The 57,671-nt window shown below is 53.5% G+C and carries 48 protein-coding genes (1 of these 48 running past the window's edge); 33 read left to right on the top strand and 15 right to left on the bottom strand.

The window, feature by feature from the left end; genetic code table 11:
- The first annotated feature begins 682 nt into the window (after positions 1 to 682).
- The 6 genes from AB1S50_RS10375 to AB1S50_RS10400 all read left to right on the top strand — a co-directional run bounded on the left by AB1S50_RS10375 (position 683) and on the right by AB1S50_RS10400 (position 8,302).
- The gene (locus AB1S50_RS10375; RefSeq protein WP_367150568.1) at positions 683 to 964 is read left to right on the top strand and encodes an HP0495 family protein; all 282 of its coding nucleotides are present in this window, start codon (positions 683 to 685) and stop codon (positions 962 to 964) included.
- The gene (gene lipB / locus AB1S50_RS10380; RefSeq protein WP_367150569.1) at positions 964 to 1,665 is read left to right on the top strand and encodes a lipoyl(octanoyl) transferase LipB; all 702 of its coding nucleotides are present in this window, start codon (positions 964 to 966) and stop codon (positions 1,663 to 1,665) included. Before AB1S50_RS10375 ends, lipB begins: the two co-directional genes overlap by 1 nt.
- A gap of 3 nt (positions 1,666 to 1,668) precedes the next feature.
- Positions 1,669 to 2,667, top strand: coding sequence for a lipoyl synthase (lipA, locus tag AB1S50_RS10385; protein ID WP_367150570.1), 999 nt, complete (start codon positions 1,669 to 1,671; stop codon positions 2,665 to 2,667).
- A gap of 1,133 nt (positions 2,668 to 3,800) precedes the next feature.
- Positions 3,801 to 5,204: a M12 family metallo-peptidase gene (locus AB1S50_RS10390; RefSeq protein ID WP_367150571.1), complete on the top strand. Its 1,404-nt coding sequence runs from the start codon at positions 3,801 to 3,803 to the stop codon at positions 5,202 to 5,204.
- 119 nt (positions 5,205 to 5,323) lie between these two features.
- Positions 5,324 to 6,307 (top strand): vWA domain-containing protein, encoded by a 984-nt coding sequence (locus tag AB1S50_RS10395; RefSeq protein ID WP_367150572.1) that lies wholly within the window; start codon positions 5,324 to 5,326, stop codon positions 6,305 to 6,307.
- A 306-nt stretch (positions 6,308 to 6,613) separates the two neighbouring features.
- Positions 6,614 to 8,302 carry a family 16 glycosylhydrolase gene (locus AB1S50_RS10400; protein ID WP_367150573.1) on the top strand — a complete coding sequence of 563 codons (1,689 nt, stop codon included), beginning with the start codon at positions 6,614 to 6,616 and terminating at the stop codon, positions 8,300 to 8,302.
- A gap of 280 nt (positions 8,303 to 8,582) precedes the next feature.
- Here AB1S50_RS10400 and AB1S50_RS10405 read toward each other — a convergent pair whose 3' ends face one another.
- Positions 8,583 to 9,488 carry a LysR family transcriptional regulator gene (locus AB1S50_RS10405; RefSeq protein WP_367150574.1) on the bottom strand — a complete coding sequence of 302 codons (906 nt, stop codon included), beginning with the start codon at positions 9,486 to 9,488 and terminating at the stop codon, positions 8,583 to 8,585.
- A gap of 128 nt (positions 9,489 to 9,616) precedes the next feature.
- On the opposite strand from AB1S50_RS10405, the gene AB1S50_RS10410 reads away from it, so the two are divergent.
- The 4 genes from AB1S50_RS10410 (at position 9,617) to AB1S50_RS10425 (ending at position 13,966) form a co-directional block, all read left to right on the top strand.
- Positions 9,617 to 10,414, top strand: a complete 798-nt coding sequence (locus AB1S50_RS10410; protein ID WP_367150575.1) for a (Fe-S)-binding protein — start codon at positions 9,617 to 9,619, stop codon at positions 10,412 to 10,414.
- Complete coding sequence (locus AB1S50_RS10415) at positions 10,411 to 11,892, top strand: LutB/LldF family L-lactate oxidation iron-sulfur protein (protein ID WP_367150576.1); 1,482 nt, start codon at positions 10,411 to 10,413, stop codon at positions 11,890 to 11,892. Before AB1S50_RS10410 ends, AB1S50_RS10415 begins: the two co-directional genes overlap by 4 nt.
- The gene (locus AB1S50_RS10420) at positions 11,879 to 12,523 is read left to right on the top strand and encodes a LutC/YkgG family protein (RefSeq protein WP_367150577.1); all 645 of its coding nucleotides are present in this window, start codon (positions 11,879 to 11,881) and stop codon (positions 12,521 to 12,523) included. Before AB1S50_RS10415 ends, AB1S50_RS10420 begins: the two co-directional genes overlap by 14 nt.
- Before the next feature lie 528 nt (positions 12,524 to 13,051).
- Positions 13,052 to 13,966, top strand: coding sequence for a GntR family transcriptional regulator (locus AB1S50_RS10425; protein WP_367150578.1), 915 nt, complete (start codon positions 13,052 to 13,054; stop codon positions 13,964 to 13,966).
- 292 nt (positions 13,967 to 14,258) lie between these two features.
- On the opposite strand, the gene AB1S50_RS10430 is transcribed toward AB1S50_RS10425, so the two are convergent.
- Positions 14,259 to 14,510, bottom strand: a complete 252-nt coding sequence (locus AB1S50_RS10430; protein WP_367150579.1) for a hypothetical protein — start codon at positions 14,508 to 14,510, stop codon at positions 14,259 to 14,261.
- 172 nt (positions 14,511 to 14,682) lie between these two features.
- Between AB1S50_RS10430 and AB1S50_RS10435 the strand changes: the two genes are divergently transcribed.
- The 11 genes from AB1S50_RS10435 (at position 14,683) to AB1S50_RS10485 (ending at position 30,618) form a co-directional block, all read left to right on the top strand.
- Positions 14,683 to 17,001, top strand: a complete 2,319-nt coding sequence (locus AB1S50_RS10435; RefSeq protein WP_367150581.1) for a hypothetical protein — start codon at positions 14,683 to 14,685, stop codon at positions 16,999 to 17,001.
- 1,200 nt (positions 17,002 to 18,201) lie between these two features.
- A complete protein-coding gene (locus AB1S50_RS10440; protein ID WP_367150582.1) occupies positions 18,202 to 20,985 on the top strand; it encodes a TonB-dependent receptor in 2,784 nt (927 codons plus the stop codon).
- Between the two features lie 96 nt (positions 20,986 to 21,081).
- The gene (locus tag AB1S50_RS10445; protein ID WP_367150583.1) at positions 21,082 to 23,481 is read left to right on the top strand and encodes a right-handed parallel beta-helix repeat-containing protein; all 2,400 of its coding nucleotides are present in this window, start codon (positions 21,082 to 21,084) and stop codon (positions 23,479 to 23,481) included.
- A gap of 134 nt (positions 23,482 to 23,615) precedes the next feature.
- The gene (locus AB1S50_RS10450) at positions 23,616 to 23,945 is read left to right on the top strand and encodes a UxaA family hydrolase (protein ID WP_367150584.1); all 330 of its coding nucleotides are present in this window, start codon (positions 23,616 to 23,618) and stop codon (positions 23,943 to 23,945) included.
- Positions 23,942 to 25,162: a UxaA family hydrolase gene (locus tag AB1S50_RS10455; RefSeq protein WP_367150585.1), complete on the top strand. Its 1,221-nt coding sequence runs from the start codon at positions 23,942 to 23,944 to the stop codon at positions 25,160 to 25,162. The genes AB1S50_RS10450 and AB1S50_RS10455 overlap by 4 nt, the downstream gene beginning before the upstream one ends.
- Positions 25,163 to 25,194: 32 nt before the next feature.
- Complete coding sequence (locus tag AB1S50_RS10460; RefSeq protein ID WP_367150586.1) at positions 25,195 to 26,226, top strand: aldo/keto reductase; 1,032 nt, start codon at positions 25,195 to 25,197, stop codon at positions 26,224 to 26,226.
- On the top strand, positions 26,226 to 27,095 hold the full coding sequence (locus AB1S50_RS10465) for an amidohydrolase family protein (RefSeq protein WP_367150587.1): 870 nt from the start codon (positions 26,226 to 26,228) through the stop codon (positions 27,093 to 27,095). The genes AB1S50_RS10460 and AB1S50_RS10465 overlap by 1 nt, the downstream gene beginning before the upstream one ends.
- Positions 27,096 to 27,105: 10 nt before the next feature.
- The gene (locus AB1S50_RS10470) at positions 27,106 to 27,882 is read left to right on the top strand and encodes an SDR family NAD(P)-dependent oxidoreductase (RefSeq protein ID WP_367150588.1); all 777 of its coding nucleotides are present in this window, start codon (positions 27,106 to 27,108) and stop codon (positions 27,880 to 27,882) included.
- A 120-nt stretch (positions 27,883 to 28,002) separates the two neighbouring features.
- Positions 28,003 to 29,349, top strand: a complete 1,347-nt coding sequence (fucP, locus tag AB1S50_RS10475; RefSeq protein ID WP_367150589.1) for an L-fucose:H+ symporter permease — start codon at positions 28,003 to 28,005, stop codon at positions 29,347 to 29,349.
- Positions 29,342 to 29,701 carry an L-rhamnose mutarotase gene (locus tag AB1S50_RS10480; RefSeq protein WP_367150636.1) on the top strand — a complete coding sequence of 120 codons (360 nt, stop codon included), beginning with the start codon at positions 29,342 to 29,344 and terminating at the stop codon, positions 29,699 to 29,701. The genes fucP and AB1S50_RS10480 overlap by 8 nt, the downstream gene beginning before the upstream one ends.
- Positions 29,702 to 29,769: 68 nt before the next feature.
- Complete coding sequence (locus AB1S50_RS10485; RefSeq protein WP_367150590.1) at positions 29,770 to 30,618, top strand: fumarylacetoacetate hydrolase family protein; 849 nt, start codon at positions 29,770 to 29,772, stop codon at positions 30,616 to 30,618.
- A gap of 370 nt (positions 30,619 to 30,988) precedes the next feature.
- On the opposite strand, the gene AB1S50_RS10490 is transcribed toward AB1S50_RS10485, so the two are convergent.
- A complete protein-coding gene (locus tag AB1S50_RS10490) occupies positions 30,989 to 32,419 on the bottom strand; it encodes a sodium/proline symporter (protein WP_367150591.1) in 1,431 nt (476 codons plus the stop codon).
- Positions 32,420 to 32,524: 105 nt separating this feature from the next.
- Here AB1S50_RS10490 and AB1S50_RS10495 point away from each other — a divergent pair, with 105 nt between their 5' ends.
- The gene (locus AB1S50_RS10495) at positions 32,525 to 32,728 is read left to right on the top strand and encodes a hypothetical protein (protein WP_367150592.1); all 204 of its coding nucleotides are present in this window, start codon (positions 32,525 to 32,527) and stop codon (positions 32,726 to 32,728) included.
- 62 nt (positions 32,729 to 32,790) lie between these two features.
- Here the strand turns inward: AB1S50_RS10495 and AB1S50_RS10500 are convergent, their stop codons facing one another.
- The 4 genes from AB1S50_RS10500 to ectA all read right to left on the bottom strand — a co-directional run bounded on the left by AB1S50_RS10500 (position 32,791) and on the right by ectA (position 36,727).
- A complete protein-coding gene (locus AB1S50_RS10500; protein WP_367150594.1) occupies positions 32,791 to 34,221 on the bottom strand; it encodes an aspartate kinase in 1,431 nt (476 codons plus the stop codon).
- Between the two features lie 185 nt (positions 34,222 to 34,406).
- Positions 34,407 to 34,811 (bottom strand): ectoine synthase, encoded by a 405-nt coding sequence (locus AB1S50_RS10505; RefSeq protein WP_367150595.1) that lies wholly within the window; start codon positions 34,809 to 34,811, stop codon positions 34,407 to 34,409.
- Positions 34,812 to 34,917: 106 nt separating this feature from the next.
- Positions 34,918 to 36,204, bottom strand: coding sequence for a diaminobutyrate--2-oxoglutarate transaminase (ectB, locus tag AB1S50_RS10510; protein ID WP_367150597.1), 1,287 nt, complete (start codon positions 36,202 to 36,204; stop codon positions 34,918 to 34,920).
- Positions 36,191 to 36,727 carry a diaminobutyrate acetyltransferase gene (gene ectA / locus AB1S50_RS10515; RefSeq protein ID WP_367150598.1) on the bottom strand — a complete coding sequence of 179 codons (537 nt, stop codon included), beginning with the start codon at positions 36,725 to 36,727 and terminating at the stop codon, positions 36,191 to 36,193. The genes ectB and ectA overlap by 14 nt, the downstream gene beginning before the upstream one ends.
- A 408-nt stretch (positions 36,728 to 37,135) precedes the next feature.
- Between ectA and AB1S50_RS10520 the strand changes: the two genes are divergently transcribed.
- The 3 genes from AB1S50_RS10520 to AB1S50_RS10530 all read left to right on the top strand — a co-directional run bounded on the left by AB1S50_RS10520 (position 37,136) and on the right by AB1S50_RS10530 (position 39,574).
- Entirely contained in the window at positions 37,136 to 37,711 is a 576-nt protein-coding gene (locus AB1S50_RS10520; protein WP_367150599.1) for a MarR family winged helix-turn-helix transcriptional regulator, read from the top strand.
- Positions 37,712 to 38,050: 339 nt separating this feature from the next.
- Positions 38,051 to 38,467 (top strand): alternative ribosome rescue aminoacyl-tRNA hydrolase ArfB, encoded by a 417-nt coding sequence (arfB, locus tag AB1S50_RS10525; RefSeq protein WP_367150601.1) that lies wholly within the window; start codon positions 38,051 to 38,053, stop codon positions 38,465 to 38,467.
- 51 nt (positions 38,468 to 38,518) lie between these two features.
- Positions 38,519 to 39,574, top strand: a complete 1,056-nt coding sequence (locus tag AB1S50_RS10530; RefSeq protein ID WP_367150602.1) for an Ldh family oxidoreductase — start codon at positions 38,519 to 38,521, stop codon at positions 39,572 to 39,574.
- Positions 39,575 to 39,633: 59 nt separating this feature from the next.
- Here the strand turns inward: AB1S50_RS10530 and AB1S50_RS10535 are convergent, their stop codons facing one another.
- The 3 genes from AB1S50_RS10535 to AB1S50_RS10545 all read right to left on the bottom strand — a co-directional run bounded on the left by AB1S50_RS10535 (position 39,634) and on the right by AB1S50_RS10545 (position 42,790).
- The gene (locus AB1S50_RS10535; RefSeq protein WP_367150603.1) at positions 39,634 to 40,260 is read right to left on the bottom strand and encodes a DUF2799 domain-containing protein; all 627 of its coding nucleotides are present in this window, start codon (positions 40,258 to 40,260) and stop codon (positions 39,634 to 39,636) included.
- A gap of 337 nt (positions 40,261 to 40,597) precedes the next feature.
- Entirely contained in the window at positions 40,598 to 41,998 is a 1,401-nt protein-coding gene (locus tag AB1S50_RS10540) for a S8 family peptidase (protein ID WP_367150604.1), read from the bottom strand.
- A gap of 246 nt (positions 41,999 to 42,244) precedes the next feature.
- The gene (locus AB1S50_RS10545; RefSeq protein WP_367150605.1) at positions 42,245 to 42,790 is read right to left on the bottom strand and encodes a hypothetical protein; all 546 of its coding nucleotides are present in this window, start codon (positions 42,788 to 42,790) and stop codon (positions 42,245 to 42,247) included.
- 71 nt (positions 42,791 to 42,861) lie between these two features.
- Here AB1S50_RS10545 and AB1S50_RS10550 point away from each other — a divergent pair, with 71 nt between their 5' ends.
- Positions 42,862 to 45,459 carry a TonB-dependent receptor plug domain-containing protein gene (locus AB1S50_RS10550; RefSeq protein WP_367150606.1) on the top strand — a complete coding sequence of 866 codons (2,598 nt, stop codon included), beginning with the start codon at positions 42,862 to 42,864 and terminating at the stop codon, positions 45,457 to 45,459.
- A 79-nt stretch (positions 45,460 to 45,538) separates the two neighbouring features.
- On the opposite strand, the gene AB1S50_RS10555 is transcribed toward AB1S50_RS10550, so the two are convergent.
- From AB1S50_RS10555 to can, 4 genes are all read right to left on the bottom strand, one after another.
- Positions 45,539 to 46,321: a glycerophosphodiester phosphodiesterase gene (locus tag AB1S50_RS10555; protein ID WP_367150607.1), complete on the bottom strand. Its 783-nt coding sequence runs from the start codon at positions 46,319 to 46,321 to the stop codon at positions 45,539 to 45,541.
- 125 nt (positions 46,322 to 46,446) lie between these two features.
- Entirely contained in the window at positions 46,447 to 46,980 is a 534-nt protein-coding gene (locus AB1S50_RS10560) for a flavin reductase family protein (protein ID WP_367150608.1), read from the bottom strand.
- A gap of 59 nt (positions 46,981 to 47,039) precedes the next feature.
- On the bottom strand, positions 47,040 to 48,683 hold the full coding sequence (locus AB1S50_RS10565) for an FAD-dependent oxidoreductase (RefSeq protein ID WP_367150609.1): 1,644 nt from the start codon (positions 48,681 to 48,683) through the stop codon (positions 47,040 to 47,042).
- A 97-nt stretch (positions 48,684 to 48,780) separates the two neighbouring features.
- Positions 48,781 to 49,440 (bottom strand): carbonate dehydratase, encoded by a 660-nt coding sequence (gene can, locus AB1S50_RS10570; RefSeq protein WP_367150610.1) that lies wholly within the window; start codon positions 49,438 to 49,440, stop codon positions 48,781 to 48,783.
- A 152-nt stretch (positions 49,441 to 49,592) separates the two neighbouring features.
- Between can and AB1S50_RS10575 the strand changes: the two genes are divergently transcribed.
- The 7 genes from AB1S50_RS10575 to AB1S50_RS10605 all read left to right on the top strand — a co-directional run bounded on the left by AB1S50_RS10575 (position 49,593) and on the right by AB1S50_RS10605 (position 56,414).
- Positions 49,593 to 49,790, top strand: a complete 198-nt coding sequence (locus tag AB1S50_RS10575; protein WP_367150611.1) for a hypothetical protein — start codon at positions 49,593 to 49,595, stop codon at positions 49,788 to 49,790.
- Positions 49,791 to 49,792: 2 nt separating this feature from the next.
- Entirely contained in the window at positions 49,793 to 50,284 is a 492-nt protein-coding gene (locus AB1S50_RS10580; protein ID WP_367150612.1) for a GNAT family N-acetyltransferase, read from the top strand.
- Between the two features lie 197 nt (positions 50,285 to 50,481).
- Positions 50,482 to 51,201 (top strand): hypothetical protein, encoded by a 720-nt coding sequence (locus AB1S50_RS10585; protein WP_367150613.1) that lies wholly within the window; start codon positions 50,482 to 50,484, stop codon positions 51,199 to 51,201.
- A 236-nt stretch (positions 51,202 to 51,437) separates the two neighbouring features.
- Entirely contained in the window at positions 51,438 to 52,562 is a 1,125-nt protein-coding gene (locus AB1S50_RS10590; RefSeq protein WP_367150614.1) for a phospholipase A, read from the top strand.
- 109 nt (positions 52,563 to 52,671) lie between these two features.
- Positions 52,672 to 53,121 carry an NUDIX hydrolase gene (locus AB1S50_RS10595; RefSeq protein WP_367150616.1) on the top strand — a complete coding sequence of 150 codons (450 nt, stop codon included), beginning with the start codon at positions 52,672 to 52,674 and terminating at the stop codon, positions 53,119 to 53,121.
- Between the two features lie 359 nt (positions 53,122 to 53,480).
- Positions 53,481 to 55,454: an aminotransferase class I/II-fold pyridoxal phosphate-dependent enzyme gene (locus AB1S50_RS10600; protein WP_367150617.1), complete on the top strand. Its 1,974-nt coding sequence runs from the start codon at positions 53,481 to 53,483 to the stop codon at positions 55,452 to 55,454.
- Positions 55,455 to 55,673: 219 nt separating this feature from the next.
- Positions 55,674 to 56,414: an SDR family NAD(P)-dependent oxidoreductase gene (locus AB1S50_RS10605; RefSeq protein WP_367150618.1), complete on the top strand. Its 741-nt coding sequence runs from the start codon at positions 55,674 to 55,676 to the stop codon at positions 56,412 to 56,414.
- Between the two features lie 45 nt (positions 56,415 to 56,459).
- On the opposite strand, the gene AB1S50_RS10610 is transcribed toward AB1S50_RS10605, so the two are convergent.
- Positions 56,460 to 57,671 carry the 3' portion of an acyl-CoA dehydrogenase family protein gene (locus AB1S50_RS10610; RefSeq protein ID WP_367150620.1) on the bottom strand. It continues 459 nt past the right edge of the window, so 1,212 of the gene's 1,671 nt are visible here — the last part of the coding sequence; its start codon lies off the right edge, out of view — the gene reads right to left on this strand; its stop codon occupies positions 56,460 to 56,462.

Raw genomic sequence — 57,671 nt, forward strand, 5'->3', positions numbered from 1 at the left:
GCCAGTGCACCTGGAATCTGCTGAGAAGTAGATTCCAGGTGAAAAAACAAACAATCTCAGGGTTGTTTTGGTCAAATTCAGGCCCGCACCAGAAAATACTGATACTGCCGTAGCGATTGTTGAGTTATTCAGACGTTCCTTAGTGTCAACAGGCCCTGGCAGGCTGTTGAAATTCGAAGAATTTCGACGCCTGGTACCGGAATATGGATGTTCCGGCAAAATCGGCGACGCCTAACTCGTTGATTTTGGAAGAAAAGTGAAAATCACATTTTTCACTTTTCGTGTGTTGGAACAGGCAGGATGCCTTTTTCAACAACCTGCTAGTAGGCCCCAGCCACCTGTCAGTCTGGAATTGATTCGGCCCCGGAGGCCGGGCTGACCCCGCGACAGTATGGCGTTGGGAATGCCGCCAGCAGGCCGTGGAGGAAGGCTTGACTGACCAGCGGTCGTTGCTCCTCAGCCACCTCCGGGCAAGACCCACCGGTGGATTGTCATCCAACCCTCAGTCACACAAGTGACGTCTGGGGCCGTCACGGATATCTACCGGCTGGCGGCCTGAGGGTGTTCCACCGGGCGGCAGCCGACACCCTTACATTTGCCACTACCCCGGCGGTATAATCGCCGCCCAACTGCCCTGATGGTTATGATTTGAGCGGATTGAGCGGTACCGCGAGAGAGACTTATGAGCCAAGACCCGGAACAGCAGTTACCAAAGATCGAATTCCCCTGCGAAGACTATATGGTCAAGATTGTGCGCGATGCCGACGACCAGGCACATCAATTTGTGCTGGAAGTCATGCGACGCCACGCCCCGGGCTTCGACGAGGAACGCATGGTGCTGCGGGACAGCCGCAACGGCCGCTTCACCTCTATGACATTCCGTATCCTGGCTACCGGAGAGCCGCAGTTGCAGGCGTTGTTTGACGAACTCAAAGCGCATCCATCTGTGCATATGGTGCTTTGATGGCGGTTGCAGAAACACCGGTGTACAACCTCGGCCGTCGCGACTACGAATCCGTGTGGCGGGCCATGGCCCACTACACCGATACCCGCACCCAGGATAGTGCCGATCAAATCTGGTGCGTAGAGCACCAGCCGGTGTTCACTCAGGGGCAGGCGGGCAGGGCGGAGCACCTGCTGAATACCGGTGACATTCCGGTGGTTCAGGTGGACCGGGGCGGCCAGGTGACCTATCACGGCCCAGGCCAGCTGGTGGTATATCCACTGTTGGATCTGCGCCGGGCGAATATCGGCGTGCGGGATCTGGTGACGGCGCTGGAAGGCGCCACCGTAGCCATGCTGGGAGCATTCGGCATTGTCGCAGCACCCCGTACCGGTGCGCCGGGCGTCTATCTGAGCGAAGGGCCCCGCAGCGGCAACAAAATCGCCTCCATTGGCCTGCGGGTGCGCCGCGGCTGCAGCTTTCACGGCATCGCTATCAATATCGATATGGATCTGACCCCATTCCTGCGTATCAATCCCTGCGGTTACGCGGGTTTGCAGATGGTGCAGATGGCTGAACTGATACAGCCTCCACCCACCTGGGAGCAGGTGGCACAAAGTTTCGTGTGCGAATTGCTGCGCACCATCAAGCTGCCCGCCGCCGGCTGGCAGCCGCTGGAAGATCATGTATTTGCGCAACTGAGCGCCGACAGCAGGAATTAGGCTATGGCAGATAAACCCGATCTTGTGCCGGTGAAGCGCACCCGCCGTTTGCAGCAGGGGGAAAAGCTGCGCGATGCTGACAAGGTTGAACGTATTCCGGTCAAGGTGATCGCCAGTGACCAGTTACTGCGCAAGCCGGACTGGATTCGGGTAAAGATGCCCGTGTCTAAAGAAGTGGACCGCATCAAGAGTATTCTGCGTTCACAGAAGCTTGCCACTGTCTGCGAAGAGGCCAGCTGCCCCAACCTGGGGGAGTGCTTTAGTGGCGGTACCGCCACCTTTATGATCATGGGGGAAATCTGCACCCGCCGTTGCCCTTTTTGTGATGTGGGGCATGGCAAGCCAAACCCCCTGGATCCCGAGGAGCCGGAAAACCTGGCCCAGGCAATCGCCGCCATGGGCCTGCGTTATGTGGTGATCACCTCCGTGGATCGTGACGATCTGCGCGACGGTGGCGCCCAACACTTCGCAGACTGCATTGAGCGCTCCCGCGAACTGTCACCGAACCTGCAGGTGGAGATTCTCACTCCGGATTTTCGCGGGCGTATGGAAGTTGCGCTGGAGATTCTTGAAAAGGAAGCGCCGGATGTGTTCAACCACAACCTGGAAACGGTACCGCGTCTCTACCGGGAGTCCCGGCCCGGTGCCAATTACAAATGGTCGCTGAAGCTGTTGCAGGAATATAAAAAGCGTCGCCCGGATGTGCTTACCAAGTCCGGTCTGATGGTGGGGTTGGGCGAGGAAAAAGAAGAAATTTTCCAGGTTCTGGAAGATATGCGCGGACACAATATCGATATGCTTACCATTGGCCAATATCTGCAACCGAGCAAAGAGCACCTGCCGGTACAGCGCTATGTGCATCCGGACGAATTTGAAGAGTATCGTCGTTATGCCGAGCAAATCGGTTTTAAACACGCCGCCTGTGGGCCGTTGGTGCGCTCTTCCTACCACGCCGATAAGCAGGCCCAAGGCGAAAAAATTGTGAATTACAGCTCCAAATAAATATTTTGCAACCATAGGTGAGTCATTCATATCGACGGATTGCCAAAAAGTCTCTGGGGTGAAAATTGACAGGCCAGGAACCCGGCGGCACCCCGGCGATCGTCACTATAATTAACCTGGCAATCCAACAGATGGCCCCTCATTGATTGCATTGCCGCCCTTGTGCCTATTCGCCGTATTTCCATTCCTTCACCACGTTAATCCCGCCACCAGATACCGATCAGTGTCCCGAAATGATTCAGGTGGGAGAGACGACCCTCAATGAGACATTTATCTCGAGTCTGGACTTGCTGTTATAGCTCTCAATATGGGCATTGATGTCGGTCTGAACTCCTTTGGAGCTAAAAGTTTTAATTCCCGTAAAAACACCTGCCTATACTCCTCTTTTCCATAGGGGTGGGTATCAATAAACATCCCTATGATGGAAATAAAGGAGCGAATCAGTTTTGACCGCTACGGTTATGTAGAAAATTCCAATTATGCCATAGCAGTCAAAATGAGCATTTTTCACAGGTTCCTTAAACCTGAAGAGAGATAATTAAATTATTGGGCAAATTTTTTTCGCTGGAATGGCGTGGAATTGTTTAATAAATTGTGACTGAGGCAATGGTTGCACCGCCATAAACCGTGGGTACAATATAGAGGCCGGATGGGGCACAGATGTGGCAACATCATCTAATAGGGATTTACCATCATAAGGAGAAAGTCAGTGATCCAAATTTTTGCATTTATAACCACCCCAATAACTTCATCATTCGGCTAGGGAGAAACTGAATCACCAGCTGTAGATGAAAATCTATGGCGCATAATAGTATCAGGTCAAGCTGGCTGTTTTTTTAGCCATTTTTAATGGGTAGGACTGTCTTAGCTTCAATTAGGAACGATAAGCTCGCTATTTTCTGGTTTAAGAAAAAGCAAATAGATGTGGCTGGCTAATATGGTGTCAGTATCAAGTAATATTGCTCTTTCGATAGCATATATGCTTGAGGCATCCTGTGGTATCCAATAATTAATTGTACTGGTATTAATTGCTGGCAGTTATCACTATCAAAACAAGTCTAGCAGGTGCCGGTTTGTTTGCCCGAGCCGCTGCAATTGACATTGTGTCAATTAAATTATAATGGAGGAGCTATATGAAGACTATAATATTTATAAAAACCTTGCTATTGGCATTTACAATGGTGAGCAATTCTTATGCCGAAGAGGTGTATTATCTGTTTGTTCAGCAGGATGCTAAGCAGCTGGAGGAGACCGAAACCAAGAGGCAGGCGTCTGAAGGAAAGGATAAGGAAGTTATTAATTTAGGAAGATACAACAAGGATCTAAGGGCGGTGTCCAGAGGATCCAGGCTTGTTTTTAAAATAAAAAATAAGGAAATTATTTTCCGGGTAGACAATACCAGAAGGAAAAATGAAACAAGATTTTCATTCTCTGCATCCAGTGACAATAATGATACCCTTTATATTGCGGAGAATGACGGTCGAGTAGTAGGCTCGCTCCACCATTCGGGAAAGTTGTTTAAGTTGCGGCCAAATGGAAAAGGCGAGACTTTATTGATAGAAGTTCCAAAAGAAGTCTTGATTGATCATGATGAATCCTATTATGAAGATTCCAGCAATACTCTTTTAAAGCAACCTAGTCCTGTCAGTGTGTTTTCCGCCGGATCCGCGTTTGCTGATTCAGGCGCGGAATTTACCGTTATTGTGGCCTATACGACACAGTTTGCGACGGCTGCGGGGGATGTTGATGCCTATATGGATTTGCTTGAACTGGAAACAAATACCGCCTATACCAATAGCGAGGTCCAAACCAGTGTCAACATCATTCATGCCTATCAAACCAGCTATAGTGACTCGGGTAGTTTTTATACGGATAGAAGCTATTTTTCAAATGCCGGTAATCCGGAAACACAGGAATTGTATGATTTAAGAGATCTATACCAGGCCGATATAATGATGGTGCTCACTGGTAATGGCTACAGTTTCTGTGGTATCGCGCGGACCATAGGTGCTACCGAATCGGAAGCATTGGCTTTGGGTAGTGAAACCTGCTCAACTGGATATTACACTTTTGGTCATGAAATTGGACACTTGTTTGGTGCCAGGCATATTATCGCTAATGATTCCAGTACAACGCCTTTTCCCTATGGTCACGGGTATTGCAACGTTACGCCAAATACCTGGCGTACTGTGATGGCATATGGTTGCCCATCCGGTACTGGGGGGCCGCGTATACAGCAGTGGTCTAATCCCAATGTATTTATTAACAATGAGCCTACGGGGACTATTGATCTTGAATTTAATGCCATGGTGATGAATGTACGTGCGGATGAAGTGGCTAATTTCAGAAGTTCAACGGATCGTTTTGATATAAATGGAGATGGTTGCATCGATCAAGGTGACCTGATTGAAATGTTGCCATATTTGGACACTTCAGTACCGCCCGCACCCGTGTCGATGGATGTCAATTACGATTCCATGGTGGATATCGATGATTACAATCTGGTGATTGCAAGCTCCGGTCTGGGATGTCAATAGTCAGGTCAGCGAGAAGGAATGCGGCTCACGAAATAATTAATCCAACCTAAAACAGGAATTTAAACCGATTCGATATAAATTTTCCCGATAGGTTTTCAATACAATATAAGGAGATAATAATGAAACGCTTAAAACTCATTTCTACAATCGCGGTGGGGCTGTTGTTCAGTTTCATCGGTGCTTTTTCCCTGGCACAAACCTTTCACGCCACCGTCTTGATTGATCGCAGCGGCTCCATGACAACGCAGACCATGCGCAACGGTGTGGTGAGTAGCCGCTGTGCTGACGCTCTGCTGGAAGCCGATCAAAAAGTGCAAAATATTTTTCTGCCGGGTACCCAGGTCAGTGTTTGGACTTACCAAAACAGTACCTACAGTAATGTGACTGGCGGCTTTGTTTCCAAAGCTGCGGCGTTATCGGCCATAAACAGTTTGGGTGGCCAAAGCTGTACCGGGACCACACCGATGGCGGACACTGTCTGCGATGCCATTGATACATTGAAGTTAGCAGCTCCAGCTACCTACCGGACGCTTTGGGTGCTGACAGATGGCGTGGAGAACTCCAGTTCCGGCAGCTGCTCGGGAGGCTCTGACGCCGACGGTATAGAGCCCTGGGACGCCACCAGCTGGCAGGGGAAGATCTGGCAGCAATTATTCCCCAGTGATACACCGCCCTACCAGGCGGCTGGCGCAGGCGCACCGGAAGTGCCTATCTATTTCGGTGTTTTTGGTGATTACATCGGTGGTCGTGTGGCCAGTCGATCTATGGACCTGGCCGGTGACACGCCAGCTGTCTCCTCCCACACTCAATTGGTGGCGGCCAGTAGCGGCTCCGGCTTTTTCGACATGGTGGCAGCCACCTCAGGTGGCTATGTGACGGAGATCGACGACCAATCCAGCCTCCCTACCTCTTCCCGCTTTGATGTGGATGGTACCGGTTGTGTCGACCAAAATGACCTGATAAAAATGTTGCCCTACCTGGACAGCACTGTACCGCCTGCCCCGGCGTCATTGGATGTGAATGGAGATTTGGTGGTGGATATAGACGACTATAACCTGGTGGTTGCAAACACAGGATTGGGCTGTGGTGGCATAAGCAAATAGCACAAACCCCATAGCTGTATTCGGGAATCAAACAGTGTGATAGTTGGTTTGATTCCCGGTTCAGTATTTTTCCTTCCGTATGCTTTCTTGGCCATTTACAGATCAGCGATACCTATGAAGGTAAGGGCGTGAAAAACTTTTCACTCCAGAAATTATCAGTACCACCACTCCGTTTTAACGCATTTATATCCCTTTCCAGCTTGCCAGGTTTTGAATTCCCGAATCTCTGATGAAGGCTCTGTTATGGTTATTAGCGCAATCTATGGACTAGATCGTGTCAAAAGGCCGGTAGTGTCGGGAGGAGTTATGAAGATTAATACAGGGAAATTGATTTTATTGATTACCAGTTTGATGCTATTTGATACCGCTGTCTGGGCGCAGCCCTGCCAAAATCCAGAGCCGGTTTGGGAGGATAATTTCGATGGCACTGAGCTGGACCTGTCCAAATGGGAGCCGATGATTGGTAACGGCTGCAGCTATGGAATCTGTGGCTGGGGGAATAATGAGCTGCAATACTACCGCGCGGAGAATGCCAGCGTCGCCAACGGACTATTGACCATAAGTGCAAACAAGGAGCGTGTAGGGGGCCAGAATTACACGTCCGCGCGTCTGCGTACTGCCAGCTTGCCCAATGGCGGCCAGTGGACCAATGGACGCTTCGAGGCGCGGATCCGAATCCCTGATGGTGAGGGCATGTGGCCGGCCTTTTGGATGCTGCCCACGGACCCGGATCAGGGTTGGCCGGTTAGTGGAGAAATCGACATTATGGAGTCCACCGGGCAGGCGGACGAATATGTCTCCGGCACCATCCACTATGGTCCTCCCTATCCGAACAACCTCTTTACCAGCAACCGCTTATTGAGCCAACCAGAGCCCTGGTCCGCGGATTTTCATATCTATGGGTTGGAGTGGGAGCCCTACGAGATGCGCTGGTATGTGGACGACCAGCTTTACGCCAGGCTCAACCCGGGTGACATCGGGGATGCTTCCTATTGGACCTTCGAGGACCACCAGTATCACTTTTTACTGAATCTGGCCGTCGGCGGTACTCTCGGTGGCACAGTGAATGATGCTCTGCTGCCGCAGACCATGCTGGTGGATTATGTGCGCGTCTACGATAGGGGACAGCCGAGCCTTGTCGGCGATCGCATAGTCGATGCTGGTGAAACCACCGCCTACTCTGTCACCGGTGCGACTGGTGACAACCCAGATTTTAGCTGGAATATCCCCTCCGGTGCGACTCTGGTTTCTGGTAGCGGCACTGATCGCATCGTCGTCAGCTGGGAAAGTAGTGGCACAGTGTCCGTTAATGTCACCGACAGCTGCGGTAGCCGTGACCTCAACCTGCCCGTGTATGTGGCTCCAAAACTCATACCGGAAATCACACTGGATGATTTTGAAACCAGTGGCGAACTGACCTACACCTTTTTTGATGGTACTTTTGTGCAGGATGCAGCGAATCCGCAGCCGGATGGAACCAACAGCTCCCCAACCGTGGCCCAATACATCCGCTCTTCCGCTGCACAGTACGACGTTATCATAGCGGCAACCAGCGCTATCCAGGACGCAGCCCCTTTCCTGTCGGGCGCCAAGGCTTTCTACATGGACCTGCTCACCAGCGCGGCACCGGGTACCCAGATACTGGTGCAACTGGAGGATAGCGCTGTCGCCACTGCCGGCAACTATCCCACTGGCCGGCATTCAAAGTACGCGGCTTACACTGGCGGGGAGGGCGGCTGGCAAAGGCTGAAATTCGAGTTGGATGATCGTATTGACGGCGGTACTGCCGACAATGCGGTGGACAGCCTGGTAATCCTGTTTGCTCCCGACAGTTACAGTGGCGATACCTATTACTGGGATAACTTTGCCATTTACGGCCTTGGGCTCCCCGGCGGGGCGCAAGTTACCGCAAGCGACCGCGCCTGTTCTGGTTTGCACTGTAACCCCGGCAGCAGCACTGGTGTGGGAAAACTCCCTCAGGATCGAAATAACTGAAGGCATAGACAGTGAGTGACCGCCGGGGAGCGTGCTCTTTCCGCTCTAGCAGGCTGTTGAAATTCGAAGAATTTCGACGCCTGGTACCGGAATATGGATGTTCCGGCAAAATCAACGACGCCTAAGTCGTTGATTTTGGGAGAAAAGTGAAAATCACATTTTTCGCTTTTCGTGTTTTGAAACAGGCAGGATGCCTTTTTCAACAACCTGCTAGGAGGCCCCCGGTGTCAGGTTTGCCCTGAGCCAGGACTGTACTGCTCGGGTTTATGAGGCTGGATCTCTATTCAAAGTAAGCAGACAGCTCCTGGTAGGCAGTGCGAATATGCTCAATTAACAATCCTACCTTCTTCGGCTGGTAGCGGGTGAAGGGGTACACCGCATAGACCCCCAGGGAGCGGGGCTGATAATCGTGCAGCAGGGGCGTGAGGTCCCCGCGCTGGATATCCTCATGCACACTGCAACGCGGGACATAGACAATTCCGCAGCCAGCCAGGGCCGCCTTGCGTAAGCCCTGGGCGTTGTTGGTGGAAAAGTTGCCAGCCACTTTTATCGACAGGGATTGCCCCCGGTGTGTAAACCGCCAGTCATGAGCCCCCTGGGCCTGATAGGTGTAGGCCAGACAATTGTGTTCAAGCAGTTCCGCCGGGGTTTGTGGCTGACCAAATTGCCGGATATATCCCGGGGCGCAGCAGACTACCCAATGGGATTGAATCAGTTTTTTGGCCACCAGGCTGGAATCGTCCATGACCGCGGTGCGAATCGCAAGGTCGACCCCTTCCTGGACCAGGTCCACTAGTGAATTGTCGAGCTGCATATCCACATTCAGATAGGGGTGTTGCTGGCAAAACTCAGCCACCACCTTCGCCAGTAACAGTTCGCCGGATATGGTAGGTACCGACATACGAATGGTACCGCCCAGGCTGTCCGACAATTGGCTTACGGCGCCAAGCGCATCCTGCACCTGCTGATTGATACCTTTGCAATGCTGGTAAAGGGTTCGGCCCTCTTCGGTGAGGCTCAGGCGGCGAGTGGTGCGATAAAGCAATTGGGCACCGAGTTCCCGCTCCAGTTTACTGATCCGTTTACTGACCACCGCGGTACTCAGCCCCGCCTGGAGGCCGGCCTCTTTAAAGGAGTGGGTCTCCACCACCAGGGCAAATAAGGCAAGTTCAGTGGCACCAGCCATGAAACCTCCGAGCACCGCTCGATTACATCGCTTTTGGAAATAGTAAGTTTATCTGTTGCTAATTTATTATCAATAGACAATGCGCTATTTTAGCTCCCGTGAGTCCTGGCCTGTGAAGGATACCCGGAATGTCTGCCCTCCCATTACCCGCTGCCAAGCGCCATACCCCCAGGCGCGTCTATCCGCCCAAACCGGACCGAGTGTACCTGTATGGCACCTGCCTGGCGGATACCTTATTCCCCCAATCCGGCCTGGATGCAATAGCGTTTTTGGAGCACCAGGGGCTGGAGGTGCTCTTTCCCAGTGGACAGACATGTTGCGGGCAACCGGCGTATAACTCCGGCTACCAGGAAGAGGCCAGGGCGGTGGCCAGGCAGCAGATCGAACAGTTTCCGCTGGATATTCCCATAGTGGTGATCTCTGGTTCCTGCGGCGGCATGTTGCGGCACCATTATCTGGACCTGTTAAAGGATGAAACTGATCTGGAAGTCGAGGCTTTTTGTGAGCGTATTTTTGAATTTACTGAGTTCCTGAATTGTGTGCTTGAGGTGAAACTGGAGGATCGGGGGGTACCAGAGAAAGTCGCCCTGCATACTTCCTGTGCAGCCCGCCGCGAGATGGATGTGCATATCACCGCTAAAGCCCTATTGGATCAACTAGGCCATGTAGACATGGTAGAGCACGCTTATGCCAGCGAGTGTTGCGGATTTGGGGGCACCTTTGCGGTCAAACACGGGGATATTTCTGGCGCGATGGTGCAGGACAAGGTCAAGCACTTGTTAGCAACGGATGCGGTGCGTTATGTCAGTGCCGACTGGGGGTGCATGATGAATATCAATGGTGCACTGGAGTACAAAAAAAGCGTACTTCGGGGCGAGCATATCGCCAGCTACCTGCTGCGTCGCACCCGGGGAGACAAGCTATGAGCGTGAAAGCCGACACCATCGCCACCGACGGCAGTAAACATGCTCTCAGTGCCAGCCGGTTTCGCCACAATGTTGTCCGGGATCTGGCGAATCCAGAATTGCGAAACAACTTTCGCATGGCTATGGACCACCTGGTGGACAAGCGACGACAGGCGTTTTCCTCTGAAGATGAACTGGAAACCCTGCGCCGCAAGTGCCAGTTGATCAAACAGCGCTGCTTGCGGAAGTTGCCGGAGTTATTGGAGCAATTGGAAAGCAAACTGGAGCAGAATGGTATTAGGGTGCACTGGGCGGAAACCGCTGCGGAAGCCAACGATATCATTGCGGCGCTAATACAGGGCAGGAACGGCAAACAGGTGGTGAAGGGCAAATCCATGGTATCGGAAGAGACCGCCCTCAATGACCACCTGCTGGGCAAGGGTATCCAATGCCTGGAAACCGATATGGGCGAGTTTATTGTTCAGATGGCCGGTGAACATCCGTCCCATATCATCATGCCGGCGATTCATCAAAATAAACGCCAGGTGGCCGAACTGTTTACGAAACAGGTTCCCGGCTTTGATTACAGCACCGACGTGGATACCCTGATCCAAACGGGCCGAGAGACACTGCGTACCAAGTTCTGTCACGCCGATGTGGGGGTGACCGGGGTAAACTTCGCGGTGGCGGAAACAGGCACCCTCTGTCTGGTGGAAAATGAGGGCAACGGGCGTATGGTAACCACTGTCCCGGACATGCATATCGCCATTACAGGCATCGAGAAGGTGGTGGAGTTCCTGGAGGATGTGCCACCGCTACTCAGCCTTTTGACCCGCAGCGCCACCGGGCAGATCATTTCCACCTATTTCAATATGATCACTCACCCGCGCCGAAGGGGTGAAAAAGACGGCCCTAAGGAAGTGCATCTGGTGTTGCTGGACAATGGCCGCAGTCAGGCCTTCGCCGATGAGGAATTGCGCCAAACCCTGCAATGCATTCGCTGCGGGGCCTGTATGAATCACTGCCCGGTGTATACCCGTATCGGTGGCCACGCCTATGGCACAGTGTATCCGGGGCCCATCGGTAAAATTATTTCACCCCATATGTTGGGGCTGGATGCCACCAGAGACCTGCCGACGGCATCATCCCTGTGTGGTGCTTGTGGTGAAGTTTGCCCTGTGAAGATACCCATCCCGAAAATCCTGCTGCGCTTGCGCAAGGAATCGGTTAAGCCCAAAGCGGAATCCGCAGTAGTCAAAGGCCAGGGTAGTAGTCGAAAATCACTGGAAGCGGGGATCTGGAGCCTGTGGCGTCGGCTGAATACATCTCCCGCCATTTACCGCGCTGTCCTGTGGCTGGCGAGCCGCGGCCGCTGGTTGATGCCGAAAAAGGCGGGGGCCTGGACCCGCTACAGAACCCTGCCCAGGCCGGCGCCACGTCCACTGCGTGAATTAGTTAAACAGCGCGAAAAAAGAGGAGAGTGGGATGAGAAGCGCTAAGGCCACTATTCTTGCCAGGTTAAAAAAACACCTGGGGGATGCAGGTAAAGTCCCCTTTTCTGCCGAACCCGCGGCAGTTCCGCAAAAGTTGGATCGTGCACAAAATGTGGACAGATTTATAAGACTGCTTCGTGAAAACCGTGCCCATGTGGTACCCATCAAACGCGATGACATTGCCAGAGTTGTCAAAAACCAGTTGCAACAACGCGGTGTAGGCCAACTGATGGGTGCAGGGCATTGGCTGGAAAGCCTTGAGGAACTTGAGGACGAGATCGCGTTTAGTACTTTTTACTCTACTATCGACGGTCACAAAGAGGCGCTGTTCAACTCGGTCCCCGCTGCCATCACCGGTTCCCACTGCGGCATAGCCTCCACAGGTTCCATTGTATTATGGCCGGATGCCGCAGAGCCGCGGAGCCTATCGCTGGTGCCGCCCCTGCATATCGTGGTGGTGGAGCAAAACGCGATTTACAATGATTTTGGCGATTTAATCAAAAGCCAGTGCTGGAGCGGGCAACTGCCCTCCAACGTAGTGCTTATTTCAGGACCATCCAAAACCGCGGACATTCAGCAGACACTGGCTTATGGTGCCCATGGCCCCCGGGAACTGGTGGTGCTACTGGTAGAATAACCAGCGAGTACACACAATCTGGGGCCTGACAACTGCAGTTCCGTCACTACCTGCTCAATTGGGTAATGCACCTTCTGGGGTTGTGTGAACTAGTTAGTCAATCAACAGCTACAGGCTCCCTGCAAGGCGGACCCGTGGCGCCACTTGGACGGCGCTCCGCTCGTCAAGAACAACCTGCCTGACCTTCGCGTAGCGCCCTGCTAAGCGGTGCCGCAGGTTCCCCTGAGGCAGGAACGAATTAATCAGAAGTTCCCTAATAGGTTGTTAAAAAAAGGCATCCTGCCTGTTTCAAAACAAAAAAAGCGAAAAATGTGATTTTCACTGTTCTCCAAAAATCAACGACTTAGGCGTCGCTGATATTGCCGGAACATCCATGTTCCGGCAGCAGGATGTACCCGGTTAAGTTCCTAGTGTGCCAATGGAAAGCCGTGGTAGCGGGTGTCTATGTTTTTGTAAAGTACATCCGAGTAGCCGGCTGTGTTAATATGGCAGCTATGGACTGATTGACCCCTCAATAAGGGCTTAAGTGTGAAAAAAAGCTATTTGGTGCAAAAAACCAGCAATATCCTGCTGGATCAGATGCAAAAAATTGCCAAATCATCCCACCCTTACCTGCCCAGTGACTTGGCGCTTGCATCGGAGCTGGACGTCAGCCGTACCACGATTCGTACTGTCATTGAGAACCTGGAAAAAAAAGGCCTGATCAGGCGTGATAGCGCCGGCAAGCGTGTGCTGCGCAAGCCGAAGAAATCTGATTACTACGATATCAGTAGTGCGCCCTCCTCCAAGGAGGAAGTGATTCAGCGTTATTTTCTATCTTTGATTAACGGTGGGCAGCTGTTGCCCGGAGACCGCTTTTCAGAGCTGGAACTGGCGAAACAGTCCGGTTGCAATACGGTGACCGTCAGAGAGTTTTTGGTCAAGTTCTCCCGTTTCGGCTTGATTGAAAAAAAGCCCCGCTCCCAGTGGCAAATGGTGAAATTTGATGATCAGTTTGCCGAAGAGTTGATAGAGTTTCGCAAGGTATTGGAAATGCGGGCCCTGGTGAAGCTCCTGGAGCAGGATGATGACCACCCAACCTGGCAAGAACTGCGCGAAGTGCTGGATGCCCACCAGGCGGTGAAGAAGGATTTTGACAGGCGTTTTAGGGAAGTGCCGGACCTGGATGCAAGGTTGCATTTGGCAATCCAGACGGGTGCCAATAACCGTTTTATCAATCAGTTCTTTGAGGTGGTCTCCTTCGTGTGCCACTACCACTACCAGTGGGAAAAGACGGGTGAAAAAGAGCGCTTATGGGTGGCGCTGAATGAGCATATCGATTTGTTGATTGCGATTCTGGCTCATGACGTGGCTGCAGCGGTCAAGGCGCTGGAAGTGCATCTGGATTCGGCCGAACGCACCCTATTGGAGTGTTCGACCAACGTCAATCGCCGGGCCGCCTAAGCCCGTATTTAACCCAATTCTGCAGCGCTAACAGCCTCTCATTTGGCAGTTCCTTTTAGGGGCCGGTCCCCTGGCGTTTTTAATTTTCCACTGCTATTCGGCAGCTTCCCAACCCCATATTTCGTCGAGTCTACCTCGTGCAAGGCCCCATGAGCTGCGGCCCTGAGTAGGGTATTGCGCAGTGCATGCCACTTCTCATCTTAAGGTCCGGAGCAAATTTGCCTTCTTTGTTTGTCGACAAAGTGTCATTGACATGGTGGCAAAACTTGGGTAAGTTCGGATTGTATTTTTATTAATAATATTCTGCAAGAGAATAAAGCAGGCTGGTTGGGGTGGCATACCAGCGCCCTGCCTGTGCGGGTTCTGTTGGCGCATGCTTTGCTGTCTGCGGCTGGCCGCCCGCCAAAGAGTGGCGTGTTGCGGTAAAGGTTTCACCGGAGATGCCGGGCATATAACCATACCGCCCAACACCGCAACGGTAAGCGAAGTGAGCAGCTTGTAGAGATAAAGACAACAGCACGAAATGAAATTCAATGGAAGCCACCGGCCACCTCAAGGCTGCTGAGTGGAGTAACTATCAGGTTGGAGCCGGCGGTTGGAGCCGGCGGTTGGAGATGGATTGATATCGCAACCAATACTGGCTTCCCGCAATGGCCTTTTGGGAGGCAATACTACGCATAAAGATAGAGCGAAATTAACAAAAAGAGGAAAATAAAATGAAAATCAGCTGTTTTAGTAAGGCGGCAAAGCAATTATTTGTACTAATCGCCATATTTTGTTCAAGCAATGTGAGTGGGGTAGAAATCCCCCAAGCCGGGACCAATCCCATTGTCATAGACCAGTTAAAAACTACAGATAACGTTACTTACTTGATGGCAGCGGCTGCCGCGAGGCCGGATACCACAAGTGTTCAATTCTATGGACAGCCGAAGCATGCGTGGCTTCAGTCAGTCGATAATACCGAATACCTGGATTGGACGATACAAACAGGCAATGGTGAAAACTTCCATGTGACAACGCTTGTATCGGCATCAGCGGGTGAATCCTTCAAGCTTGAAATTTTGGGAACTTCCAATAGTCTTTCCTATACGCTGACTTCCGCTGGTTGGCAACGACATGATAGCGGCACTATATACATACCGGCGGGTACCAACACTCTGCGTTTTACCCGTACTTCCAACAACGGTGACATCCACATCAAGTCACTGGAACTGATTGCTCAGGCAGATATGCAGGATTACTTGAATCGGGTAACTGCATTTAAATCCGATACGAGCAAACTAAGCAATGCCAGATATGGCCTGATGTTTCAGTATGGAGCCTGGGGATATCCACAATCCGGTTCGGCTAAAAGTATTGATGATCAGGCGGCAGATTTCAATGTTCCTGCCTTTGTTCAGCAGGTAAAAAATATGGGTGCGGAATATGTTATTTGGTCCGCCACCTGGTGGACCTATGAATTCAATGCACCTATATTAGCTGTGGATAGTTTATTAGGGCATTCTAATCGAACTTCCGGTCGCGATCTTATTAATGATATAGCGACAGCATTGGACGCGGAGGGGATTGATTTTTATCTGTACTACCACACAGGGCAAGACAGTCATCTCGGCTATAATTCCACGGACTGGTGGCAGTTACAAAACTGGCCTTCGGAATTTAGAGCTACAGGAACCGGTGATCGAACCACCTTTTTTAATAACTGGAAAACAGTTATTTCGGCAATTGGTAATCGCTATGGTAACCTGCTTGATGGCTGGTTTTTTGATGACGGACTGGTGTATTACCCCGCACCCTTCGAGTCATTAGGTGCCGCCGCTAAAGCGGGGAATCCGGACCGGCTGATTTCTTATAACCCCTGGATCGTCGCACACTATACCGACTTTGAAGATGTATCTTTTGGTGAGCATTGTAAATTTTCAGGGGCTCCCGTAGGTGGTAGTGGGCTATACACATCGACAGGAGATTCGGGTTTGTATGGCCACTGTATGTGGAGAATGGAAAATGATTGGGGAATTCGTTCGGCTAACCAATCGATAGGATCACCCAATTACACGGTGGCCTCTGCAACAGCTAAAGTTCAGAGCGACTCCAGCCGAAAAGTACCGACATCGTTTAATTTAATGATGTACGAAGATGGCACAATGTCCCAGGCATCGGTTGATGTACTTGTTGGAATGAAAACTGCTTTAGACAACGCCTGTGTCGACAACTGCATTGCGATTAATAACTCCGAGCCAGAAATTACCTACAATGGTAACTGGCGCCTAAGTAGTAACCGAGGCGTTGGCGATTATCAGGACGATGTTCAATATACCCGGCAAAATGGCGACTATTTTGAGTATAGTTTTACTGGTAGCGGTATCAGAGTCTATATGCCGGTATATAATGCGGGAGGTGATATTGAAGTGTTTATAGACGGCGTTAGCCAGGGCACAGTTAATGTCTATGCGCCGGAAGTGGGATCCAATAGCAATTCGCAAATGAAAGTATATGAAAAATCCGATTTATCGGCAGGTCCTCATACAATTAAGCTGGTTAAGCTTAACGGGCCCTATATGCAACTGGACAAGCTCGAAGTAATTGGTAATTTCAAAGTATTGAATAATACCGATCCGGATATTGGATACAATGGGAACTGGAGCCTCAGCAGCAATCGGGGTGTTGGCGATTACCAGGACGACGTTCACTATACCCAGCAGAACGGTGATTATTTTCAATACGTTTTTACCGGCACCCGTATAAGTGTCTATATGCCGGTGTATAACGCGGGCGGCGATATCGAAGTTTTTATCGATGACGTCAGTCAGGGCATATTTAGCGCTTATGCCTCTGAAACAGGATCTAGTGCTAACTCGCAGCAGAAGGTATATGAAACTGGTGGCCTGGCGGCTGGCAGACATACTATCAAACTGGTCAAGCTCAATGGCTCCTATATGCAGTTCGACAAACTTGTGGTGACTACACCCCGATGTATGTCAACGAAGTTGCCGCGTTCACTGATCAAGCGGCCATGGATTTGCACTCCGCAGTAGCTTGATTTTCCTTTGGCGGGTTGAGCCATATTTCGCCAACCTGGTTCCAATTCCGGGTTTCGCGTGCCCAGCGCTCTGGTGTGGGCTGCCGGGCCTCCTCGTACACAGCCGGCCGCCGCTGTAGCGCTGATGTCTCTTCGCCACTGTGACGTTGATTCGGTGTCACATAGCGGATGAACGGCAAGTACGCCACGCCCGTAGGCCGGTACCGCTGAGCGTCCGGCCGAATTTGTTTCCATGGGCTGGGGTAGGCAATATTTATATATATAAAGTGACTGCCGACTCGCCAAAGGTAAATTTGTACAAATATTTGAGAGTTGAAAAAAGTTCAGTGATAGATTGAATATTATAGAAAATAAACATTCCTTTGATAGGGTTTGAACGAAGCGGTGGCATGGCTGTGGAGCTCGTCAGCACAGCTGTCATGCCGAGCAATTTTCGGTCTTAGATTTTGCCGGAAAAACCGCCTGAAACCTTTTCCATGCTTTCGGTCATGCCCCATCTACAGGGTTCTTCTCCCTTGCAACCGGGTCCAGGTCCTGAGTATACCGTTTTGTTGTTACTGGCTTTGCCCGCCCTCAAGAGCACCAGAGCGACTTTCGGCAGCGCACAGATACTGCGACGGTATTGGCTGGGACTCACTCTAGCCATTGTCAACGGGAACTGATCTGCCCCGCGCCGGCCCCTTTACTGCAACAGTGGACCACCAACCTTGTCATTAAAAGGTCAATTTCCCGGGCTCATCGAGGACCCAGCTTAGGGCCCTGATTGGGCGACGCCTACAGGCTGTGATGGTTGATCCGGAGCTTCCCGGCCGACCGGGCCAGGGGCGACTGCAGGCTAGACCACTCTGTGTTCAATCCCGTCTCGTGTCTTTATAGTTTTAAATGACTTTTTCTCTTTTCAGTTAATCCTCTAAGAAGATATTGGCTGAAAAATGACCAGATTGGGGTAATAACTCAAGGGTCACCGACTGGATTGAGAAGGTCCCATACAAGGTTGACAACATCAGAGGGGTCATGCATCCTTGCTGTCATCTATTAATAAAAAACAGGCTGATGTGAATCCACCCAAGCGGGAACAGGCACTGTGACCTCAAGGAAGAACGAATTTAATAGATAGGTTGGCTTGTAATCACTGGCAACAGTGGATGCTTTGCCTGAAGAAGGCTGTTCTACCTTAAACAGGACCGGAGTAGAGATGAAAAAATATAATGGCAGTGATGAGTTTTTCCCAAGAAATAGAATGTCTGTAGCTGTAGCTCAATCGGTTAGAACTCTTGCTTTGGCAGCTACAATTGTACCTTTGACTCAACCTGTGCTTGCCCAGAACGGAGCGGATACAACTATTGAGGAAGTTCAAGTAGTAGGTATTAGAGGCAGTCTGGAAAGTGCATCCGAAATCAAGCGGGACCTGGATGTTGTTGCTGATGTGATATCTGCTGAGGACATTGGCAAGTTTCCCGACCAAAATCTGGCGGAATCCTTGCAGCGGATAAGTGGAGTCCAGATTTCCAGAAATCGAGGCGAAGGCCAGGATGTGAGTGTACGGGGGCTCAGCCCTGATTTTACCCGGGTCCAGTTTAACGGTCGGACACTGCCATCGGCAACAGGTGGGCGGAGTTTTGATTTTACTATTCTGCCTTCCGACTTTGTTAGTGCCCTGGAAGTTTACAAAACCCCTTCGGCAGATATGGAAGAAGGCGCCCTGTCGGCAACAGTAAACGTGAAAACTCCGCGCCCACTGGATATCGGTGAGCGATCTGTGGTAACTAGCGTGAAAGCAGTTCGAGAAGATAACTCTGGTGAAACAACCGGAGATATATCTGCGCTGTATTCTGATGTATTCGCCGATGGCGAATTCGGTATTACCTTAGGCGCTCATTATGATAAGCGTTCGGTTGAGTCCCATATATTCGAGGCGTTTGGTCTGGAGCCGGGGTCGGAGGGTGCACGCGCGCCAACCCCAACATTGGATTACAATCTTGATGGTGATTCAGATGACAGTTTCCGGTTTAATCACGCATCCAATTTTTCGCAGTTGCAGGAAGATCGGGAGAGAACAACGTTATTGGCCACTTTGCAGTGGCAGCCGACAGATGATTTGGATATCTGGTTCGAATCACTTTATTCAGAATTTGATATCGTTGGCGCATTACCACTGAATTCGTTTCGCTGGACCAATGTACTCGGTAGCGTAACTGACAGTAATATCGCTCCTGATCCGCTGGGCTCCGATGGCTTGATTGATTTTCTTGCAATAGACGGAGTGGATAACCGTAACAATGCCAGAACTACCAATAGTAATGACAAATTGACGGCATTCTCCTTGGGAGCCAAATATTTCTTGGGTGATTGGGTGGCAGAAGGTGAAATAGCCTACGGTAAGTCAGAGAACTCCATAACTTCCCTTTCCCATGAAGTGATTGGGCGTGCGCGCGCTTCGTATGATATTAGGAATAATCCGGGCGGAATTCCTCAGGTTGAATATGCTGATGGCTTCGATCCTATGAATAGAGCCAATTTCAGGTCCCTTGGCTTCAATGGTAACCTGGATCAGCCGACGGAAGATGAGAACCTGGATGTTAGATTGGATCTTGACCGGGATATCGACTTGCAGTTGTTTGATGCACTGTCGTTCAATAAGCTGGAATTTGGTGTTAAATATAGCGCGCGTAAAAAATTCAATGGTTACCGTCTTCTGGGCGTTGATGCAGAAACTCTGGCTGGGCTGTTGGGTGAGGCATATGATCCGAATGTCGAAGGCGGAAGCTTTGATGCCAGTAATTATCTGACTGTTTATGCGCCTGATGATTTTCTGGATGGCGTTAGTGGTTCTACAGCATTTCCTCAAACCTGGCTTTCTGCTGACGTTGATACACTTTTGAATATCGTGCCTCTATCTACCTTGGTGGAAAACGGTACTATTACTGAAGGTGGTTCAGATGAAATTAATGTTGAGGAGGAAGTACTTGCGGGTTACGCTAAGTTAAACTTTGAGGGGCTGGACGGACGCCTTTCGGGTAATTTTGGCGTGCGTATTGCCTCTACAGATCAGGAGTCCAGAGGCAATATTGCTGACTTCAGCACAGTGCGCTTTGATCAGGGTGGTGCGGCTACATTTGTTGATACCAGTCCCAGTTCCACGAGTCGCTCTTATACCGAAGTGCTGCCCAGTTTTAATTTACGCTATAACATCACGGATGATGTATTGGTGCGCTTTGGCGCGGCTCGGGTTATGTCGCGACCATCACTCTCAGTCCTGTCTCCTGCAACTTCCATCAATGTCAACGTTAGAACAATTTCTTCAAGTAACCCCAACGTCGATCCCTTCCTGGCGGATCAATTAGATTTGTCCCTGGAATGGTACTTTGCCGATGGGGGAATGATTTCTGTTGCTCCCTTTGCAAAATTCATTGATTCCTTTGTAGTCAGCGCGACAAAGCAGGAGCAAGTCACCTATACCGACTTGGGGGGCGCAAACCCCCAAACCGCATCCTTTACCAGATTCTTGCCGGACAACGGCAGGGGATCAGATTTGTATGGCCTCGAGATTAATTATCAACAACCACTGGACTTTATCGCCGATGGATTCGGGTTGATAGCTAATTTTACTGTTGTGGATGCGGATGACGTGCAAACTGCGGAAGGCGGTCCGCTACTGCCTTTGGATGGGCTGTCGGAAATCAACTACAACCTGGTTGGGTACTACGAGAATGATATATTTGGTGCCCGGTTGGCCTACAACTATCGTGACGAATTCGTAAACAGTGGAACCAATTATTTTGGGGATGGCTCCTTTACTGAGGAGTATAAACAACTTGATTTCTCATCCAGCATAGAAGTCAGTGAAAATGTCAGCGTCATTTTCGAAGCGCTGAACCTTACCAACGAAGTTCTTGTACAGGTCAATAGTCTGGGGGTAAATCGTGGGGTAGAGGATGTTGGTCGTAGAATAACAATGGGAGCTCGTGTCAAATTTTAGCAACCAGTAACTACTCGAAAGGGGTAAGTAATTGCCCCTTATCGGAACATATTAAAGCTAAGTTAGAATTGATTTCTCTTAAGAGTATTAAGATTTATGGGTTTCAGAATATTATTGTTGGTTACCTTGTTGGTCGGCTGCTCGAAAGGCCCCATTGAAAACGGTAATAACCCGGCGATCTCCGGCGAAATCGTGACCATCCGGGTTTCTCCGAACTACGACAATTCCAGTGACGCTGATAGCCTGGAGGGTGCTCTATCCAAGGCGCGGAAGTTATTGGCAGGTGGGCGCGGAGTTTCTATAGAGCTTGTGAGTGGAACCTATTATCTGAAAAATACTATTAGGCTTGGTCCGGAATTTTCCGGTAGTAATTCTTTCCCGTTTACTATTAAGGCTGAAGACGACGGAAAAGCAGTGCTGAGCGGTGGAGAGCGCCTGAACTTGAAATGGGAGCCCTTCAATAACCACTTACTAAAAGCAAAAATTTCCACCCGCCCATTTGATCAGCTGTATATAAACGGCAAAAAACAGGTCAGAGCACGTTATCCCAATTTCAATGATTCAGTTTCAGTTTTTAACGGATATGCCGAAGATGCCATATCTCCTGAACGGGTCAAGACCTGGAAAAATCCTGTTGGCGGGTATGTTCACGCCCTGCATGAAGGTCGTTGGGGTGGAATGCACTATGAAATTGTTGGCGTAAAAGAAAACGAAGAATTAGAGCTGCGTGGGGGATTTCAAAATAATCGACATTCACAAATGCACCCTAAGTACCGTTTCGTTGAAAATATATTTGAAGAATTGGATGCGCCTGGAGAATGGTTTTATGATCATCAGGAGGGTGTTTTATATTACTACCCGGCTGATAATGTCGACATCAATTCGGCAACTGTAGAGGTTCCACGTCTTGACCGTTTGCTTGAATTAAGTGGCAGTGAGGAAAAGCCCGTTAAAAATATAGTTATTCAAGGTTTGGAATTTGTACACACAAACTATACGTTTATGCAAACCAAAGAACCCCTGCTGAGAAGTGATTGGACTATCTATAGGGGTGCAGCAGTTACGTTGGAGGGAACTGAGAACTGTGAAGTGAAAGAGAATAGATTCCATGACCTGGGTGGCAATGCAATTTTTGTAAGCAATTACAACCGTAACGCAATAATCTCCACTAATGAAATCTTTGATATAGGTGCTTCGGCCATCAGCTTCGTCGGCGATGCGGATGCAGTTAGATCACCTAGCTTTGAATACAATGAATATGTTTCATACAAAGAGATGGATTTGGAGCCAGGTCCCAAGTCAGATAATTACCCGGCGCTCTCTACGGTTACCGACAACCTGATTCACGATATTGGTAAGGTAGAGAAGCAAGTTGCCGGAGTGCAGTTGTCCATGAGCTCTGAAATTACTGTAAGCCATAATTCTATCTACCATGTGCCTAGAGCGGGCATCAACGTCAGCGAGGGGACCTGGGGCGGTCACATTATTGAATACAATGACGTATTTGATACAGTCCTTGAAACCAGTGATCACGGAGCCTTCAATTCCTGGGGTAGAGACAGGTTCTGGCATCCGGATAGACAGGAAATGAATAGATTGGCGAGAATGCATCCAGGCCTTTATAAATTGGATGCATTGAAGCCTATAATTATCAGGAACAATAGATTTCAATGTGATCATGGCTGGGACATTGATCTTGATGATGGTTCTTCCAACTACCGAATATATAACAACGTAGCATTGAGCGGGGGAATTAAATTACGTGAAGGGTTCGATAGAGTAGTAGAGAATAATGTCGTTATCAATAATGCAATCCACCCTCATGTGTGGTTTGAGAAAAGTGGTGATGTTGTTAAGAGGAATATTCTATTCTCAGCTCACAAGCCAATACTGAATGATTATTGGGGAGATGAGGTGGATAAGAATTTCTTTACCAATAAGGATGACTTGTCTTCGTCCCAGGCGTTTGGAACTGATTCGCTTTCCATGTTTGGTGAAGTTGATTTTATTGATCCGGGACATGGAGACTATACCGTAAGCTCTACTTCGGGGGCGCTTGATATTGGTTATGAAAATTTTCCCATGGACAATTTTGGGGTTAAAAGTCCACGGCTAAAAGCCAAAGCGAGGGTCCCGGAATTTCCCAAGATCTTCGATCGCGGAGATGCATTTGATGGTCATGGAACCCTTGAAGTATTAGGCGCAACATTTAAAAGTGTAACAACTCTGGGTGAGCAGTCTGCTTTGGGATTGCCGGATATTGCCGGTGCATTTGTGGTGAACATCGAACAGGATAGTAAATTTGCGCAAGCCGGATTAAGGAAAGGGGATGTAATTTTACGGGTATTTGACAGCGAATTTGGCGGGAGTGATCAAGTTAAAGGTGTTAGTGATTTTCTGTCATCTTATAAGGCGCGAAAATGGCGTGGATTTATTGAAGTAGTAATTTTTCGCAACCAAAATGAGCAGGAACTTAAAATCAATTTGCTCGATTGATAGTGTTTGGCATACGTCTGACCATCCAGTGCTCTTTTTAGTATTGGCTACTCTTGTGCCAAATTGAGTGGTTGACAGAGATGCAGTGTGAAAAATTTGAGACATCGGGAGTGCCACGCAGAGTGCTACTGAGTGTGAAGGCGATAGATAGTATTGAAATGAATGACAAGCGGTTTATTTTATTGAATGACAGCGACAATGTGTTGATATGCTGTGGATATGTCGCGGTAGGAGATTCGGTGCTTCTGGACGGCAAGAGAGTTACTGTTTTAGACGAGATCAATATTGGTCATAAGGTTGCCCGCAGAAAGATTGAACAAGGGGAAAAGATCATTCGCTATGGTGCAGCAATAGGTTCTGCCGTCGCTGACATCGCTTTCGGTCAACACGTACATTTCCATAACATGAAAAGCGATTATATTCCCGGTCATACCCGGGAGAAGAAAATGGGGGTTGAAGGGTGAAGGGCTATTTGCGTGCGGACGGGCGCAAAGGTATCCGCAATGTTGTGCTGGTCGCCTACCTTGTCGAATGTGCCCACCATGTGGCCAGGGCGGTAGTTACCCGGGCTGACTCCAATGCTGTGCAGTTAATTGGCTTCCCCGGCTGTTACCCCAATGATTACTCTCTCAGGATGATGGAGCGCTTGTGTACGCACCCCAATGTCGGTGGCGTGGTTGTCGTTTCTCTGGGCTGCGAAGGTTTTAATCGCGAGCAGTTGCATCGGACCGTTGAAGAAAGCGGTCGCCCGGTGAGCACCCTGGTGATCCAGGAGTCCGGTGGTACCAAGGGTACCATTGATGCGGGCGTGGCTGCGGTTCACCGCACCCTGGATCAGATCGCCGCTACACCAGTGGTGGATATGACCGTGGAAGACCTGGTTATAGGCACCATTTGTGGTGGCTCGGACGGCACCAGTGGCATCAGTGCCAATCCCGCAGTGGGTCGCAGTTTTGATATGTTGGTTGAGCGCGGAGCTGCCTGTATCTTCGAAGAGACCGGTGAGCTGATCGGCTGTGAGCAGGTGATGGCCGAGCGTGCCGCGACTCCCGAACTTGGGCGGGAAATCCTGGCAGCGGTGCGCAAGGCTGAGGACTATTATCGGGCGATGGGCTACGGCAGCTTCGCCCCGGGTAATGCCGAAGGGGGTTTGACCACACAGGAGGAAAAGTCCCTGGGGGCCTATGCCAAATCCGGTGCTTCTCAGATTCAGGGCCTGATCAAGCCCGGTGATCTGGTACCCCAGGGAGGCTTGTACCTGCTGGATGTAGTGCCTGATGGCGAGCCCCGGTTTGGCTTCCCCAATATCGTCGATAATGCAGAAATCGTCGAACTCATTGCCTCCGGCTCTCATCTTGTCTTATTTACCACAGGCCGCGGCTCAGTGGTGGGGTCAGCCATTGCTCCGGTGGTTAAAATATGTGCAAACCCGGAGACTTTTAGAAAGCTCGCGGACGATATGGATATAAATGCCGGCAAGGTGATTGAAGGTGAAGCCTCTGTCGACAGTGTGGGGGAGGAAATCTATCGTCTGGTGTGCAAGGTGGCCGCAGGTGAACCAACCAAATCTGAAACGTTGGGCCACCAGGAGTTTGTCTTGACATACAAGCAGTTTGAGCCCATTGGACCTTCCTGCTTGCCTGGTGTAATTAAAGTGGGTCCCGGCTGCAGCGGCAGCTGATACCAGTAGCGAACCTTGGGGGGCTGGGCGCAATGATGGTGAACAAGAGACAAATTGGCAGGACTTCACTTGCGGTTTCCGAACTGGGCTTTGGCGCAGCCACTTTGGGTAATCTCTACCACCCGATGTCCGATGAGAATGCCAGAGGGGCCATCGACAAGGCGCTGGAAAAGGGGCTCAACCAGTTTGATACGGCCCCCTACTATGGTTTTGGTTTGAGCGAGCGCAGGGTGGGGGACGCCCTGCGAAATGTCCCCAGCTCCACCTATGTTCTGTCCACCAAAGTGGGCCGAATTCTGAACAGCTGCGAAAAGGCAACGGATAAATACGGCTTTTGTTCGCCTATGCCGTTCGAGCCGGTATACGACTATTCCTATGACGGCATTATGCGTTCCTATGAGCACAGTATTCAGCGGCTGGGCTTGCCCAAAATAGATATTTTGTATATGCACGATATCGGTCGGGTCACCCACGGCGACAATCATGAGCGGCTGTTCCGCATCGCCATGGAAGGTGGTTACAAAGCCATGGATGCTCTGCGTTCCCAGGGATTGGTGAGTGCGATTGGGCTGGGTGTCAACGAATGGGAAGTCTGTGAGCAGGCCATGGATTATGGCGATTTTGACTGCTTCCTGTTGGCGGGCCGCTACACTTTATTGGAGCAGCGGGCACTGGAAACCTTTTTACCCCGCTGCGTGGAACGTCAAACCTCCATAGTGTTGGGTGGGCCCTATAATTCGGGTATTCTCGCGACGGGCGTTAAGCGTGATGATATGGTCCCCAATTACAACTATGCACCCGCACCTAAGCAAATCATTGAAAAGGTCGCCCATATCGAAGCCCTGTGTGAAGAGTTCGGGGTTCCCTTAGCTTCTGCGGCGCTACAATTTCCGCTGGCACACCCTGCAGTGGTCAGTGTTATTCCCGGTTTGAGCAGTCCCCACCGAGTCGAGACAACCGTGGAACAAATGCAATTCAGGATTCCCGATGCATTTTGGCGCGCGCTACAGGCTGCGGAGCTATTGCACCCGCAGGCACCTGTTCCAGCATCGCGAGAGGGTTAATGCCAGTGTTACGTATTGATGCGCATCAACACTGCTGGCAGCTCTCACGGGGTGACTACCACTGGTTAACACCTGACTTGAAAGAAATATACAGGGATTTTTTGCCGGCAGACTTGCGGCCACTATTGGCCGGGGCTGGAGTCAGCAAGACCGTGCTGGTGCAGGCGGCGGCCAGTGAGGAGGAGACTGCCTTTATGTTGCGTCTGGCAGATGAAACGGATTTTATCGCCGGCGTGGTTGGCTGGATTGACATGGAACAGCCCACCGCAGTGGAGACGCTCGTACGCCTGGGCAGGCACCCGGCTTTTAAAGGTATCCGCCCCATGATCCAGGATATTGCCGATACCCAGTGGATGCTGAAGCCGGAACTCGAGCCGGTGTTCTTGGCCCTTATCGAACTGGGTTTGACGTTTGATGCCCTGGTCAAACCGCAACACCTGGAGGTGTTGTGCCTGCTTCTGGAGCGCTATCCCGATCTCAAGGCTGTAATTGATCACGGCGCCAAGCCGGATATTGCGACTGGCAGCAAAACAAATTGGTTCGAAAATATTGGTCGAATAGCGGCGGAGACGCAAGCCTATTGCAAGTTGTCCGGCCTTATTACTGAGGTGGAGGAGGGGGCTGCAATGGATTGCCTGCTCCCCTATATGGAGCATTTGCGGGATTGCTTTGGCGCCGACCGATTGATGTGGGGGAGTGACTGGCCCGTTGTCACTACGGCGGCCAGCTATGATGCGTGGGTCAGTGCCAGCGAGAGGTTTATCGCCCGATTCGATAAAACTGAGCAGGCGGCGATCTGGGGCAAAACAGCGGCTGCTTTCTACGGCCTGGAGGCCGGCCTAAAACCCGGGCCTGTTGAATTCGAGTGAGGAACTGGTTGTGCAACAAAAATTGATTGGCAAAACAGCACTGGTCACCGGAGGCGGAAGCGGCATCGGTGAAAGTGTGTGTCTAAAATTGGCTGCTGAGGGCGCCCGCATTCGGGTGGTGGATCTGGACGGCGAGGGTGCCGGGCGTACTGTTGAACGTATTGAGGGGGCGGGCGGCGAGGCGACTGCCTATGAATGCGATATCTCCGATAGTGCGCAGGTGAAGGAAGTTTTTGCGGCGATATTGCAGAGTGCGGATATAGACATACTGATCAATAATGCGGGTATCGCCCATGTGGGTAATCTGGAGAATACCACCGAAACGGACCTGGACCGGCTATACAGTGTGAATGTAAAGGGTGTGTACAACGCTATGCAGGCCAGTATTGGTCGTATGAAGGAACGCCAAAGTGGAGTAATCATTAATCTCGCCTCTGTCGCCTCATCGGTGGGGATTGCCGATCGCTTTGCGTATTCGATGACCAAAGGCGCTGTTTTAACTATGACCTATTCGGTGGCGAAAGATTATATCAATGACGGTATCCGCTGTAACTGTATCGCCCCTGGTCGGGTGCATACGCCGTTTGTAGATAACTTTCTGCAAAAAAATTATCCGGATACTAGAGACCAGATGTTTGAGAGTCTATCAAAGAGCCAGCCCATTGGCCGCATGGGGCGACCTGATGAAGTCGCAGCACTGATAGCCTACCTGTGCTCTGATGAAGCCGCCTTTATTACCGGTTCCAATTTTCCCATTGATGGTGGCTTTGTCACTCTCAATAGTTAGTTGGAATGAGGGTTTGCTGAATCAGAGAGCAAAGGGTTTGACAGGAATTTACCTCGCCAGGTATTCACAACACGATCACTGAAAAGTAAAGCACTATAGAGTATAACAAAGGTTGAAGTGATGACTGTACTCCAAACTGCCGACGCCCAACAGCCACACGCCGACAAAAAAACGGTATTGGTCCCCAGCGCCGTTCTTGTTCCATTTGTGTTGATCACCTGTTGCTTCGCCCTGTGGGGATTTGCCAACGACATTACCAATCCAATGGTTGCAGCCTTCCAGAAGATATTCCTTACTGGGGCCACAGAGGCAACCTGGGTACAGGTCGCATTTTATGGTGGTTACGGAGCCATGGCCTTTCCGGCGGCCCTGTTTATCCGCAAGTTTTCCTATAAAGCGGGCATTTTGGTGGGGCTGGGGCTCTACGCCCTGGGCGGGCTGCTGTTCATCCCCGCCAGCGCTATGGGGGAGTTCTATCCGTTTTTGCTGGCCTACTTTGTGATTACCTGCGGCTTGTCGTTTCTGGAGACCACCGCCAATCCCTATATTCTCTCTATGGGGCCCACGGAGACGGCCACTCGCCGCCTGAATTTAGCGCAGGCGTTTAATCCCATCGGCTCACTGATAGGCATGTATACGGCTTCACAATTTATTCTGGCAAAGCTGGATGCCCGGGGTAAAGAGGCGCGGGAGCTGTTGTCTGCTGCGGATTTTGAGTCGCTAAAAGCGTCCGATCTCGCTATTGTCAGTCAACCCTATGTCATGATCGGTATCGTAATTGCGGTGATTTTCCTGCTGATTGCGCTGATGAAAATGCCCGATAGCGGGGTATCCCAGTCATTGGATGGCAGCCTCGGGGCCACATTCCGGCGTCTGCGCCAATCCAAAAAATACGTTGAGGGAGTTGTAGCGCAAATGTTTTATGTGGGCGCACAAATTATGTGTTGGACCTTCATTATTCACTATGGAACCGAGGTCTTCATGGGGCAGGGGATGGCGGAAAAAGAGGCACAGGTGTTGTCTCAACAGTACAATATTGCCGCCATGGTGATTTTTTGTGTCAGTCGATTTATCTGTACCTTCCTAATGAAGTTTATTCGCCCGGGAACCTTGTTGATGACCCTGGCCTGCGGCGGTATAACCCTGTCCCTGGGTACCATTGCCATCGGTGGTATCACGGGGCTTTACTGCTTGGTACTTATTTCTGCCTGTATGTCGTTGATGTTTCCCACCATCTACGGTATCGCCCTGAAGGGAATCGGGGGTGAGGATGCAAAATTTGCCGCGGCAGGTTTGATCATGGCGATTGTCGGTGGAACCTTTTTGCCTTTGCTGCAGGCGGCGGTTATCGATAGTTGGTCTCGCGACCTTGTGAGTGCCGTACAGGCATCATTTGCGCTTCCCTTGTTGTGCTTCGTGGTAATTGCTTTCTACGGGTACCGGACTGAGAGAATCCATGATGTCTGAGGCGGCTTCTCAAGGGATCAGGCGATACTGCCTGACCCTGGACCTGAAAGATGACCCAGCCTTAATCGAACGTTACAAGGATTACCATCGGCCGGGGAATGTCTGGCCCGAGGTGACACAAAGTATCAGGGACGCAGGTGTCTTAAAGATGGAAATATACCTGCTGGGAAATCGTTTGTGTATGGTGATGGAAGTCGATGAGAACTTTTCCTTTGAGGCCAAAGCCGCAGCCGATCGGGATAATGCCAGGGTTCGGGAATGGGAAGAGTTGATGGATCGCTTCCAGGAAAAGTTGCCCTGGGGCCAGAGTGGCGAGAAGTGGCTGCTGATGGAAACTATTTTTTCACTGTAGTTTATCCCCAGTTGGTGGGTAGACCATTTGTGCTTAGCTTTCGAGTGTGTGTTAAGAGGTTGATGACAATGAAATTATTACGCTTTGGTGATGCGGGTCATGAAAAGCCTGGCTTGATGGATACGGAGGGCAATATCCGCGATTTGTCCGCCCATATCAACGAGATCGATGGAGAATTTCTCTCTAGTGACGATTTTGCCAAAGTACGGGACCTGAATCCCGAAAGTTTGCCAAGGGTAACTGGAAACCCCCGCATCGCTGAGCCGGTTTCCCGGGTCGGCAAATTTATATGCGTGGGCCTGAATTACGCGGATCACGCCCGGGAGTCCGGAATGGAGGTTCCGCCTGAGCCGGTGTTGTTTATGAAGGCCACTTCTGCCATTAGCGGTCCCTTTGACCAGGTGGAGCTGCCTCCCCGGTCTGAGAAGAGTGACTGGGAAGTGGAGTTGGGTGTAGTGATCGGGAAGGAGGCCAAATACGTGTCCGAGGCCGAGGCTATGGATTATGTGGCCGGTTTCTGCCTGATCAACGACCTCTCAGAGCGCGAGTTCCAGATCGAAAAGCAGGGCCAGTGGATGAAGGGCAAAGGCTGTGACACCTTTGGGCCCACGGGTCCCTATCTGGTGACACCGGAGGAGGTGGGAGACTTCAATAACCTGAGTATCTGGCTGGAACTCAATGGCGAGCGTGTACAGAATGGCAATACCAACACCATGGTATACAAGGTTCCTTTTCTGGTGCACTACATCAGTCAGTTTATGAGTCTGCAGCCGGGTGACATTATCAGTACGGGCACGCCGCCGGGAGTGGGTCTGGGTATGAATCCGCCAAGATACCTGAAAGAAGGCGACGTAATGCGATTGGGTATCGACAATCTTGGTGAGCAGCGGCAGGAAGTGGTGCGTTACTCAAAGTAGCCTCTCCTTTTATACCGGTAGGGATACCGGGTCGGAACTTTTGTTCGAATGGTTGTGTCAGCCCGCTTCCACAGGGGTATGACTCCTTGGCCGACTATAGACAGTTTCGGATTGCCGCCAGCCATTGATATGGCCAACGGCGCTATCTGGTGGCCGGGGTTCATACTTTGCAGGTTACATTGGCGGGTAGAGTGATTGGCAGAGTTTTCTCGGTATAATAGGTGACCGTTTATAACGGGGCTGCGGAAAAATACAATTGCGTTTTTGATGGTTATTAATCGCTGCAAGATATGGCGTCCTGTATTGTAAGGATTTATTTTTTTAATAATCAGCCGACAATATAAGTTTCAATGAGTTCTCCACATGTCAGTCATCGAGCTGACTCCGCATTTGTTGTTTTCCAGTCAGCGATGCGCGTGAAATTCTGAGCTAGATAAAAAACCAGCAGCCCCGATAGTATGCCGGGCAATCCCTCGTATACCATGTTATGAAGCTCGAAATGGCGCCATAAGATAGCGGTGACAAACCCCACGAAGATCGCCGTAATACTGGTGAGTTGTGAGGGTTTTCCTCCAAAACTCAGTACGAGCAATAAAGGCCCAAAAGCGCTGGCGAGGCCCGACCAGGAAAAAATAACCAGGGAGAAAACGCTCTGATTATTGAATAATGCCAGTAGCAGTGCTCCGAATGTCATGAGTACTGTTGTAAATTTAAGTAACCTGGTTTTCTCTAGTTTATACGGCAGCACATCGTGAGTGATAGCTGCTGAGCAGCTTAGCAGCAATGAATCAGCAGTTGACATTGTAGCTGCAAAAATTCCCGCCAGAACTAACCCGACAAAAACAGGATTGAGTAACTCCATCGCCATAGTGGGGAGTGCAAGCTCTGCATCAAATCCCCCAACATCAGCAATATAGACCCTCGAAAGTAAACCAACCGCAGTAGCCATACAGTAGAAAAGAATAAACCAAAGATAGTACCAGGTTCTCGCCTGGCGCATTTTATCGGAGCCTTCCAATGCCATGAAGCGGACCATCACATGTGGTTGGCCAATGACCGAAAGACCGGCGAAAATCCAGCTGACGGTGAAGATCAGGAGTCCACCCCAGCCGGGCACCGGCAATTCTCGGGGAAACCAGTCGGTGAAACCCTCGATAGCGTACATTTTGTCCAGCGTATTTGCTATCCCACCCTGATCGATTAATGCTGTGGCGAACAGGGTACCCATGGCGCCTATCATTACCATTGACTGGGCTGCATCTGTCCAGATTGGTGCACGAATGCCTCCGGTAAAACAGTAGAGGCAAATGAGAATCGCACCCACGGCAGCGCCACCCCATAAAGGCCAATCCAATAAAACGTGTAGAGCTTTACTGCCGGCAATCATCTGGGCGGAGGCATATGTCAAGAGGAACAACAATGATATAAGACCGATTAAGCGTTGCACCTTGCGATGGTTTTGTCCGTACCAATTGCTAAGTACCCCGGCATAACTCACTTCACCACTTGCATGGGTTGCATCCCGTAAACGTCTATGAACATAACAAGAGGCGATAAAATCACCGCAAATCCACCCTATCATCAGCCAGATTGAAGAAAAGCCTGCTATGTAGGTGTAGCCGATCACTCCAATAAACATATAGCCGCTATTATTCGTTGCAACCGCCGATAACCCCACCAACCATGCAGGCACTTCTCCGTTGGCGAGGTAATAGTCGGTTTTCGTGCCACGGCTAAAAAATGAGGAGGATAATCCTATTACCGCAAAAAATAATAAGAACCCAATAAATGAATAAATCACAACTGCATTCCAAGTAGTTTAGTATTATAGAAAAAAGTTTCCTTAAATTTTTTTCTGTTCTTTCGTGCTGGTCTTCATTTGTGGAGCTATTCGCAAGGGGTGTTTTTGGGTCTCAATTTCATTGTCTTTTTTCAGAACCTGCTTGGTAGTGTCGACAGCCCTAACACATCGGGTATTGGTAGAAATATCCAGCTCATCAAACTTGATACACTAATTAATCCGGCAATCAAATTAATTGTCCTTCATCTGACCGCCGCCCTTAAAATTCTGCACGGTTATGTGAAAGAGCTGGCGAAACCCCTATTTTAATGGTGGCATATCCTTATGCCACAATAATCCTGTAGCTAATTGAATTTTCGGGTTTATAATCTTTATGATGCCAGGCATATAGCTGTGCCGTGCTCATGCACTTCAATCAAGGTTTCGTGCAAACTGCGCACAGTGATGTCATAGTCGGCTTCGTTGACGAAAAATTGCATATCTACATGCCGCATAGACTGATGTACAGCCAGAACTTCGATATTCTTGCTGGATATGGAGTGCACAGCTTTAGAGAGAATGCCTGGTATTTGCATATCGCTCCCTATCGCGGACACAATTGCCACTTTTCTTTGATTTAGCTCGGCCTCTGGAAAACAATTCTCTATGGCAACCTGAATACGCTTTATTGTTTTTAAGTTAGTAGATAAAAAATGCGTCAAACTATTCGCGTTTGTCTCTTTCGAAATGACATGTGCTCTAAATCTTTTGATAATGGATAACACTTCGCGGTCATAGTCGTAGATGTTCCCCGCCATATCCTGATCAAAAAGTTCCAGTGCGTAGACGCCTTTACAGCCGGCAATAATCTCTACGCAGGGAGAGTCACTGATATAATCCCTGGTGATCAGGGTGCCTGTATGGTCCGGTTCAAAAGTATTTTTTACCCGTAGAGGAATATTCTGCCTGCGAAGCCCTTTAGCCGCCTTTGGGTGAATCGCCTCCATTCCCAGATTAGCCAGCTGATCCGCGACATCGTAGTTGGTTCTTCCTATGGGAACAGCTTTTTCAGCGTCAACGAGGCGGGGGTCGGCACTACTCAAATGGAACTCTTTATGGATAATGGCCTCTTTCGCACCGGTTAATACCGCGAGTCGGCTAAAGGTCATTTCACTGTACCCCCTGTCAAAAGAGACCAGGAGGCCAGTGTCGCTATGCGCATAACCGGTAACTATTGGAAGCTGCTTACTGAGATCTATATTTGCAAAAGCATTCCGGATGCGCTCGTCCAGAGAAATGTGCCGGCTGGTCTTCCAGCCTGTCAAATCGATAAAGCAGGCATTTATTCCGTCGCGCTGCAGTAGTCTCGATGTGTTCCAGGCACTATGAGCCTCGCCTATACTGGCGAGCATCTCTCTGACAGTACCCAAGTGGGCATCCAGTGCAAAGTGGCCATGCTGGCAGAGGCTTTGTAAATCCCTCAAGCATTTCCGGGCGCCTTCGATACGCTCCTCCAGAAAAAGGTTAGCTTCTTGGAGTAGCTCGCTATCACCAAATAGCCGATAATTAATCTCGCGTAGTGTTATCCGAAGTTTGTTGAATTGAATCAGCCAGCTATCATCCTCTATCGCGCTGGCGAATAGTCCATAGATGCCGGGTTGACCGCTTTTCTTATGCTCCAGTAAAAGGTTTGTAATTCCACCATATGCCGAGACTACAAATATGCGATGATAAATTCCGTGGACATTTTCTTTGATGATATTATCCCTGACGGACTCATAATCCGTCATAGAGGTTCCACCTATCTTCTCTACTGTATGCATGGTATTTCGCTGATCCTTATATCTCCCTAATATCAGCCGGCTCAAGCTGGAGGAGGTTCTGCCTTGCAGGTTTGGTCAGGCTGGTCTTGTAAAATAGATTTTTTCATAGCGGCGCCTGTTGCTGATAAGAAGAGATAAATGCAGCTCCTTACCTCTGGCATCTTGTACCGCCCATGCGAGGCAAGCTATTTTTCGATTGTATCCGCCACTAACTCATATGCGCCATCGGAATTATGCACTTCTTTACCATTTAGTGGAGGGTTGAAGACGCAGGCCATCTTCAGTTCTTCGAAAGCGCGCAGGGTGTGCTGATCGTGTTTATCCAGGATATAAACTGTTCCAGGCGCAATTGGATGCTTTTTCCCATCCTCCTGTGTTTCAACCTCGCCTTTTCCGGAGATGCAATAAACAGCCTCCAAATGATTCTGGTAGTGCATATAGAAGTCGGCACCAGCGTATATGGTAGTAATATGAAATGAAAACCCCATTCCATCCTCTTTTAGCAGGAGTCTTGTGCTTTCCCAGTTTCCATCTGGAGAAACAACTCTTCTGTTCGACTGGTTGGCATCCGCTAGATTTCTAACTATCATATGGTTTTCTCAGTATTACTTTAAAAAGTCTCGAGCTTCTTACTTTCGTGTTGTCGGATAAAAGCTTCGTATATGCTTTTTCTGATCATGTCTGGCCGTGGAGATTTCAGGCGGGAATCTTCTCCGCTGGTAAATGCCCTTCCCCAACACAGGTTTCCTGAATTGCGGTCTCTATAATATCGATGCCCTTTTTAAGGTTTTGATTGCTGGTTATAAGTGGACATAAAAGTTTTACGATGTGGTCGTCAGCGCCACTGGTTTCAATGATCAAACCTTGCCTGAATGCGTGGCGGGTTACCTTTTCGGCAATCTGACCGCTCACGCAGTCTATTCCCTGGAACATGCCGCGGCCCTTTCTGGTGAAGTTTCCTTCACCATATTTGTTCACAATGTTGTCTAGGCGCTCCGAGATATAGGCCCCTTTTCGCTTTGTTTCCTCTGCAAAGTGATTTTCGGACCAATAGTTGTCGATGGCGGATTTTGCGGTCACAAAAGCCAAGTTATTGCCGCGAAAGGTTCCATTATGCTCGCCGGGTTTCCACTGATCCAGTTCCGGCTTCATTAATACGATAGCAAGTGGCAGTCCATAGCCACTCAGGGATTTGGAGAGTGTGACTATATCCGGGTCTATACCGGCTTCCTCAAAACTAAAGTAATCTCCAGTACGACCGCAGCCGGCCTGGATATCGTCAACAATCAGCAGCAAACCATGCTTTTTACACACCATTTGCAGGCGTTTGAGCCAGTCTATACGCGCAACATTGATACCACCTTCTCCCTGAACTGTTTCCACAATGACAGCGGCAGGAGAGTTGATGCCGCTGCTGGAGTCTGACAGGACTTTGTCCAGGTATTCAGTGGTGTCAATGTTTTCGCCAAGATACCCGTCGTAGGGCATGCGGTGGGTGCCGCTCAAACAGACTCCGGCTGCGTCCCGGTGGTGCGCATTACCCGTAACCGCCAGGGAGCCCAGGCTGACCCCATGAAATCCGTTAGTAAAGGAAACAATATTTTGCTGCCCCGTGACATTGCGGGCAATTTTCATGGCTGCCTCTACGGCGTTCGTTCCTGTGGGCCCGGTAAACTGAACTATATACTCCATATTTCTGGGTTTGAGAATTTTATCATTAAACGTCTGGAGGAATTCCCCTTTGGCCCTGGTATGCATGTCGAGGCCATGGGTGATGCCATCCTCCTGAATGTAGTTCAGTAAGGCTTGTTTAAATAGAGGGTGATTATGCCCATAGTTCAAGGTTCCAGCGCCGGCGAGGAAATCCAGATATTGCTTTCCCTCCTGGTCCCACATTAACTCCCCTTTTGCGCGACAAAATACCCGCGGGAATGAGCGGGCATAGCTTTGTACTTCGGATTCAATTTCATCAAAAATTTTCATTTCTTTTACTTTTCGTAGATTCGGTGATTTGCGTGATAGGCCCGATACGAACGAGGAGTTCGGATTCGTGTTGGTTATCTAAGTGCTTTTGCCTGTCTATCCACCGGGAATAATGGAGCTGGGTTGAAAGCGATTGCGCAATGCCTCTAAAGAGGGCCCAGGAGGCGTGGTTATCCTCCGTTATGGTGGTTTCTATAAATCTGACAGATTCGCACTGGGTGCGCCTGATGATGTCCATCAGCATGCGTGACGCCAGTCCGTCGCCCCTGGCTTGTTTGGCCACCGCAACCTGCCAAATGAAAAGAGTATCCAGTCGGTTTGGCAGCATATAGCCCGATATAAAGCCCACCTGCTCGCCGTTTGCCTCGGCAACTACAGAGGTGTCGGCAAAGTGGCTGCACTGGAGGAGGTTGCAGTAGCGGGAGTTCATGTCCAGTGGGGGGCAGCTGTCAATCAGGCGGAAAGTGGCCGAGCCGTCTTCAAGGAGAGGGGGTCTCAACAAAATACCCTCTAAGTTAGACAAAAAAACTTCCTATTCACAAATTATAATTACAAATCTAAATATTTTTTTTTACAATACTGCTCAAAATAGCACTATTTCCAGTGATTGTGCAGGGAAATATATTTAGAGTACGAAACATCGTACACGAATTATTTGTTGAGTCAAGAGGCATTTAAATCCACCTGGCGGACAAGCCCGGTTTCACTACTTATGGGAGCGAGGCTCGTCCCTGCGCTGAGTGATAGTGAGGGGTGATTGCACAGCAGGGCTTCTCAGGGGCTCAAGCCTGGATATCGTTTGAGATGGTCAACATGGTTAATATTTGATCGGGGTGGCGCCAGCGCATTCTGCGGGTTGGGAGCTAAGCCCCGTTTTATTCGCTTCAGGTGTCAATTGTGCAGCTTCCAGCTCGGGGGTGTCCCCGATACAATGCGGAGGTTTGCGGATGAGGTTGGGGACGTGAATAGTATTCAACAAGTATTGGTAGCCCTACGGCGCGTGATCCGGGCGACTGACCTGCACTCCAAGTATCTTGCCAGGACAAGTGGGCTGACTGCGCCGCAAGTGCTGTTGCTGCAGGCTATCAGAGATCGGGGCGAGGTGACCATTGGTGAGCTGGCCAATGAAGTCAGCCTTAGCCAGGCGACTGTAACCAATATTCTGGACCGGTTAGAGAAGCGGGGCCTTGTTTTCAGGCAGCGTTCCAAAGAGGATCGGCGGAAGGTGCATGCTCATCTTACCGATCAGGGCCAGGAAATACTGCGTGACGCGCCTATTCCCCTCCAGGAACAATTTACACGGCAATTCAGTGACCTAAAGGATTGGGAGCAAAGCATGATTATTTCTTCCTTGCAGCGCGTTGCACAAATGATGGATGCACAGCATATCGATGCTTCGCCGGTTTTGGATATTGGGGTGCTGGATCGTCAATCGAGTCCCACAGACAAACCAAGTGCAGCCTTGGATTGTGCGGATAAGCCGGGTACCCCCAAGAAGGAAGGCTGATCACCATGCTGTCGCCTGAGCCTTTGAGAGCCCCCTGCGACCGCTGACATGGAGTTGTCCCTGCATGCTCCCATCAAGGCCATATGCAGAAAGCAATTCCGGCCTGCTGTAGAGCCCCCATACTCCCCGAGTTGATAACGAAGCGCCCTGAGGTGTTTCAACAATGTGGTTGTCTCATTGCAATTTCTTCGCCTAAGCAGCCTGCTGAAAATGCCTTCCCCGTTTTTTTGTGACTTGAGTACCCCTGCTCGAAACAACAGCCCGCTGGACATCTCTCTTTGCCAATAATCGGGAATTGGCACAAAATTATGAACATTGTTGCTGCGGGTATATTTATCGATGCTGAGAATTGCCGCAAATCTGGCCATTCCAATGGACGAAATCGAGATGTCTGCGGTGCGTGCCCAGGGGGCCGGTGGCCAGAACGTCAACAAGGTGGCCACGGCTGTTCACCTGCGTTTTGATATCGCTGCATCGTCTTTGCCGGACAGCCTGAAGGCGGGTCTGCTGGCATTGAGGGACAGGCGTGTTTCCCGGGATGGCGTTATCGTCATCAAGGCGCAGCGCTTTCGCACCCAGGAAAAGAACCGGGCCGATGCGCTGGAGCGTCTGCGGGAACTGCTCGCCGGTGCCGCGCGGACGCGCAAAAAGCGTTTCCTCACCAAGCCTACAAAGGCATCGAAGGAGCGTCGCCTGAAGAATAAAACCCTCCGCGGGCAGGTCAAAACCCTGCGGGGCAGGGTGAGTGATCCTTGAGCTGTCCGGTGAAATGACACCTGGAGGGCGATGAAACTGGTAGGAGAAACTATGACCCCCCGTTACTTTGCTGAGGATCTGCGGCATTTTGTCGCCTGCCTGTTCGAACGGGTTGGGCTGGCCCGGGGGCGGGCGGAGGTGATGACGGAGACATTTCTGCAGGCGGATCTATTGGGGTTTACCACCCACGGTCTGCATCGGGTGGCGCACAATCTGGAGTGGTTGGAAAGCGGTAAAATGCGTCGGGAAGGCGAAGCGAAAATACTGTCCGATAGGGGCAATTGTTTTAACTGGGACGCGGATTTTCTACCGGGGCCCTGGGTGTTGACCCGTGCAATCCACTGCGCTTTGCAGCGTTTGCCGGAATACGGTGTCGTGAGTGCCACCATCCGCCGCAGCCATCATATCGCCTGTCTGGCCGCCTATCTGCCGCCGGTAGTGGAAGCGGGTTATGTCGCTATCCTGACCTGCTCCACACCGGCTGAAAACACTGTGGCTCCACAGGGTGGTCGCGATCCGCTTTTTTCCGCCAATCCACTGGCGTTCGCCGCGCCCGCCGGCGATTACCCTTTCCTGTTCGATATCAGCATGTCGGTGACCGCTGGGGGGCATGTAAAAAGAGCCGAACGCGAGGGCAGGGAATTGCCACAGCGTTGGCTGAAGGACAGCGCCGGGCAGCTGTCCGGCGACCCGGCCGCACTGGGGCATGGTGGCAGCATATTGCCGGTGGGTGGTGCCGATCACGGTTACAAGGGGGCGGCCCTGAGCGCCATGCTGGAGGTGTTGTCGATGGCGTTGGGGGGCTATGGCCGGGGCGATGTCGAGGCGGCCGCTGACGGTGAGGCCAATTCCATCTTCTTGCAGATTATCGATCCCCAGGCATTCGGATCGCCGGCTGATTTTCTACGCCAGACGATTGCACTGTGCAGTCTGTGGGAAAACTGCCGCAGTGACGACACCGGACCGGTGCGCGTCCCGGGCCGGCGGGCCTGGGAAGCCCGGACCCGGCAGCTGGCCCAGGGGGTGGAACTATACCCGTCAATTATTGAGGATCTCGCTCCCTGGGCAGCCAGGCTGCAGGTACCTGTGCCGGTCGCAAAGGCATAGTGGAACTGGCATTTGTCGCCTGGCCCCGCTTGTGGCCTGCTGCCCGCAGGCTCGGCGGGTCAGTGGTAGGGGGAGTGCAATTGGGCTTCCCGGTAGTCAGCTTCCCGCAGTGCCAGTTCGTGTTCCAGATCCCGGATATCCAGTCCAAGTTCAGTGTGACGTCCTTTCAGGCGGGCGATATCGGCCAGCAGGGTCACTCTCTCTTCACGGGTGGATTCATCGCTCACCAGCCGGGCGCTCATTGCGGTGATATCGTCGAGAATCTGCTCGCGTTCACTGTGTGCACTGTCAAGGGCATCGGCTACGGCAGTGACTGCATTGCGGGCCTGGTAAAGTCCGCGACCTACCTCGTAACCTTGCACAAATAACCATTCCAGTTCCGCCGGGCAAACGCCGTTATAGGTGCCGCCGGAACGCCCCAGGCGAAAGCCCCGCATTTCGGTACAGTAGAGTTCAAGTCCCTGGGCGCGGCCGGAGCGATAGGCGGCGGTGTCAGGGCGGACGCCGTGGTCCGCACAGGCCTGGCGGTGCCTGCTTAGCCGGCCGAGATCGCGCCCGCGGGCACCGTCCTCGTAGCCGATTGAATGCCAGTCGGCCAGGAGACACTCCTCCTCACTCATAGTGGCGCAGCCGTTGAGCAGTATCAGGAGAGTGGTGAGGGACAGCAGGCGTATTGGTATTGTCATGTTTTGCTCCCGCAGCAGTGATGGACAGACTAGTCCTTCGAAGCTGTACCCAAGCTGAAGCGGAACCACTAAAAGCTAGGAGAATAGCGCCAGCCTTGCGCTGGCTGCTACAGCCGGCCTGTTAAGTGGGATTTATATCAGTGGGGGAGAACAGTAATAAAGGAGCGCCGGGCGCCCCTTCAGCGACTGGAAAAGTCCAATCCAATTTTCGTTCAGTTAGTGTAAACAGGCCCTAACACCCGGTGGCGGCTTATGGCTGCCGCCACCGGTGACAGTGACCTGGTATCGATCACCTGGATCCTCCCTTTCCCTTATCAATCACGGGTTCAACACTGGCCTATGGCACCGCATTAAGGGCCGCATTGGCGTCGATGATACCGGTACCGCAGCCGCCGGGGCAGGAGCCGGGAACAGGAAGGGGACGGGTTGTGGCCTTGAGAATGTTCTCCACCTGGGCGGGTGTCAGGCTGCTGTTCTTTGAGTACATGAGAGCCGCCGTACCGGACACGTGGGGTGCGGACATGGAAGTGCCCTGGTAATACACATAATTTTCCGTGCTCGGGGAGGTTGAGCCACTGTTGAGGGTCGAGGCAACGCCGTGAGTCGGGTTAAAGAGTACGTCTCCCCCCGGTGCGCTGACGTCCACGATGGAGCCAAAATTGGAGTAATAGGAGCGGGCGCCAAAGCGCTCGGTGGCGGCGACGGTGACCACGTTAAAGCAGTTGGCAGGACGGAAACCGGATGCGTCCGCGTTGCTGTTTCCCGCACTGACCACTACAGTGGCGCCGTTGGCGACAGCGGTGTTGATGGCGTTTTGGTAGGTGGAACCGCAAGCGCCGCTTCCCCCAAGGCTCATATTGATCACCTGAGCTGGGTTATTGTTGGCGGGGACGCCAGGCACGCTGCCGCCCGAGGCCCAGATAACCCCGTCGGCGATATCGGAAATAAAGCCACCGCATTTGCCCAGAACCCGAACCGGTACCACTTTCGCATTAAAGGCAACACCGGCCACGCCCAGGTTATTGTTGGTGACGGCGGCGACGGTGCCGGATACATGGGTGCCATGCCAAGTGCTTGAACGGAAACTCGGTGGATTCCCGGGGCCGCACTCGTTGGCATTGACCCAATCCCCAGGGTCGCTGGCATCTGGATCGCGTCCGTCGCCGTCATTGGCCACCGCGAGGGTGCTGATAAAGTCGTAGCCACGCAGCATGTTGGCGTTCAGGTCCGAGTGGAACACATAGCCGGTATCCACCACCGCCACTGTCACGCCGGAACCAGTCTGCTGATCCCAGGCCAGGGGCAGGTTGATACCGCCGGCGGGCTCGAAGTAGTGCCACTGGACATTGTAGAAGGTGTCATTGGGCACGAACTGCGGCTGCATCAGCGCGTCTTCTTCCACAGAGAGAATGTTCGGATCCGCCTCCAGGGCCAGTTCGAGTCTTTTCAGCTGGCCCGGGGTCATGCGCCTGTCCAGCTGGTATACATGGCGATCCGCCAGTGCCATGCCGCGCACATGTGTCATTGCCTGGCCACTCCGCCGCGCATGTGCAGCAGCCTGGGTTGGCCAGTCGCGGGCTGTAGTGTCTTTGTATTGCACGATAATGCGTTGCGGCATATTGGAAAAATCGTTGCCGGCATCACGAACTACGGCAGTTGCGCTCAATGACAGCAGGCCGAATGCCGCCGCGGATATGGTCAGGCCTGCTTTAAGGCTTTCTTTAATGGTCGATTTCATTTTGTCCTCCAGTTACTGGATCGAGAGTGGACAGCCTGGGTGCCGGGCCGGGTTTGCCGGTGACAAACCGGGCCAGCAGGCTTAGGTAATCCATACTAATGAAAATCTATTAATTAAGATGAAGCTTTTGAAGTTGATGCAGATATGGCAAAAAAAGCTGTAAATCTTTCACCATTGGAGACTGTATAGCATTTGCTAGCCGGCTGAAAACATGTGCGAGCGGGCCAAACGAGATTCAGTTCTCGATTACCGGATGATTTTGGGGTCGTTGTTGTGGGGGAAGTGAAATGGCGTTTTTAGCCTCCCTAAGCCCGAAGAAGTTGCACTTTGGATCAGTGTCCCAGGGTTCAGATATGACGGTGTCCAGTCAGGGCAATCAGTGGTTGCCCTGGGAGGGTTTGTTCTTTTTTTGATCAATTTGGCTCGAGCAAAACGCTGGTCAAACCGTTGGCCGGCGCTATTGCCACAAGTGTTGTGCTGGCTGCTGGAGAGGTCGCTTCCTATAAATTTTCCGGGAGCCAAAGGGCCGGGGTGATAATCAAGCAGATTTTGACAGATTTGATGGACAGATAAGAAAGAGATAAAAAAATGTTTATCTCGTAAAAACAGTTTAGGGGTAATGAATTTTGCACTTATCCCGTAATTTGCCTTGGTACGTAACGATTTGTCGTGCTTTCCCTCTGATTCTTTGTGATTACGGGTGGAGCATTGCCCCACAAGAGTGAATTGAATACCCTGGCCCACCTGATTGTGCGGTCGCGCAACCAGATTTTTTTTGCATGAACGCCTCATGCATCCGGCCCCGAGAAATCGGACAGTGTGGTGATCTGAGGTATAACCATAACAGAGAGGACCGGCACTTTATGCAACCCAATAGATTCAAACCGCTGTCCCTGGCCATCGCCACGGCACTGTCGATGCCAGTTTGTGGCGCTCTCGCCCAGGAACAGCAACAGCCCAGCGCTGATAACGGCATCATAGAAGAGGTGATTATCACGGGGACCCGGAGAGAGGGTGTTGCCCCCACGGAAACCCTTTCCCCGGTGGATGTGCTCGGTGGTGCCAGCCTGTCCGATCAGGCCAGCTTCGACCTGACCGAATCCCTGGCCAAGGTGGCGCCCTCCTTTAACACCCAGAGATTCCCCATAGCCGATGGCACGGCATTTATCCGCCCGGTCACCCTGCGTAATTTGTCACCGGATCAGACCCTGGTGCTGGTAAACGGCACCCGCCGGCACCGCTCCGCACTGGTCAACCTGCAACTGGCCCCACTGGGGACTGTGAACCAGGGCGCGCAGGCGGTGGACTTCGCGGCGATACCGGCAATGGCGATTGAGCGAGTGGAAGTTCTGCGTGACGGCGCTTCGGCCCAATACGGTTCCGACGCTATCGCCGGTGTCGTGAACGTGATTCTCAAGGACGACGCCGAGGGCATCAGTCTGTCGGCCCAGACTGGCGAATATTTCGAGGGGGACGGCGCCCGCACCATTGTGGCCGCCAATGGGGGTTTTGGGCTGGGTGAGCGCGGCTTTCTAAACGCCACCATTGAACACTCCACCTCCGATAAAACCTCCCGCGGTGTTCCACATGCCGCCACAGCAACTGTAGCCAGCGCAGTCGGTACAGAACAGGTGCCACTGGATGGACTTGGCCAGCGCTGGGGGGACCCGGATGTCGAGGTCATGAAACTGTTTATCAATACGGGTTACGATATCAGCGACAGCGTGGAGCTGTACGGTAACTTCGGCTATTCCGACAACGAAACCATTTCCGACTTCTTTTACCGCGGCCCGGTACTGGATCCGCAGTTCGAGTTTGGTGCGCGTGAAACCCTACAGAGAGACAGAGATGGCGATTTTCTGCCGGATCCAGCGCCCCAGTCGCTGATCGACAGTATTCAGGCCCAGGGACTGAGCCCGTCGGACTACCTGGTGGCCGACAGCGACAGCCCCAGTGGCTATGTGCTGCGCAACCCCATCTATACCCAGTTCCCCGGTGGTTACAATCCGCAGTTCGGCGCCGATATCACTGACCTGTCGGCAGTGTTCGGTGCCCGCGGCGAACTGGCTTCCGGCATGAGCTGGGATGTCCGCGCGCGCACGGCGGAAAACGAGGTGTCCTATGTGCTGCGGGATTCCATTAACCCCAGCCTGGGTATTTTGTCACCTACCTCCTTTAATCCGGGAACCCTGACCCAGGAAGAGACCAGCCTGAATGTGGACTTCGTCCAGCCGGTAGACTTGGTCTGGCTGGCGTCGCCGCTCAACATTGCCTTTGGTGCTGAGTGGCGCGATGAGACCTATAAGATCGGCGCGGGCGATGCGGCTTCCACCGAGGTGGGTCCCACCGGCGAGGAATTTGGTGTGGGTTCGGATGGATTCCAGGGCTTTCCCGCGGAAGCTGCCGGCAGCTTTAGCAGTGAAAGTATGGCCGCCTACATTGACCTGGAAGCGGACGTCAGCGACAGCCTGACCCTGGGCGCGGCGCTGCGTTTTGAGGACTATGACGAATTTGGTTCGACGTCGGACTGGAAACTGTCTGCCCGCTACGACTTTAGCGAGAGCTTTGCCCTGCGGGGAACCGTCAACACCGGTTTCCGCGCACCTACACCGGGGCAGGTGAATACCCTCAACGTGACCACCACCGCCGATCCGAGCGGCAGGCTGATTCCCTCCGGAACCTATCCGGTGGACAATCCGGTGGCACTGGCGCTGGGCGCCAAGCCGCTGACCCCCGAAGAGTCCACCAGCTTTACCCTGGGTGTAGTGGTGAATCCGTTTGACAACACCAGTGTCACCGTCGATTACTATCGTATCGATATCGAAGATCGGTTGGCATTGCGCAACTTTGCCATTGGCGCGCAGGAAGTGGCCCTACTGACAGCAGCGGGGGTGGAAAATGCGGAGTTACTGGACGAAGGTAATGCCAATTTCTTTGTCAACGCCTACGATTCGGAAGTGAGCGGTGTCGACGTCGCCATAACCAGTGACTTCGAGGTGGGGGGGAATCTGCTCACCGTGGACCTGCGCCACAACCACAACCAGCAGGAGGTCACTAGCGTGGCTCCCAACACCATCAATGCATCGCGGGTGTTTGACCTGGAAAATCAGGTGCCCAGCGACCGCACGGTGCTGACCTTCGACTACGATACCGGTGAGGTATTCAGCGGCTATCTGCGCTTTAACCGTTACAGCAGCTGGGAATCCACTTTTGGCCAGCTAGGCCCTGGCGATGCCTCCGATGCCAGCAGCTATGGTGGCGAGGTGCTGGTGGACCTGGAGGCGAAGTTTACCTTCCAGGACAGCTATACCCTGGCCCTGGGTGGTGAGAATATCTTCGATGTGCTGCCCGACGATGAGCAGAGCCCGATCTTGCAGTCCCTGGGAGTGCAACACGCACTCACGTCGCCGTTTGGCTTCAATGGGGGCTTTTGGTATCTGCGTGCGAGCGCGGAGTTCTGATCGCGGTTGTTTCGCGAGACGACAAAAAAGCCGGCGCTTGCGCCGGTTTTTTTGTGGCATTTGGCAATGCCCCTGGAGCTTATTCCGTGTCCCGGGGTTCCGGTCCCCCAGCCTGGAGCAGCCGCTGCTGCTGAATCAATATCTCCGCCATCTTGCCGGCGTTGTACTCCATGACCAGTTCGGGCTCATCGGTAAAGACGCCATCCACCCCCATTTTGCCCAACAGGGCGAGATCAGCCGGGTCGTTCACCGTAAATACATAGGTCCTGAGGCCCCTTTGCTTGCAGTCGGCGATAAGCTCTGCATCGACAAAGTCCAGGTTCATGTGCAGGGAATAGGCTTGTAAGGGCTCCGCACAGGCTGCCAGGCCCAGGGGGATACCGTCGATAATCACACCGCGGCGGACCTGGGGAATCAGCTGCAGGCACTGGTACACCTGGGGGTGGTCATAGGACGAAACCAGGTAGGATTCGAAGCCCCCGCCGCCGTCTTGCACAAAAGATTCCAGTTCCTGCGCCAGCAGTGCCGCACAATTGGGGCCCTTGAGTTCGATGTTGAGCTGAAGATTGTTGCCCACCAGTTCCAGTACCTCTCGCAGCGCCGGTATCCGGCCACCGCAGGGCAGCAGTTTTTCACGCAGGGCTTCCGGGCACAGGTCCGTGAGCAGTTCACTGCCGGCAATCAGGCGCCCCAGGCGGCGGTCGTGCTTCACCAGCAACTGGCCGCCGATATTCCAGACATCGATCTCGATGCCATCCACATCCACTTCCAGTGCGTGCTGAATGGCCTGCAGGGTATTTTCCGTGGCCTGGCGACGATAGCCCCGGTGCGCAAAACAGAACAGGGTACCCGGCGTTTGCATGATCTACTGACCCTCAGGGAATGCCAGCCTCATTGTGCCTGTGAAGTATGATACTTCAGTTAACATGAGGCCACGCTATGGTTGCTGGGCGCGGGCAAAAGTGATGGAGCTGGTCACGGGGGACCTTAGTCGCCGGCGAGGGCGCGGTAACGGCCGCGATGGAATACCAACGGCTCGCCGCCTTGTGCCGAAAATTCCAGGACTTCACCCAGGAGGATGGTGTGGTCGCCACCGTCGATACACTGGGCCAACCGGCAGTGGAAGAGGGCGGCGCAGTCTTCCAGCCGCGGCACCCGGTCTGGGCCCCAGTGCCATTTTGTGCGGCCAAATTTATCCACGCCGCGACCGGCGAACAGGTTGGCCAGGTTCTGCTGGTCGGTTTTCAGCACATGCACCGTGAAGTGCCCCCGGTTGGTAAAGGCCTGATAACCCAGTGACTGCTTGTCGACGCTCCAGAGCACCAGGGCCGGGTCCAGAGAGACTGAGTTGAAACTGTTGACGGTCATGCCCATGGGCTCGCCCTTGGCGTCGCGGGTGGTGACCACGGCCACGCCGGTGGCGAAATGGCCCAGAGTGTCCCGCAGGGCGCGGCTTCTCTGGGGTGTCAGGGAGATAGCAGGGGACCCGTCTGTCGTCATACTCTGGCTTGTGTTCTGCATAAAATTTGTGCTGACGGCCATTTTACGGCAAAACGGCTGCCATTAGCCATTTTGCCGTGTCAGTCCGCCATCAGGGGCTCGCACTCACTGGCCAGCGATTCCCGCAGGGTGATGGCATTGCCCGTCAGGGCGAAACCCAGCAGCTGGCCGCCGGAGCCGCGAAACTCCGCCCGGACACCACCGGCCGCATGAGGTTGCCACTGCCAGCTGCCCTCCGCGCTCTCCTGCGGCGGGCACAGGGTTACCGGGTGTACAGTGGTTTTAACCGCCACTGGCAGAGTACCGTAGCACACCGGGGTCGGCGATCCGGCCAGGGTTTTGGCCAGCGCCCGGGCACAGCTGATCAGCGGTGCGACGAAACAAAGTTGGTGACCATCCACTTCGGCGCAATCCCCCAGGGCGAAGATATTGGCGTCGTCGGTGCGCAGCTGCCGGTTCACCCGAACAGCGCGCCCGATGCCGATGCCGGCGTCCTCGGCCAGTAGCGTGTTGGCTTGCAGGCCCAGGGCTGCGAGGGCGATATCGGCTTCCAGCACTTCCCCCCGGTCCAGCGTTGCCCGCAGGCCGCTGCCGCTGCTCTCCAATTGGCACACTTTGCGATTGCCGTGGAAAGTCACACCGGCCGCCTCCAGTGCCTGCTGCAGATCGCGACCGGCGGCCTCCGGCAGCAGGCTTGCCAGGGGCCAGTCCAATGGGTCCACCATGGCCACCTCGAAACCGGCCTGGACCAGATCGTTAGCAAATTCGCAGCCGATGAGTCCGGCCCCGATCAGCAGCACCCGGCGGCGGTTGATGAGGGCGGTGCGGAAGCGGTGGTAGTCGCCCAGGTTATTGATGCGGAACAGGCGCGCCAGACCATCTCCTTCGATGGCGGGCAGTTTGGTGGGGCTGGCCCCTGTGGCCAGCACCAGTTGGGCGTATCGCAGGAAGGCTGGCTGGCCGTCATTTTGCGGTGTCAGCTCCAGACTTCGCGCCTCCCGGTGAATGCGCCTGACCCGGGTGTGGACCAGTATTTCCGCATTCAGCTCCCGGGCCATTTCCTCTGCCGAGGCATCGGCCAGTTGCCGGCTTGTCTTGCCGTGCGCCAGTGACGTGGATAGCAGTGGTTTGGAATAGCAGCTGCCATCATCTGCAGTGATCAGAACCAGGGGCCTGGACTTATCCAGCTTGCGGAACTCTCGCGCCAGGTTGTAGCCCGCCAGGCCGGTACCGACAATGACGAGGGGTTCGGCGGAGCTGTCGATGGCTGGCGCCGGCTGTTCCCCGGTGGTTTCCCCGGACACCAGCACCATATCGAACTCGCCTTTGCTGACGCCGCACTGGGGGCAACTCCAGTCTTCGGGGATGTCTTCCCAGCGGGTACCGGGGGCTATGCCATCCTCGGGCCAGCCTTTGGATTCATCGTAAACCCAGCCGCATACCATACACTCCCAGATGCGGTAGCCGGTAGTGGCGATTGTGGATGGGGCCGCCGGTGCCGAAGGTCCAGGCGCGGGGCTGTCGCGCAAAGGCTCAGGTGCGGAACTACCGCTCAGCTGTATCATCCGGAAGTCTTGCTTGGCGGCGCCGCACTGGGGGCAACTCCAGTCTTCGGGAATGTCTTCCCAGCGGGTACCGGGGGCTATGCCATCCTCGGGCCAGCCTTTGGCCTCATCGTAGATCCAGCCACAAATCTGACACTCCCAAACGCGGTATTCGGACATGATTCTCCCCGACAGGTGGACGGCCTGCCCGGTACCCACCGGGCGGCGATAATTTTGATCGGGAGTGTAAGAAAATTAAGCGCGGAAGTCTGCCCGGTTACTCCAGGTCGTCATCCTGGGCGATATTGGCCAGAGCGCTGTGGTAGGTCTCGGCGAGCTTGTCCGGTGTGCTGATGGAGAGCCCCAGGTCGTGAATCAGGCCGTCCTTGAGTCCGTATACCCAACCGGTGACAGTCAGTTCCTGTCCGGCGCGCCAGGCGTCGCGGACTATGGTGGTCCGGCAGACGTGGGTGACCTGCTCCAGCACATTCAGTTTGCACAGCAGGTCGACCCTGTCCGGTTCGGGAACCAGTTCGATCAGCGACTGGTGTTTGTCGCGCACGTCCTGGATATGGCGCAACCAGTTGTCAATCAGTCCCAGCTGGCTATTCTCCAGTGCCGCCTGAACCCCGCCACAACCATAGTGTCCACAGACGATCACATGCCTGACCTTGAGAACCTCCACCGCATACTGGAGCACTGACAGGCAGTTGAGGTCGGTGTGCACCACTAGGTTGGCAACATTGCGATGTACAAACAGTTCGCCAGGCAGAAGTCCGACGATTTCGTTGGCGGGCACGCGGCTGTCAGCGCAACCGATCCAGAGGTAGTCCGGGGATTGCTGCTCCGAGAGCTGGAGGAAAAAACCGGGCTTCTCATCCCTGGTTGACTGGGACCAGAGGCGGTTGTTCTTAATCAGTTGCTGGAGAGGGTGCAATGTCGTTTCCGCTGGGGTCGGTGGATGCCAGGGCGTGAATGTTAACGACTTTTACCCCCACGGCCAAGTTTGCCCCGGCGACCTGATTTTACTCTGTCTATCTGCTAGGCTGCCGCGAAACCGGATTCAGGTCGGCACCGGAGGAGAAGCCAATGGTGATCAGAAGAACGCGCGCAACGCTGAAGTGGCGCCGGCGACCCGCTCGAGGGATTCCGCTGTGCCGACGCCGGATTCGAGTGCGCAAGCTGTGCGCGCGCCGCACCCGGTTTCGGAATTACTTGCGCAGCCTGCGCAGCAGGTTGAGCTCCGCTACAGAGACCCCGGATTCCAACGGCGACATGCAGGAGTAACTATGGACAATGGACCACTGGAAGTTGTGCTGGCGGATTATGGCGATGCCCGCCATGGGGAGGATCTGGCGGCCTTGATGGATGAGTATGCCCGGGATCCATACGGCGGTGGTGATCCGCTACCGGAATCCTGTCGATCCGAGCTGGCGGGCAGGCTGGCGGAGTTTCCCGGTGCTTTCAGTGTACTCGCTTATCGCGCTGGCAGTGCCGTGGGCCTGATCAACTGCTTTATGGGTTTTTCCACTTTTATGTGTCGGCCGCTGGTGAATATTCACGATGTAATCGTTAGCCGCGGGATGCGTGGCGAGGGTATCTGCGGCGCTATGCTGGAGCTGGTGGCGCGGGAGGCCAGGCGTCGGGGCTGTGTCAAGTTGACGATGGAGGTACTGGAGAAGAATACTCCCGCACAGGTCGCCTATCGGAAGTCCGGCTTCAAGCCCTATGTGCTGGACGAAGAGATGGGGCAGGCGTATTTCTGGCAGCGGTATCTCTAAGCCCTATTGCCAGGCTCACTGCCGGTAAAAGGGTCGAAGCCAGTAATGTTCACCGCCTGAGTTTGCCCCAGCCACTCCGCCATTGATTTTCGCGCCTATTCCCGAGCGGAGTTCCCCCCTGTGCAATACTTTCCCTGGCAGGCGAGTTTGCTCCGGGCAGCTTTGCCGCTGCGGGTCGATACAGGGAGGAATGAACCATGCAGTTGAGTACCAAATTGGCGCAGGGACGTTATTACTACAGTTGCGACGGTCGCGAGATGCCGGTTCAGGACAGTTGGCAACTGGGTGAGGGCGACCAGGGGCAGCGACTTCTGATCAGTCAGCGCCTAGTGGGTGCGGCGGGTTACGGTATGCAGGTCCGCGCCATTTTATCCGCCGGTCTGGTGAGCGATTGCCAGATGAGCTGGCGCGATCAGGTGGCGGAAGTGAGTGCGCACTATAGCGTCAAGGCCAGGGGGGCGGAACCCAGGGTCGGCGATGCCATCGAAGCTCAGTGGCGCGGCCCCAACGGTCCGCAAAGGGCGCTGGTGGAGGGCGGCAACCGCCTGCTGTTTCCACTGATGCGTATTTTTATGGGGCCCCTGCTGCGCAAGCTGGAGCAGTTCCGCGGGGGTTTGGATGTGGTAACACCGGATATAGTGGATCCCTCCCAAAGGGGCAAGCTGCTGGCACCGCGAATCAGCCACCGCCAGGCGCGGCCTATGCCCCGGGATGCCGCGAGCCGCAGTACCGAAGAGATGGGTGGCGATATTTCCGCCTTTATTTACCAGGGTGACGATGCCGAGCGGGATGCGAACTGCTATGTGGACAGCCGCGGACTTCTGGTGGGCTACGACTGGCCCTCCAGCACCGGCCGCTTGTGGCAGGTGCGCCTGCGGGATTTGGAGTGGTCGCCGCAATTGGATGCACTGGCATAAACGATTGACCCGGCAACTCAACAGGTTGCCGGGTTACAGCGGTACCGGGATGTGCCTACCAGCCGGCGATTGCGGGATCAGCTTTGGCGCAGTGATCGGCCTGATTTGCAGTGGATGCTGTTTTTGATTTCCAGTCGGACATATTTCCAACCCCGGCGGTGTAAGCTGGGGCCTGTTCACACTAACTGAGTTGGTCCCAGGGCTCGTTTCCGACCGCTTTTCTGAGAGGTACCGAATTGCTGCGCCGAATCTCTGCCCGCCTTATTTCCCTGTGTCTTTTGTCGAGTGTGTCGGACAACCTGTTCGCCGATACCCGGGTGCCGGTGGCGCAGGCCGGCGATGCGGATATCTGGTGGGACCAGGTGGTTTTCCCGGAGCCGGATCTGGAGCAGCGCCGGCAAGCCTGCCTGCGGGAGCAGATAGTGGTGGCGCCGGCCGACGTCAGTATGGATGAGATTCGCCGCTACTGCGCCGAGCAGGTGGGTGCCGGCCCCGAGCCGCCAAAACCCTTGGAGTCGACCGCTGGGATGCCCGAGTCGCTGCAGGGAGCGGAAACGACGCCGGAATCCCTTGCGCTGGAGCCGGCCACGGCGATTCGGAACGCCGCCAACAACCCCTTTACTCTGGCATCCCACCGGACAAATTACCTGTTGCCGGTAGTTTACAACCCCTCTCCCAACGAGAGGGTGTTTGAGCAGGCGCTGGACCAGCCGGTGAATCTCGACCATATCGAAGTGCAGTTTCAGCTGTCGGTACAGGTACCCGTATGGCGGGGCTTTTTGGGCAAGGCTTCTTTTCTCAGCGTGGCCTACACCAACCGGAGCTTTTGGCAGGCATACAATTCCGACGACTCGGCACCCTTCAGGGAAACCAATCACGAGCCCGAGCTGCTAATGACCTGGCTCAACGACTGGCATCTGTTCGGGTTCGAAAATATCGCCAACCAGCTGGTTATCAACCATCAGTCCAATGGTCGCAGCGAAGCCCTGTCCCGCAGTTGGAACCGGGTTTACGCCCACCTCTTTTTCCAGCGCGGCAGTTTTCTACTGGGCTTCAAGCCCTGGTACCGGATCAAGGAGGACCGCGAGGAAGATGATAACCCGGACATAGAGAAGTACCTCGGACACTTTGAACTGACCGGCACCTATTATCGCGGAGAGCACACCTTCGGGTTGATGCTGCGTAACAATTTACGATCCGATAACCACGGTGCCCTGGAGCTGCGCTGGAGCTTTCCCATGGGCAACCGGGTGCGCGGCTACGTAAAGTATTTCAACGGTTACGGTGAAAGCCTGATCGATTACGACGAGGCGGTTCAGACACTGGGGGTGGGCTTTGAGCTGGCACGGGGCTTCCAGTAATCCGCAGTGGTGACACTTCGCGACCGGGCTGAATATCCCTCGGTCGCCTCATGCCGCTGGGGCTCAAGGCTACTGCGGGGAGACGAGGCCGGCAATTGGCGGAAGCGCTATGCCATTGCCACACGGGGGACAATCCGGCTGGTGGGGAAGGGCGATGGGATTTGAGGACAGGTATCGGTTGAGCGCTCACGCGGTAATCACCAACAGCGCCGGCGAAGTATTGCAGTTGCGCGCCACTTATGCGGACAGAAGCTGGGGCCTGCCGGGGGGAGCGCTGGAACCGGGGGAAACAGTGCACGAGGCGCTGTTGCGGGAATGTCGCGAGGAACTGGGCCGGGAGGTCAGTATCGGCTATCTGAGTGGAGTCTATTACCACCGGGCCTACCACTCCCACGCTTTTATCTTCCGCGCCGGTTTTTGCGATGAGCGGCGGATATGTCTGTCCGATGAGCACTCGGAATTGCGCTTCTTTCCACTCGAGGAGCTTTCCTCCGTACAGAGACAGCGGGTGGAGGAGTGTCTCAACTTCGATGGCCGGGTGCGCAGCGCCAGATTCTAGTAGGGCCTCTTCACACTAACTGAAATAGCCCTGTTGCTGCTGGTTTATTGGCCTCCGCCCGGCGGCGGTACATCCTTCTGCCACATTAACCCGGCAAATTGTTTAATTGTCGGGTTAATCAGTGGCCCTTCAAAGGAGCCAGGCTGGCGGGGTATACGGGACAGGGCAGTGTTGGAGAGCGCCGCTGGACTGTCTGCGATGGCGGCCGGCTCCTCAGCCCCTTGCCCGGCCAGGCAGGCCCGGGTCGAACCACCGAATTGAGTAAGGCCGGCTCCGGCACGCCTGCAGTGGTCCTGTGGCGGCATTTCCCCGCACCCCGGGGCTATGCTGAATAGAGTTGTATTGCCGTGGACCTCGAGATGCCTGATCTGGGCAGCCCCACCGGAAGCCGCCAGTCACTGGAGTGCCGGGTCGCCCTGGTCGGGGGCGACCGCCGGTTGGCGAGCCATTGGGTGGGGGCGCTCAACAGTACCGCCGCCCAACATGAAAACCCACTGGGCCTGCGCTTCGAATCAGTGGCCCGCAGCGCCGTAGAGAAGCTGCTGTTGCGCGAGCCAAAGGTGCAGGCGCTGATTGTCGATGGGGGTTGCGACCAGCACAGCCTGAGTGCGGCTGAAGAGCTGGTCGATCACCTGCACGGGATCCGCACACAGTTGAATGTTTTTCTGGTAGTGCAGGGCTGCGCTGTTTCCGTGTCTGTGCGCCAGCGCTTTGATGAACTCTTCGATCGTCGCGAGGGCAATTTCAATCAGGTGTTTCGCCTGGTGCAGGCATTTATCGCCCGGCGCGCTTCTACGCCCTTTGCCGACACCCTGAAAGCCTATGTATTCAACGCCCGTGACGCCTGGCACACGCCGGGGCATTCGGGCGGTGACAGCCTGCGCAACAGTCCCTGGGTAGGGGACTTTTACCGTTTTATGGGCGAGCATGTGTTCAACACGGACCTGTCTGTATCGGTACAGGTGCTGGACAGCCTGCTGGAGCCACATTCGGTGATTCAGGAGGCGCAGGAACTGGCCGCCCACACCTTTGGCGCACGCCATACATTCTTTCTTACCAACGGCACCTCCACCGCCAACAAGGTGGTGATTCAGCAGATTCTCGGGGGCGGGGGCAAGATTATTGTGGACCAGGCCTGCCACAAGTCGGTGCATCACGCCATCGTCATGAATCGTTGCGAACCTGTCTATCTGAAATCCACCCTGCACCCGAAGTTTGGCATCTACGGTCCGGTGCGTCGCGAGGATATTTTTCGGGCACTGGAGGAGCATGGCGATGCGCGCCTGCTAGTGTTGACTTCCTGCAGTTACGACGGCCTGCGCTACGACCTAAAACCCATCATCGATCGCGCCCATAAGTGCGGCGTCAGGGTATTGGTGGATGAAGCCTGGTACGCCCACGGTTATTTTCACCCCGAGCTGCGGCCCACGGCGCTGGAAAGCGGTGCCGACTATGTGACTCAGAGTACTCACAAGATGTTATCCGCTTTTTCGCAGGCCAGCATGATCCATGTACAGGACACGGAGTTCGACGAATTCCGGTTCCGCGAAAACCTCAACATGCACGCCTCTACCAGCCCCCAGTATGTGATGATTGCCAGCCTCGACGTGGCCCGCAAACAGATGGCGATGGAGGGTTTCGGTCGGCTCCAGCAGTGTATGCAGATGGTGCGGACCTTGCGTCAGGCAGTGGATGATACCGGCGTCTTTCGGGCGCTGACCTGTGCAGACCTGATACCGGATCCGCTCAGGGGCGACAATATCCGGCTGGACCCCACCAAGGTCACCATCGATCTTTCCGCCAGTGGTTTTTCCGGGCGGGAAATGCAGATAAAGCTGTTTGACCGGTACGGTATCCAGGTGGAAAAGACCACTTACAACACAGTGACGGTGCTGGTGACTCTGGGCAGCACAGAGAGCAAACTGCTGCGTTTGATCCATGCGTTGAAACAATTGGCAGTCAACCGCCGCACAAGAGCTTTGGGGGTGGTATCCCGCTGCCTGCCTGCATTTACCCGCCTTACCTGTTTGCCCGCCGATGCCTACTTTGCCGAAACGGAGGAACTTCCGCTGATGGACAACGGCGTCCGGGCCGACAGGCAACTGGTGGGCCGTACCAGCGCCGATGAAATTGTGCCCTATCCGCCGGGCATTCCGGTGTTGGTGCCGGGGCAGGAGATATCGGTGGAGATAGTGCAATTCCTGCGGCAGTTGCTGCAGGGGCAGACTGCTGAGGAAATTCACGGTTTGATGTTTCGATCCGATGAGCCGATGCTGCGGGTGGTCCGGGAGGAAGTGCTCAGGGAACTCAATACTGCGTCAGGCGCCCGGTGAATGCCCCGCGCCGACTCGAGTCAGTGAGGCACAAGTTCTTGCGTCTAATTGCACGGGAACCTAGGGCCACGATCAAACCCATGGGAGGCTGGCAGTTTGTGGACACAGCTTTTCCCGGCTTGTTCAGCCTGGATTTACGGTGCAGGTCCGCAAATTCTGCAGGGTAAATCAAGCGGGCCCCAGCCATTCCATTGCCGGTTTACGAAAAGGAATCACAGTGTGTTTGAGCAGCCAAACTCCGTATTGATCGCCGGGGCTGGTGGTGGCCTGGGGCAGGCGCTGGTGGCGGAAGTGGGGCGGCGCTGTCCGCAGGCCCGGCTGCTGACCATAAGCCGCAGCCAACCGCCGTCGCAATTATTGCAGGCGGCGGCGAACCGGCATCTCTGCGTGCAGCTGGGCAGGCCGGAAGCGGTTCAGCAGGTGCGGGAGTTTTTGCGCCGCCAGGCGCAGTTGCCGGAATGGGTGATCAACTGTTGCGGTATTCTGCATGACGGGGACCATGCGCCGGAGAAGTCGCTGGACCAGTGCAGTGACGAATGGCTGCTGACATCGATGCGCGGCAACCTGCTGACGCACCTCCACCTGGCTCAGGCACTGGGCCCTTTGCTGTCCCGGGGAAATCCATTGTTGTGGGCTTCCCTGTCGGCCAAAGTCGGCAGCATCGGCGACAACCAAATGGGTGGCTGGTACAGCTACCGCATAAGCAAGGCGGCGCTCAATATGCTGGTAAAGAACCTGGCTATTGAGTGGGGGCGCCGGCTGGATTCCAGTTGTGTGGTGGCAATCCATCCCGGGACCACCGATACCGACTTGTCAAAACCGTTCCAGAAACGGATCGCCCCCGGTAAGCTCTACTCGCCACAGCTCAGTGCCGAACGTATCCTGGAAGTGTTACAGGGGCTAAAACCCAGTGACAGTGGACGCCTGTTGTTTTGGGATGGGCAGGTGATTCCCTGGTAAAAGTTTGCCGTCGCCACCGGGACCTGCAAGCGGCGTTCCCATCGGTCAGGTACTGTGCGGGTTGCCGCGCTCGATCAGTGTGGCCAGGTCCAGGCCCCTGGGCAGGCAGCCGGTGCCGTGAGCGCCGCCGGCGTCCAGCCGGGCGGCAATAAAGGCTTCCGCCACTGCGCTGTTGCCGCTTTGCACCAGCAGATGCGCCTGCATGGTCAGCGCCATGCGCTCCACCAGATATCTGGCGCGGTATTCCATTTCTTGTAGATCCGCAAACTGGTTTTTCAGGTCTGCCACGGCCCGGTCCAGGCGCGGGTCGGCGCCGGCGCTGTTGTCCAGCTCGTCGTACCAGGCCACCAGTGCGGAGGGTGTCTTGCCAATGGCCCGCAGCAGGTCCAGTGCCTGAATATTGCCTGAACCTTCCCAGATGGCATTGATAGGGGCGTCCCGGTACAGGCGGGCGGTGATAAAGTCCTCCACCACGCCATTGCCCCCGAGGCATTCCATGGCCTCGTAGGCGTGGTGGGGTGTGCGTTTGCAGATCCAGTATTTGCCCACGGCGGCGCCCAGGCGCAGCAGTAGCCGCTGACTCTCCTGGTCCCGGTGGTCCAGTGCTTGCGCCATGCGCATGGTCAGGGCCACGGAGCCCTCCACTTCCAGCTGCAGATCGGCGAGGACATTCTGCATCAGCGGCTGGTCGATCAGCTGGTGGCCAAAAGCTCGGCGGTGGGCGGCGTGGTGAATCGCCTGAATCACCGCCTGTCGCTGGGCGGCGGAGGAGCCAACCATACAGTCGAAGCGGGTGGTGGCTACCATCTCGATAATGGCGTTGATACCGCGGCCCTCGTCGCCGATCAGCCAGCCGAGGGCGCCGTGTATCTCCACTTCCGACGAGGCATTGGAGCGATTGCCGGACTTGTTTTTCAGCCGCTGGATCTGCAGCGCATTTTTGCTCCCATCAGCGCGCCAGCGCGGCACCAGGAAACAGGACAGCCCCCCGGGGGCCTGGGCCAGCATCAGGAAGGCGTCACACATGGGGGCGGACATAAACCACTTGTGTCCCACCAGTTCGAATACCCTATTGCCGCTGTTGTCCGGCAGCGGAATGGCACTGCTGGTGTTTGCGCGCACATCCGAGCCCCCCTGCTTTTCCGTCATGCCCATACCGATGGTGAGCGCGGCCTTGTCCCCATAGGGCCGATTACTGGCATCGTAGCCCCGGGCGGTAACCTTGGGCAGCCACTCGGCGGCCAGGTGGGGGCTGAG

It is taken from the genome of Microbulbifer discodermiae (genome assembly GCF_040742695.1).
Lineage (GTDB): Bacteria > Pseudomonadota > Gammaproteobacteria > Pseudomonadales > Cellvibrionaceae > Microbulbifer.

Coding starts and splice junctions, on each gene's coding strand:
- AB1S50_RS10410 (WP_367150575.1), top strand. CDS start 9,617: ATGTCTGCCCTCCCATTACCCGCTGCCAAGCGCCATACCCCCAGGCGC.
- ectB (WP_367150597.1), bottom strand. CDS start 36,204: ATGAAAATTTTTGATGAAATTGAATCCGAAGTACAAAGCTATGCCCGC.
- AB1S50_RS10500 (WP_367150594.1), bottom strand. CDS start 34,221: ATGCATACAGTAGAGAAGATAGGTGGAACCTCTATGACGGATTATGAG.
- AB1S50_RS10540 (WP_367150604.1), bottom strand. CDS start 41,998: ATGAAATCGACCATTAAAGAAAGCCTTAAAGCAGGCCTGACCATATCC.
- AB1S50_RS10560 (WP_367150608.1), bottom strand. CDS start 46,980: ATGCAGAACACAAGCCAGAGTATGACGACAGACGGGTCCCCTGCTATC.
- lipA (WP_367150570.1), top strand. CDS start 1,669: ATGGCAGATAAACCCGATCTTGTGCCGGTGAAGCGCACCCGCCGTTTG.
- AB1S50_RS10545 (WP_367150605.1), bottom strand. CDS start 42,790: ATGAGGCGTTCATGCAAAAAAAATCTGGTTGCGCGACCGCACAATCAG.
- AB1S50_RS10555 (WP_367150607.1), bottom strand. CDS start 46,321: ATGCAAACGCCGGGTACCCTGTTCTGTTTTGCGCACCGGGGCTATCGT.
- AB1S50_RS10535 (WP_367150603.1), bottom strand. CDS start 40,260: ATGACAATACCAATACGCCTGCTGTCCCTCACCACTCTCCTGATACTG.
- AB1S50_RS10600 (WP_367150617.1), top strand. CDS start 53,481: ATGCCTGATCTGGGCAGCCCCACCGGAAGCCGCCAGTCACTGGAGTGC.
- AB1S50_RS10405 (WP_367150574.1), bottom strand. CDS start 9,488: ATGGCTGGTGCCACTGAACTTGCCTTATTTGCCCTGGTGGTGGAGACC.
- AB1S50_RS10550 (WP_367150606.1), top strand. CDS start 42,862: ATGCAACCCAATAGATTCAAACCGCTGTCCCTGGCCATCGCCACGGCA.
- AB1S50_RS10565 (WP_367150609.1), bottom strand. CDS start 48,683: ATGTCCGAATACCGCGTTTGGGAGTGTCAGATTTGTGGCTGGATCTAC.
- AB1S50_RS10595 (WP_367150616.1), top strand. CDS start 52,672: ATGCCATTGCCACACGGGGGACAATCCGGCTGGTGGGGAAGGGCGATG.
- AB1S50_RS10580 (WP_367150612.1), top strand. CDS start 49,793: ATGGACAATGGACCACTGGAAGTTGTGCTGGCGGATTATGGCGATGCC.
- AB1S50_RS10395 (WP_367150572.1), top strand. CDS start 5,324: ATGAAACGCTTAAAACTCATTTCTACAATCGCGGTGGGGCTGTTGTTC.
- AB1S50_RS10420 (WP_367150577.1), top strand. CDS start 11,879: ATGAGAAGCGCTAAGGCCACTATTCTTGCCAGGTTAAAAAAACACCTG.
- AB1S50_RS10390 (WP_367150571.1), top strand. CDS start 3,801: ATGAAGACTATAATATTTATAAAAACCTTGCTATTGGCATTTACAATG.
- AB1S50_RS10415 (WP_367150576.1), top strand. CDS start 10,411: ATGAGCGTGAAAGCCGACACCATCGCCACCGACGGCAGTAAACATGCT.
- AB1S50_RS10445 (WP_367150583.1), top strand. CDS start 21,082: ATGGGTTTCAGAATATTATTGTTGGTTACCTTGTTGGTCGGCTGCTCG.
- AB1S50_RS10485 (WP_367150590.1), top strand. CDS start 29,770: ATGAAATTATTACGCTTTGGTGATGCGGGTCATGAAAAGCCTGGCTTG.
- AB1S50_RS10460 (WP_367150586.1), top strand. CDS start 25,195: ATGATGGTGAACAAGAGACAAATTGGCAGGACTTCACTTGCGGTTTCC.
- AB1S50_RS10400 (WP_367150573.1), top strand. CDS start 6,614: ATGAAGATTAATACAGGGAAATTGATTTTATTGATTACCAGTTTGATG.
- fucP (WP_367150589.1), top strand. CDS start 28,003: ATGACTGTACTCCAAACTGCCGACGCCCAACAGCCACACGCCGACAAA.
- AB1S50_RS10520 (WP_367150599.1), top strand. CDS start 37,136: ATGCGGAGGTTTGCGGATGAGGTTGGGGACGTGAATAGTATTCAACAA.
- AB1S50_RS10505 (WP_367150595.1), bottom strand. CDS start 34,811: ATGATAGTTAGAAATCTAGCGGATGCCAACCAGTCGAACAGAAGAGTT.
- AB1S50_RS10440 (WP_367150582.1), top strand. CDS start 18,202: ATGAAAAAATATAATGGCAGTGATGAGTTTTTCCCAAGAAATAGAATG.
- AB1S50_RS10375 (WP_367150568.1), top strand. CDS start 683: ATGAGCCAAGACCCGGAACAGCAGTTACCAAAGATCGAATTCCCCTGC.
- AB1S50_RS10480 (WP_367150636.1), top strand. CDS start 29,342: ATGTCTGAGGCGGCTTCTCAAGGGATCAGGCGATACTGCCTGACCCTG.
- AB1S50_RS10575 (WP_367150611.1), top strand. CDS start 49,593: ATGGTGATCAGAAGAACGCGCGCAACGCTGAAGTGGCGCCGGCGACCC.
- AB1S50_RS10435 (WP_367150581.1), top strand. CDS start 14,683: ATGAAAATCAGCTGTTTTAGTAAGGCGGCAAAGCAATTATTTGTACTA.
- AB1S50_RS10530 (WP_367150602.1), top strand. CDS start 38,519: ATGACCCCCCGTTACTTTGCTGAGGATCTGCGGCATTTTGTCGCCTGC.
- lipB (WP_367150569.1), top strand. CDS start 964: ATGGCGGTTGCAGAAACACCGGTGTACAACCTCGGCCGTCGCGACTAC.
- AB1S50_RS10585 (WP_367150613.1), top strand. CDS start 50,482: ATGCAGTTGAGTACCAAATTGGCGCAGGGACGTTATTACTACAGTTGC.
- AB1S50_RS10465 (WP_367150587.1), top strand. CDS start 26,226: ATGCCAGTGTTACGTATTGATGCGCATCAACACTGCTGGCAGCTCTCA.
- arfB (WP_367150601.1), top strand. CDS start 38,051: ATGCTGAGAATTGCCGCAAATCTGGCCATTCCAATGGACGAAATCGAG.